Origin of the sequence: Micromonospora sp. CPCC 205554 (assembly GCF_036902745.1) — a bacterium.
Lineage (GTDB): Bacteria > Actinomycetota > Actinomycetes > Mycobacteriales > Micromonosporaceae > Micromonospora > Micromonospora tulbaghiae.
Map to the genome: position 1 here is coordinate 1 of NZ_JBAKHP010000033.1, position 57,671 is coordinate 57,671.

Sequence of the window (57,671 nt, forward strand, 5' to 3'; positions counted from 1 at the left end):
GCGGCCACCGACCCGAACTACCCCGCCCATGAACACCCGACCCACACATCCGTCACAAGACCCATCTTTTTGGCGGTCCAGCAGCCAACGGGGAGGCGCGTGCTCCTCTTGCGGGTGCCGGCATCTGCCGGCCAGCCGGTGGCCCAACGGTATCCGTCATTGCCCAGGACCCGAGGCCTTGGGATCGAGTTCGCGACGGCTCCTGACGGGAGCACCGAACTTCGGGTCGTTCTCACTGCGGATGAACGGCGGGAGGTCTTCAATCCGCTGATCGCCGACGTGGCCACGACCGCGCACGCGGCGGAGGGTCCCGCTGAGGCTCTGGCTGCGGCCATCGAGCGCTTCGAACACTGGCGTCATCTCCTCCAGTCCATCCGTGACACGGGGCTCAGTGAAGAGGCACGACGAGGCCTGTTCGGGGAACTGGTCGTCCTACGCGACCACCTGTGTCCGGTCCTGCCGCCTCAGGAGGCGGTGTCGGCCTGGCGCGGGCCGATGGGAACGAATCAGGACTTCGAACTGACGACCTGTGCCATCGAGGTCAAGACCGGAACAGGAAGAAGCCCTCGGACCATCGTCATTGCGAGCGAGCGTCAGCTCGATGACACCGGGACGGATCTCCTGCTGCTGGCTTACCTCGAACTGGACGAGCGCCGGGGCGGCTCCGGCGAGTCGCTCAACGCCGTGGTCGACTCTCTCAGGGAGGCGTCACCGTCGGCGGTGGTGAGAGCGGAGTTCGATGATCTGCTCATCCGTGCCGGCTACCTCTCCGAACACCGGCATCTGTACGACGAGCTCCGCTACACGGTCCGCGAGACGCACTTCTGGCACGTCACTGGCGACTTTCCGCGAATCACCGAGGGTGACCTACGGCCGGGGGTCGGGGGCTGCCGCTACCGAATCAGCACTGTCGGACTGGACCAGTACGGTGTCTCCGCTGAGCGGGTCGCCAGCATTGTCAAGGGGGAGGCATGAGCCAGAGCAGCCTGTCGGCCTACGCACAGGAACTCGTCGCCGACGTGCTCGCAACAGCCGAGGCGGAGAACGCCACGGCTCCAGACACCTTCACCCGCCGTGTGCTGGATGAGTTGGAGCAGGCCGGCGAGGTGGAAAACACCTTCACCGCGTACCACAAGGCGATCGGTCTTGAGGTCAACGGCTACGGGATGAACGAGTCCCTCGGGACCCTGGATCTCTTCATAACCCACTTCAGCCTTCAGCCGGAGGAGGGTCGCCTGACCCGGAGCCAGGCCGAGGGACATTTCAAGCGCCTGCAGACCTTCGTCCGCAAGTGCCGTGATGGCTTGGCGAAGGACATTGATGAATCGTCGGACGTGCATGACATGTGCGTCGCGGTCCAGAAGGCTCTGCCCGACGCTCCGCGGATCCGCTTGTTCCTCCTGACGGACACCGTCAGCGCAGTCTCGACGCTGCCGCCCGGCGAGCTGGACGGTCTCACCGTTACCCATGAGGTCTGGGACCTCACTCGGCTCCACCGACTGGCGTCCTCGGGGACGCTCAGTGAGCCGATCGCGGTCGAGTTCAATCCACCGCTCCCCTGCCTCGCCACGCCCGAGACCGACCGCAACTACTCGGTCTTCCTGGCGATCATTCCGGGACAGGATCTGGCCGACCTCTACAGCCGGCACGGCACACGGTTGCTGGAACTGAATGTCCGGTCGTTCCTGCAGACCAAGGGTGGGGTCAACAAGGGCATCCGAGAGACCCTACTGACCAACCCGGACCGTTTTCTGGCCTACAACAACGGCATCACCGCCACCGCTTCGACCGTCGAGTTCACCGAGCTGCCCGAGGGCGGTCAGGCGATCAGCAGGATCCACGATCTGCAGATCGTCAACGGCGGTCAGACCACGGCCTCGATCCACTACGCGCACACGCGTGACAAGGCCGATCTCAGCCGGGTCCACGTACAGATGAAACTGACCCGGGTTTCCGCCGACCGCCTGCAGGAGATCGTTCCGGAGATCTCCAAGTACTCGAACACCCAAAACAAGGTCACGGTCGTTGACTTCAGCTCCAACCACCCGTTCCACGTGGCCATCGAGCAGGTCACGCGATCGCTCTGGGCACCGGCAGCGGACGGGAGCGGGCAGGAAACGAAGTGGTTCTACGAGCGCGCCCGAGGGCAGTACACCGACGCCCTGGCCCGCGAACGCACCCCCGCGAACCAGCGCAAGTTCAAGAGCCTGCATCCGACCGCCCAGAAGTTCACCAAGGCTGATGCGGCCAAGTTCATCCACTCGTGGGCCGGTCTTCCCTACCTGGTGAGCCGGGGGGCCGAGAAGAACTTCCGCGAGCTCATGGTGCGTATGGGTGAGACCGCCCCAGCCGTCAGTGTCAGCTTCGCGCAGCGTCTGCTCGCCAAGGCGATCCTTTTCAAGGCCACTGACAAGATCGTCGCGGCGAGGGACTTCGGCGGCTACAAGATCAATATCACGTCGTACACGATTGCCCGGCTCGCCGAGGCCACCAACCGACGAGTCGACCTGGATCGCATCTGGCGGGAGCAGCGCCTGTCGCCTGCACTCGCCGCCGCCTTGGACGACCTGTGCGTGCCCGTCCGCGAGGTGATCGTCAACCCGCTCCGGGGAGGAACCAACATCGGCGAGTGGGCGAAGCGCCCGGACTGCTGGGAGGCGGTTCTCGCCGTTCCGTGGACGGTCCCCGATCAGCTGGCGGCGGAACTGGCTGACCAGACTCTTGAAGACAGCGCCCCGACAGACCCGGACGACGGCACCGGTGGCGATGTCGCTTCGGTGATGGCGATTCCCGCCCCCGAATGGTTCAGCTTGGCGCGATGGGCCAAAGAGACGAGCAACCTCCAGCCGTGGCAGCGGCAGTTGGCTGACAACGTGGGCCGCTACCTCAACAACAGCTGGACGATCAGCGACAAGCAGGCGGCGCAGGCATTGCGGGTGATGGCCGAAGCACAGCGGCTCGGATTCAGAAGCACGCCCTGACGCCGTTGCTCATCGTACGAGCATGAGAGGACCACTGTGACCAGCCCTCCGTTCGGGGATCTTCCTCCCGAGGCGTACCACGACGCGCTCTGGACCCGGGTGCTGCCCTGGCTCGCCCATCACACGCCTGCCACAGCACGGGAGTTGGCTGATCTCACCCCATCTCCGGATTGGTGGCTCACCGAATCACCTGCTGTGACGACAATGATGGCCGAACACGAAGTGCTCTGCCGTCACCTGGCCCGGTTCTTTCTGGCCCGGCATCTGGACGCGACCTTCGGAGAGAGCTTCCCGACGGTGCCCGGACGGATGCCGCTTGCCACTCTCACGACGGGAGCCAGGGCGCGGACAGCCTTCCAGAGACTTCAGGTGCAGACCGTCGCCGAGCTTGAGCCATTGTCGGTGAAGGACCTGTACGACGTCCGCGGCACGGGCCAGGGCACTGTGGAGGAGGTTGTCGCGGCGCTGGTGTCCGCTGCCATCATCCGGTCCGGCGACCTGCCCAAGATTGACGTCAGGGCAGAAGACACTCCATCCACGAGTACATCAACAGTGAGCCTGCCACCGGCACAGGCTCAGCTGCTCGAGGACCTGGCTCAGCTTGCCGCATGGCACCATCTTCGGCGACGCAGCGGTCAGTCTCTGCTGAAGGTCGTCATCGAAAACGGCGCACCCGAGCAGATTCAGGAAGTGGCACTGAGGCTCAACTCCCTGACGGCAGCCGACATGGTGCCCAACGGCGCCAGTCCTGACCCGGTCCTGGACTTCACCGCCTTCCTGTCCGAGCTCGACGAGCGGCAGTTGCAGATCCTCCGTGACCGGTTCCTCGGCAGGCGACCGAGGACGTTGGCTGAACTCGCGGTTGATTTCGACGTTTCCCGCGAACGGGTGCGCCAGATCGAAGTCCGGCTCAAGGAACTACTGGCACGTACCTTCCACTTCGGCACCAGTATCGGAAACCTGCTGGCCAGTCTCCGTGCCGAGATCCAACCTATCGCGGCGCTTGACCGACTGATCACCCTGCACCCCGATCTCGCCCGTGATGTTCCGGGTGTTGAGGTGCCCCTATGGCTGGTGCTCGACCGCCTCGACGATTACTTCGAGGTCAGTGACGGGTGGGCCGCAGCTCCCGATGTGGGCGCCGCACGCGAGCAGACCCGGATCCTGCTCGAGGACTTCGCGACCGAGCACGGTCTTGTCGACCTCGCTGCCGCCACCTCCGCCACCGCGATGCCGAAGGCGGAGCTGCTCGCATGGCTGAACTGGTGCGGCTACGTCGTGTACAACGACCAGATCCTGACCCGTACGCGATCCCTCAACGATCACGCGGCGAGCCTGCTGGCGGCGACGGGTGAACCGCTTCAGGCTGCCGAGTTGCACCAGGAAATGGGCCGAGACGCCACCATTCGCAGCCTGACCAACGCGCTCGGCAGCGACGATCGGTTCGTCAGGACCGACAGGGCGACGTGGGGACTGGCGAGCTGGGAGGTGGAGGAGTACACGTCGATCCGCCAGCAGATCGGTCTCGAACTCGCAGCAGCCGGCGGGCAGATCGAACTCACCCGGTTGGTGGAATCGATCACGAACCGGTTTGACGTGTCACCAAGCAGTGTCCAAGCCTACGCGGGCAACGGCGAATACGAGATCACCGGTCGCGTCGTACGGCGCCGGGAATCTCCAGCAGCGCCCCGCAAAGCCCCAAACGCGACCCGCAGGCTGTTCCGACATGGCGATGTGTGGAAGTTCCGCATTGTCATCACCCGTGATCACCTCCGTGGATCCGGTTTCCCTTTGCCGTCAGGTGTCGCGAGCCTCGTCGGATGTATGCAGGGCGAGGTGGTTGAGCTCGATTCGGATCTCGGCACCCAAAGCATCCGCTGGACAGGGCTGCAGCCCGCCAGCGGCACCATCAAGAGGTTCCTGGATCAGTTGCAGGCCAGGGAGGGGCAGAACGCCTTTCTCGAGTTCAAGCCGTACGGCCGCTTCAGCCTTATGGTCCGTGAGCCGGTTGCGCCCGGCACGGATCCGTTGACCCAGGCTCTTGAACTGGTCGGTGCCGCAGACAACCGCGATGTGGAGGCCGCCAAGGCTGCCCTGGCCACTGCAGTCGACCTTCCTGAAGACGCAAAGCCTCGACACATCCTGGCGGCCTACCGGCAGCGCGGCGACGACGACATCGCGGCGCTCCTCGAGCAGGTGTGGACACATCAGCGGGACAACTGGACCAGCCAGACCACCGCCGAAAGCCGGTCGGAGGCGTTCAAGCTCTCCCTGGCCGAAGCCGACCTGCCGACGTCAGTGGACCCTGAAGGTGACGCCGCGCCGCACGCCGACGATCTGCACGGCAATTCTGTGAACACGAAAGACGCTGTTCGCGGCGACGGAGGACCGGACGAGGATTCGTCGGCCGCCTGGGTGCCGGTGCCTGCGGGGTACCGCAGCGTCGGTTGGGTTCGTCCCAATGAGGCGGAAGCCGCCGTCCTAGCGTACCAGTTGCACGCCGATGTACCTGTACATGACGGTGATGAGATCACGGGCTGGGCTCGTTACGTGGACGAGGCCTCGACGGGGGCTCTCGATCTCAACGCCAACGTCAAGCTGGTGAGAACCCGTGGCCAGAGTGAGCGGATCGCCTGCTGGATCAGAGAGCATGAGGCGTTCAGCGTCACCCAGGCTTCGGCTGAGAAGCGTTCCGTCGCGGTGACTGGGCCAAACGGCGAGGTGGCCGGACTGGTGGAGTATTTCCAACCAGGCAGCGAACAGGCCACGCGCTTTCTGAGCTCGACGAGGCTGCTCCGGGGCCGCCCGCTGGGCTGAGGGAGAGCACTGAGTTTCTGCCGTCCTGTTATTGGCAGGGACGGCAGACATCTCAGCGCCACTCAGCGTCACGAAGATGCTGCTTCCACACGGCTGCGGGCGACTGTCAGTTCCTGCTCAGTGAACAGGGCGTGGAACTCCGGACGCAGTGCGAGTGCCTCAGCCGTGAGGTCAACTCGTCCTCGTTCCCACAGTGCGGTGAAGCCATCGGAGACCGCCGGATTGTGTAGCAGTTGTCGCACGCTGGCCAGTCCGCCCTTTTCCGTCACCAGGCGCAGCAACAGGCTCGGGTGGTAGCTGACCTCGGCCCTCGCCCGTTGACAGATGCGGACCATCTCCCGATGGAAGCGTGCCTCAAGGCTGCGCCGATCCACGGCGCGGATTCCGGGAGCCACCGACGGGCTGAGAGTTCCGCCTTGTCGTCCATGGCTCTCGCCCGGCGTCGCCGGCAACCCAGCGAGTTCGTCCCCGCCCGTCCTCTGCAGCACGGCAGGACGGGGCTCGGAATTGTCAGCTCCCTCAGGATTCACGCTGGCGGCTGGAACCTGCACCTCGTCGACAGACGCCTTCTGGTTGCGGCGGGGTGCAGCTTCCTCCCAGGAAGAGCGCAGCAGACGGGTGACGCTTCGGTTCCGGATCGCAGCCGGGCTGGTCGGGGCAAAGTATTGAACCAGCCCCTCCCTCCGACCGTCGTCGGTGTCGCAAGGGCTGTCCTTCCTTGTGCTCGCCGTGCGGACGACGGCCTCCGCCTCGTTCTGGCGTACCCAGCAGACGAAGCGCGGCCCGCCAGCCTCGGCTCGCTCGATGCGCACATCTGCTCGGGTGGGGCGAGCTTCGGTTGGGGTGCCACCCTGGTGCCGGGCCCAGCCCAGGACCTTGCCGGCATGACGGATGGGAGTGTCACGGCCGTGTCGGTAGCTTTCGAGGGCAGCCATCGCCTCGTAGGGACGAAGCCAGGCGATGCTGCGGTAGCCGGGAGGCACCCACTCATCCAGACCGCTCTCGTCCTGGCGCCCGCGGACCAGCGACGTGGCCGGATCGGGCAACTTCTGCGCGGGAGTCACGACCACCGTCGGAACGACGGGTAAAGCGACGGCCAAGTGAGCCTCAGGATCATCGACGGCTTCAGGCCTGATGCTTGGCGTCCCATGGCCTGTGGGTTCGGTGACGCCGATCGGCACAGATGCCGTGTCCTCATCCTCGGCAGCTTCTGGTACGCCTTGCTCGCCACTTGCCCTGGAAGCGTCCTCGGCCGGCTCGACTGACGCCTCGGTCGCAGTTGGAACACCACTGTTCGCCGGTTTCGCCGCACTTCCAGCTGCCCCGCCAAAGAGGCTCTCGCTCTCATCGGTTCGCGGACGCTGATCCGGCACCCGCAGATCGGTCCCGATCTCGGTCGACTCGTCCCCGCCGACAGGTGCCGCAGTAACCGGCAGGTCCCGGGAAGGCTCCCCGGTAGGCTCGGGAACAACGATGCCGAGTTCGTCGATGCGCTGCCACAGAGGCTCCAGCGCCGCCTCCGGGTCCCGGCTGAACACGCTCCCCCGGATTCGCACGAACACGCAGTTGCCGACCCGCTCCAGCACCGCCTGCCGGCGCATGTCGCTCTCCCACTGGTCCGGCCCGTGGTAGGCGTCGCCGTCGCATTCGATTGCCAGGCGTCGGCCGTCCGGCGCGGGCAGCACGAAGTCGATCCGGTAGCCACCAATGCGGAACTGGGCAAGCGGTCGGTAGCCGCGGCGCAGAATGCGGCGCAGCACCTCACGTTCGAAGTCGCTTTCGCAGCGCCGCTCCAGGTCGTCGTACGCTTCCTCCACGGCGTTGGCGTTCTGGCAGTAGGTGAGCAGCAGTCCGCGCGCGTCGTCCTCCCGCAGGTCCGTCGGCTGCACGGAGTGGAAGACCCACAGCTGGTCGCGGGCGCGCGAGGCGGCGACGTTCACCCTCCGGTGGTGGTCCCGTTTGGTGAAGGGCGAGACCGACCCGGAGTGCGGTTCGACGACCATCGAGACCAGGACGATGTCGCGCTCGTCGCCCTGGAAGGTGTAGGAGTCGCCAACGCGAAGCCGCCGCCGCTCCATCTCCTCCTCGCCGATCTCCTCCCGGAGCCGGGTGAGCAGGTAGAGAGCCTGCCCGCTGGTACTGAGCAGGCTGACCACGCCGATGCTGCGGCCCGCGTACGCAGGTTCGGCGACGATTGCCACAACCTGCGCGACGAGGGCTTCCGCCTCGGCGACGTTGACGTTGCCGTAGGTGGAGAGGTCCTGCCGGATGCCTTCGGGCACATGCACCGCGACGACCGGTTCGCCGATGCCCGGGGGACGGTCGGTCCGCAGCGGTTCAATCTCGCCGCCGTAGTACGTCTGGCTGGAGAAGCCGATGATCGCTGGTACGGATCGGAAGTGTTCAGTCAGCAGGATACGTTCGGGGGACCGGCGGACAGCGTGATCGTAGAGGCTGCTCTCGGGGTCGAAGTGCTCAGCCGACGGTACGTCGACCAGATGCGAGTTGATCAGGCCGGCGACCGTGCCGACGAAGGACAGTTGCGGGCCGATCTGCTGATCGTCACCGACGACGACGGCACGTTCAGCGAGGCTCAGCACAGGCAGTGAGAACATGTCGGCCTGGGACGCCTCGTCCACGATCACCACGTCGAAGTGCGCCCCGCCGGCGAACTGCTCGATGGCCCGATCGACGGACATGACCCACACCGGGACAGCGTCGACCGCGGCGCTCATCGCACGTTGGGCGTGAGCCTGCCACTGGGCCGCGTTCTTGCCTGTACCCTTTCCAATCTTTCGGAGGGCAGTGGTCCAGTCGGCCAGTGCGGCCCGCCGACGATCGTCGAGGGCCTTGGAGACCTCCAGCCAGGAGGAGGCTACGACGAGCTCCTGGGTGAGGCGCCGGATCCGATCCCGGGTCTGTTCGACGCGGCGTCCGAGCGCCACAGGGTCGACGCTCCCAACGACGGTGTCGAACCAGGTCTGGGCGCGACGCCACTGCCATCGATGTAGACAGTCACCCCCGGTGCCGGTCAGCGCGGTCGCAGTGCCCGCATCGATGTCGGCGGCCCAGGCAGGTGCGGTGGGACGGAGCCGGTCCGTGAGCTGGGCGAACCGTTGCGCGTCGGGCCGGAGCCCGGCCAGTCGTCGTACCTCGTCGAGGATGCCGTCCCAGCCCGACAGGTCGCCCTGCCGGCTCTGGTCCAGCAGTCGCCACAGCTCACTGGCCTCGGTGTCGGACATGCCGACTTGGAGCGCGGCGTCGATACCCCGCTCCTCGGCGAGGATTCGATCGTGCTCGAAGACCGTCGCGGATCGGGTCACCAGGTGAGTGAGCGCGGCCAGGCGGCTCACGTCGACGACCTGCTCAGCACGGGGCACCAACCGCCGGACGGTGGCGTGGAGGCTGGGCCATCCACGGCGCTCCCAGTCGAGGGCGGTCGCCGCATCGGTGAGGAGCCCACCCACCCATAGTTCGGGCTGGTCACCTGCCGCGGGTGGCAACTGGAGCGGACCACGCCAGTAGGCCCATCGGGTGTCCAACTCCTGCCGCAATCGCCGCAGGTGCAGGTGCGCGAGCACCACGTCGACATCGGCGGTGCCGCGCAGGGCCTCGTCATCGATGCGACAATCGGTGGCGAGCCTCGTCAGCGCACCTTGGAAAAGCTTGCTGATTCCCTTACCGGCGGCAAAGCGCTGCCGCAGCTCCCCGAGCTGCGCCACCAGCCGGCGTGGTTCGGCCAAATGCGTCTCCGGGACGCGGACCCGGTGCGCCGCAACCACTCTGGCCGCTTGGCCGAGTTCGGCCAACGCCCGCTGGCAGGCGGCGACGTGGTCCTCCCACATGGCCCGCCAGTTCGGGTCGGCCTGAAGCAGCTTGGCCAGCCGGTCCGTCCAAGCGCCCTCGCGGCGGGCGAGGATGGCGTGCGCCTGCCGCAACTGCTGGGCGAGTTCGTCGAGCGCCGGCCGGCCGAGCGCGCGTACCTCCGCCAGCAGCACCCCGTCGGCGGCGAGCTGGTCCAGCTCAGCACGGGTAATGGCGAGGTCGCGCCGGGCGGCCAGCTGGGCAGCGGCAGAGGGCAGCGCGGCCACGGTCGGAAGGTGCCGCAACGCCTGGGCCCGATCCTGACGTCGGGTACGTCGAGCGATGTCGAGCAGGTCGGTGAATTCTTCGACGGTCAGCGGCGGGGCGAGGTGCGGCGGGATTTCGTCGGGGATGTCGCCGTATCGCTCGGCGCGCTCCCGCAGCCAACCGCCCAACTCGCTGGGCGATAGTCGGACGCCGTTGATCTCATAGTGCGCCGACTCGTTCTCAGCCAGCGTCCGCAACGTCCCGAGGGTCTGTCCCAGGTCACGTTCGGTCTCTTCGAGCTGCCGGCGCAGCCGGTCCACGCGCTGCTGCTCCATGCCTTTGTCGAGCGTGGCGCCACGATCGGAGAGTTCCCGAGCGGCCAGCTGAAGCTGGACGAGCTGATCCGTGGACCGGCCGAGAACGGCCAAGCAGAGCGACTGGATCTCTGCGGGCAACCCGTCCCGCAGCACCCGCAGAGGGTCCTCCTTCTGCGCCACCACGAGCACCCGCTTGCCGTGAGCCATGAGATGGCAGATCAGATTGCGAATGGTGTGGGTCTTGCCCGTGCCGGGTGGACCCTGCACGGCGACATTCCGGTGTTGCGCGAGGCGGCGCGCGATGGACTCCTGCGCCTCGTTCGTGGGCAGCGGCATGAGCAGGCGTTCGCCGAGAGGCACCCACTGCTCCGGCTGGTCGTGCGGCATCTCCAAACGGCTCGGTTCGTGGGCGAGGATGGCCGCCAGCGCCCCGATGGCCGCGGTGTCTCCGGCGAGCAGACGCGCCCTGAGCTCCTCGAGGAATCGCCGGAGCATCCGCTGCCGGGGCCGAGCGAAGAGCACGCCGGTGTCATGGACGTAAGGCCCGGCCGGGGCAGGTGCGCCGCCGGCACGGACGGTCGGGTCGAGGCCGAGTCGACGCAGCGCCCGCTCCAGGAACTCCAGCCGGCTCAGGTCGTCCCAGATGTCCAGGTCAAGCTGCCCGCCTGGGCCGACCAGCCCCAGGAGCTGGCTGAGGTACCGCTCGTCGAGGCCAGTGAGCGGGTCGGTCTGAAGACGTGCCGGCCCCTGCGGCACCACCTGGATAATTGATCGATCAGCATCGAACTCGATGCCGACCGGCGTGACCGCCAGCGGATAGTGCACTCGATGGGAGCCGATTTCCATACGTAGGATCCCGTGACCCCAGACGAGTTCCTGGGTGGCAGCGCTCATGTCCAAGCGGTGCTTGAGATCGAAGAGACTTCGATGCAACAGGCGGACCACTTCGATACGCCGCGCCTGCTCCGCCCACGGGCGCCAGTCGCGTTCCCGCCACTTCTCAAATCCAGTAGTGAATCGCTCGAGCGTGTCGTCGCCGGCCGCTAGACGCGGCTCCGTCTCCCACGAGACCTGTCCGCCGAGATATGGCGCGAACTCCACCGGTGCCCGCAACGGCTTCGGGGCTGCCGGTAGGCCCACCTGCAACCAGCTGCTGCCGTCCGGAGATACACCGACTCGGCAGTCCGGGTGGATGGGCAGGTCGTGCTGCCAGAACGCATCGGCCTGCGGCACTGTCCGGGCAGGCTTCTCGATCTGGGTTCGTACGGCCAAGAGGTAGTCGACCAGAGCGGTGGCCCGGTCGAGGATCACCGACGGGAGTTCGTCCGAGGACGTCGAGCGGGACAGCATGTGGAACCCTTTGTGTTGATCGTGCAGGTTCGAAGATCCGAGCGGTCAGTCTCGTGCGGATGGAAGCACTACAAATTCCGGCTCGTCTGCGATAAGTGCCGCGACAACACGTACATCGACCGACCTCCCCATGGCGGTCTCCGGACCCTACCCGGCAAAGTCCCACAAGCGGGAGCCCTCGGTCGTCAACAATTCACTGGCCGACTTGACATGACCGCCGCCCGTCTCGGCATGCAGCAAAGTCCACTTGTACGAGATTAGGGAGATACTGGTCAGTGGGAGTGGCCGGCCGGCGCGGGCAGCACCCGGGACAACAGCACCAGCACCCCACCCACGATCACTCCGACCATCGTGCCGGTGACCAGGCTCGACATCACCGCCGCACCTCGCAACAGCACCTCCCGCGCCCCCGGCTCCAGCCCGGCCAGCCCTGGCGCGTCCATCCCCAGCGACGGATTCCAGAACACCTGGTGACCGGCCGCCAGGAACACCCCGTACAGCGCCCCGATCACCACCATCGTCAGGAACGGGCGCGGCGGACGCCGCCACAGCACGGCGGCCACCCAGCACAGCGGCGGCCCGACCGCGAGCAGCGCGGCCACGACGGTGCCCTCCGGCACTACATCCAGGTCGTGCAGGACCACGCGCGGGGCGGCCAGCGCGGCCAGCGCGACCAACGCCGGCCAGGGGAACCCGAGGGTACGGCGACCCGCGCTCATCGCGTCACCTCCGACGAAGCCGAAGCCGAAGCCGACGTCGGTGCGGGAGCCGACACCGAGCCCGGCGCGGTCGAGCGCACGAAGCGAAGCAGCGCGACGAACGCCAGGACGGCCGTCACCGCACCTCCGGCGAAGCGCACCCAGTGACCGGCGACGAACTCGGCGGCGACCTGACGCAGGTACTCGGCGGAGTGCGTACCGGGCGGGTCGACGAACATGATCTCGTTGCGCGGCCAGAAGAAGACAGCGGAGAACAGGAACTCGCAGACGACGAAGACGGCGGTGGCGCCGGCGACCCACCAGCGCAGCCGGCGGTCGCGCCAGGTGAGCAGCGTGGCGGCGACGCTGCTGAGGATCACCGACGCGCCGAGCGGCGGGAAGTAGTCGTGCGGGCCGCCGTGGACGAGGAACTCGCGGGCCCGGTCGAGCGAGGCGGGCGCGTCGCTGAAGATGTTCGGGTAGAGCATGACCGTCTCGGCGGCGACCCCGCCGAACGACATCATCGAGGCCCATACCATGACAATAAGGGCGAGCCAGGTCAGTCTTGTGCGTACCACGAGGGTTCTCCTCACGTTTCGGGGACGCCGTCGACGCTAGGTCGGCCGCCCTCGGCCGTCGTCCGCGTGGCCGCGAGACCGGATGTCGCTTCTCGGCGTACGCCTCGGGGTCGACCCTGACGCCTGCGGACGACAGCGGTGGGGGTCCGCGCGGACCTAGGCTCGAAGGCGTGCCCGACACCTCGCCCACCCGCGCCGACGCGCTGCTCGCGGTGGCCACGCTCGGCCTGGTCACGGTGGCCGTGGCGGCCGACCGGCCCGCGCCCGGCGGCGCGGCGCTCGCCGTCGTGGTCGGCGCGGTGCTCGGCGGTCTGGTGCTCTGCGCCAGGCGGTGGCCGCTGCCGGCGCTGCTGGCGACGGCTGTCGTCATCCTCGGGTACTACGCGCTGGACCTGCCGCCCGTCGGGGTGGCCGCCCCGGCCGCCGCAGTCCTCTACCGGGTGTCCGAGCGCGGGCGTGTCGTCCCGGCCGCCGTGGTCGCCGGGAGCCTGCTGGCCGTGTCGGTGGCCGCCCGTCTGGCCGAGGGCGACGACATCGCCGTGGTCGTCGGTACGGAACTCGGCTCCGAGGCGGCACTGCTGCTCGCCGTCATCGCCCTCGGCGACGCGGTACGCAACCGCAGGTCGCTGCGGGCGGCGCTGGTCCGCCAGGCGGTCGCGGCCGACGAGGAGCGGCACCGGGAGGCGGCCCGTCAGGTCGAGGCGGAACGGCTGCGCATCGCCCGGGAGGTGCACGACACGCTCGGGCACACCATGTCGGTGATCACGTTGCAGTCGGCAGTCGCCCGGGAGGCGCTCGCCGACAGCGATCCGGCGCAGGCGGACAGCGCGCTGACCGCGATCCGGTCGGTGAGCGGCAGCGCGATGGCGGAGTTGCGGGCGACGCTCGGCACGCTGCGCCGCGAGCCCGGCCCACGGGAACCGGCCCCCGGCTTCGACCGGCTCCCGGCGCTCGTGGACGGCGTACGCCGAGGTGGACTGGCCGTCGACCTGCGCGTCGAGGGTCCGGTGGACACGCTGCCCGCGGTGGTGGGCAGCACCGTCTACCGGGTCGTGCAGGAGGCGTTGACGAACGTCCTGCGCCACGCCGGGGCCACCCGGGTCACCGTGACTGTGCGCGCCACGCCCGGTCGGCTCGCGCTGGAGGTGGTGGACGACGGCCGCGGCGGCCCACCCGCCGGGCCGACGAGCGGAAAGGGCCAAGGGCTGCGCGGCATGGCCGAGCGGGTGGCCCTGCTGGGCGGCACCGTCGAAGCCGGCACCGTCCAGCCCGGCACCGCCGCAACCGGCGCCACCGGCACGAGCGGCGGCTTCCGCGTATCGGTCCGCCTGCCCCTGACGGGAGTCGCCGCGTGAACCCGATCCGTGTCGTCCTCGTCGACGACCAGCACCTGGTGCGCACCGGCCTGCGCGCGCTGCTCGACCGGGCGCCGGACATCGAGGTGGTGGGCGAGGCCGGCGACGGCGGCAGCGGCCTCTCCGTCGTACGGGAGCAGCGGCCCGACATCGTGCTGATGGACGTCCGGATGCCGGGCGGGGACGGGCTGGCGGCGACCCGGCGGATCCTGACCGACCCGACGCTGGACGGCGTGCAGGTCGTCATGCTCACCACTTTCGACGACGACGAGTACCTGTTCGAGGCGATCCGCGCCGGGGCGGCCGGTTTCCTGCTCAAGGACACCCCGCCCGACGCGCTGCGGGACGCGGTCCGGACGGTGGCCGGTGGCGACGCGCTGCTCTCCCCCGCCGTGACCCGCCGGGTGCTGGCCGCGGCAGCCCGCTCACCGGTGGCCGATCCGGGGCGGCTCGACGGGCTGACCGCACGGGAACGGGACGTGCTCGCGCAGGTGGGCGCCGGACGGTCCAACACGGAGATCGGGCAGGCGTTGTTCCTGAGCCCGGACACCGCCCGCACCTACGTGAGCCGGCTGCTCCAGAAGCTGCACGCCCGGGACCGGGCGCAGCTCGTCGTGATCGCGTACGAGAGCGGGCTGGTCCGCCCCGGCGAGGGCTGAGCTGCGCCGGGGCGGGTCACAGTCAGGACGACGCCGCGTCGGCCGGCTCGGGTGCCGCGTGCCGGCCGCCGCCGTTGCGCCGTTCGTCCCCGTGCCCGGGCCACCACGCCTTGTGGCCGATCAGCCCGGTCAGCGCTGGTACGAAGAACATCGACATGACGAACGCGGACAGCACGATCCCGATCGCCACCGCGAAGCCCATCTGCTGGAGGAACGAGATCGGCGCGAGCATCAGCACCCCGAACGTGCCGGCCAGGATCAGCCCGGCCGCGGCGACTGTCGGGCCGGCGTGTTCGACCCCGATCGCGGCGGCCTGGTGCGGTTCGTGGCCCTCGCGCGCCTCCTCGCGCAGCCGGGCGATCATCAGGATGTTGTAGTCGGTACCGATCGCCACCACGAACAGGTAGAGGATGATCGGCAACTGGAACGTCACACCCGGGTTGCCCTGGAGCCCCTGGAACACGTAGACGGTCGCGCCGAGCGTGGCGGCGAAGTTGAGCAGCACCGCGATCACCAGGTAGACCGGCGCGACGAGGCTGCGCAGCAGCAGCGCGAGGATGATCGCGATCAGGAGGGCAGCGACCGGGAGGATCACCGACAGGTCGCGGTTGTTCGCCGAGTTGATGTCCGCGAAGATCGCCGTGGTGCCGCCGACCAGCGCCCTGGTGCCCGGCGGAGCCGCCTCGTGCACCGCGTCCCGCAGGTCGTCGCGCACGAGCGTGATCGCCTCGTTGGACATCGGGTTCTCGTCCAGCAGCAGGTTGATCCGGACGACGCTCGGGTCGGTGGCGCTGCGCTCCGGCGGCTGCGCCTGCCCCACGCCCGGAGCGCGGGCCGCCGCGGCGGCGAAGTCGTTCACCTGCTGCTCGGTGAGCGGGGTGCCGTTGCCGGTGGTCAGGTAGACCTCGGTGGGCGCGAGCGCCCCGGCGGCGAACCCGCGCTGGAGATCCTGCGCGGCCCGCGCCGACTCGGTGTCCTGCGGGAAACCGGCGCTGAAGTCGTAGTCGGCCTTGTAGCCGAGCACCCCGGCGGCGAGCGCCACGAGCAACGCACCGGAGGCCGCGGCCACGACGGCCGGACGGCGGCCGACGACGGCGCCGAGCCGCCGGGACAGGGTCGCCCTGGGCGGGCGCTGCCACGCCTTCGACGGCCAGAACACCCACCGGCCGAGCAGCGACACGAGCGCCGGGATCAGGGTCAGCGAGGTGACGAGCATGACGCCGACGGCGATGGCGAGCGCCGGGCCGAGCGAGCCGAAGAAGCCGAGCGAGGCGAGCAGCAGCACCAGGAACGCCACGATGACCGCACCGGCGGCGGACGTGATGACCTCGCCGACCCGCTGCACCGAGACGATCATCGCGGTGCGCTTGTCGTCGCCGGCGCGCAGCCGCTCCCGGTAGCGGAACAGCAGGAACAGGATGTAGTCGGTGCCGATGCCGAACAGCACGATCAGCAGAATGGTCTGCAGGTCCTGGCTGACGTTGAGGTCGAACGCCTTGCCGGCGGCGGCGACCAGCCCGGTGGTGACGGACATGACCACGCTGATGACCACCACCGGCAGCAGCGCGGCGATCGGGCTGCGGAAGATGATCAGGATCAGCCCGATGATGAGGACGATGGTGGCGACACCGACGACGGCGAACGCCTCGTTGAACGTGTCCTCGTTGTCGACGAAGCTCGCCACGTCGCCGGCCACCCCGGCGGTCAGGCCGCTGCCGGCCAGGTCCGCGCCGAGGCCGGCGCGCAGGTCGCGGACGGCGTCGAGCAGCTTCGGGTCGTCGGGGGTGTCGGCGTCGAGGCCGACGGAGACGATCTGCACCGACTTGTCCGGCGCGACGGCCTGCGGGCCGGTGAGGTAGCCGGTGGTCTGCGGGATGTTGCGGGCCTTGAGCGCGGCGGCGAGCTGCCCCACGCGCGCCTCGTCGGCCGGCGTCAGCGGCTTGCCGTCGCTGCGTTTGACCACGACCGTCGCGGTTGCGGTGGCGGCCTGCGGGAACGACTTCGCGGCCAGCTCGGTGGCCTGCACCGACTCGTAGGAGCGCGGCAGGAAGCTCTCCTGGTCCGCGGAGGTGATGTCGCTCAGCGAAGGACTGGCGGCGATGATCGCGATTGCGGCGACGACCCAGCCGCCGATCACCCACCAGGCCTTGCCCACGACGAATCTGCCCAGGCGCTCGAACATCGTTTCCCCCGTGTGTTCGGCTGTGTCGCACGCGATCCTACGCTGGGTGAGCAATCCTTTTCGGACGGCTCGCGGACTTCCGCCGATGATCCGGGTGATCGAGGATCGACGGATGAGTGCGAGGCTGCCCGATTCCGGACTGCTCGCGGCATGGTTGGCGGCGACCGTGCCGGCCCCGCTGGTCGTCTACGAGTGGACCCACAGGTGGGAGGAGGAGCAGCCGGTCTCCGCCGCGCTGTGGTGGCCCGTGCTCGCGTCGCCGGTGCTCGCCGCCGTGCTGGCGGCCCGCCAACCCCGGCGCCCCGCGGCGGCCGTGGGCGTGTCCACGCTGGTCACCGCGGCGCTTCTCGCGGCGTCGCTGGCGTTCTTCCGGTGGGTCGTGCCGCTGAGCGGCGAGGCCCGCTGGGGGCGGGCTCTGCTCGGCGGTGCGGCGCTCGCGGTGGCCGGAGCGCTGACCGGGTACGCCGTGGGCGGGCGCCTGCCCCGCCGGGACCGCCCGGCGTCGCGACGCGGCTATCTGATCGGCGGGCTCGCCGTGGTGTTCGGCGCGCTGCTGGCGCAGTCCGCGGTACGGCTCGGCGCCGAGGACAGCACGATCGGGCACCCCCCGCACGAGTACGCCGGCGTGGGCCCATACGTGACGTCGGCGAGCCGGTTCACGGCACCGGCCGCCGGGGCGTACGGGATCTTCGCGCTGGGGTTCTCCCCGGCGGACCCGGACTGCCGCGTCACCGGCGGCGGCTCGGAGGTCCGGGCGGCCGAGCCGGTTTCCGTCCCGCCGGGCGACTACGGCAGCGACGCCGCCGTCTATTCCTGGGTGGCGACCGTGCGGGTGCCGACGCCGGGTACGTGGACGCTCGACTGCCGCACGACCGACCCGGAGGCGTCGTACGTGGTGGGTGACGTGCCGGAGATCCGGGGCGCGGTGGGCGAGATGATCCACTGGCCGGTGGGCGTGATCTGGATGCTCGGCGCGGTGCCCGGCCTGCTGATCGTCGCGGCCACCGCACGGCGGCGACGCGCGTCCCGCCCGGCGGTCCTCACCGCCGCCGGACGTACGTAGCGGAAGTGTCGTAGGCGGCTCGTAGCCTGGCCCGGTCAACGACGATCACAGGAGGCGACGTGCTCGACCACTTTTCCGTAGCGGTGCGCGATCTGGCGGCCAGCGGCGCCTTCTACGACGCCGTCCTCGCCCCGCTGGGCGGGCGGCGGCTGATGGAGCCCGGCCCGATCGGCTACGGCGTCGACGCGCCCGACTTCTGGGTCGAGCCCGCGCCCTCCGGCGCCACGCCGGTGCCGGTGCACATCGCGTTCACCGCCGCCGACCGCGCCACTGTGCGCGCGTTCCACGACGCGGCTGTCGCAGTCGGCGCGGAGGTGCTGCACGCGCCGAAGGAGTGGCCGGAATACCACGCCGGCTACTACGGCGCGTTCGTCCGCGACCCGGACGGCAACAACGTCGAGGCGGTCTGCCACCGCCCGGAGTGAGTGCTGTGGAGATCGAGCCGGTCGAGCACTCGCCCGTACGCGCCATCCGCCGGGCCTGGCTGGCGCAGCGCTGGCACGACCTCGCGTTCCTGCACTGGGCGGTCCCGCCGGAACGGGTGGCGCCGCTGCTGCCCGCCGGCACCCGGCCGGACACGTTCGACGGGTTCACCTACGTCGGGCTGATCGGGTTCCGGATGGTCGGGCTGGGGCTCGGCCGCGGCCCGGGTGTGCCCTACTTCGGCACGTTCTGGGAGACGAACGTCCGGCTCTACTCGGTCGACGGCTCGGGGCGGCGCGCTGTCGTGTTCCGCTCGCTCGACGCATCCCGGCTGGTGCCGGTGCTGGTGGCGCAGGTGAGCCTGCGCCTGCCGTACAAGTGGTCGGCGATGCGGCTGGACCGCTCCGGGAACACGCTCACCTACCGCTGCCGCCGGCGCTGGCCCGGTCCGGCCGGCGCGACCAGCCGGATGACCGTCCGCGTCGGCGCGCCGATCCCCGAGCCGACGCCGCTCGAACACTTCCTCACCGCGCGCTGGGGTCTGCACACGCGCGCGTACGGCCGCACCCGGCACCTGCCGAACTGGCATCCGCAGTGGCCGCTGCACCGCGCCGAGCTGCTGCACCTGGACGACGAGCTGGTCACCGCCGCCGGGCTGCCCGCACCGGACGGGCCACCGGCGAGCGTGCTCTACTCCCCCGGCGTCCCGGTCGTCTTCGGCGGCCCCACGCCGGTGGGGTGACCGCCCGTCGCACCCGAGGCGCACCCGCCGGTCGGGTGAGAACCAGCCGGCACCCGAGGCGCACCGGCGAGGGCGGGCGGCGTCAGCGCAGGGGGTCGTGGGTGCCGTGCGGCACGTCGGGACGGCATCGGCGTACCCGGTCGGCGGCCATCCGACCGCCCACCGCCAGCCCGTACCGCTCGACCGCGGCGAGCCCGTACGCGCTGCACGTGGGCGTGTAGCGACAGGTCGCCGGCCAGCGGTGCGACAGCCAGCGCCGGTAACCGAGGATGGCGGCCCGGCCGGCCCGGTCCACGGCGGGTCGCCGGACGACGCCCGCGGTCACCGAGCCGAGGGTGAGCAGCATCGAGAAGAGGCCCAGGTCGCAGCAGCCCGGACCGTCACAGGTGGGCACGTCGCAGTTGCACCAGTCCCGGCTCTTCTTTTTCTTGTGGTGCCGCTTCCGGAAGATCACGACGCCATGATGCGACACGCCCGCCACTGTCGACGAGGCGACCGGATCAGGCCCGGTGTGATCGGGTCGGCGGACGGCCGGGAACCTAGCGTCGAGGGCGTCAAGGAAGGAACATCGGGTGCTGGATCGGCTCAACGCCGCGCTCGACCACCTCGAACAGCGGCTCGACCAGCCGCTCGACGTGGCCGCGCTGGCCCGGATCGCGGGCGTGTCGGAACACCACTTCGGCCGGCTGTTCTCGGCACTGGCCGGGCTGCCGCTGTCGGAGTACGTGCGCCGCCGCCGGATGACGCTGGCGGGCGCCGACGTGCTCGCCGGCCGGGAGTCGCTGCTCGACGTGGCGGTCCGCTGGGGGTACGGCTCGAACGAGGCGTTCGCCCGCGCGTTCCGGTCCGTGCACGGCATCGGGCCGACGCAGGCCCGGCAGGCCGGGGCGGTGCTGCGGTCCCAGCCCCGGCTGTCCTTCCGGCTCGTCGTCGAAGGGAACACCAGCATGGACTACCGGATCGTGACCAAGGACGCCTTCCGGCTCGTCGGGTTGACGGCCCGGGTGCCGCTCGTGCACGAGGGGATGAACCCGCACATCGTGGCGTTCGTCAGGGGCATCGACCCGGCCACCGTACGCCGCATCGAGGCGCTGTCCGACCAGGAGCCGCAAGGCGTCGTCAACGTCAGCGCCGAGCTGACCGGTTCCCGCGACGAGGGCGCCGAGCTGGACTACTGGTACGCGGCGGTGACCGGCGCGGACGTGCCGGACGACCTGCGCAGCCTGCCGGTCGAGGCCGGCGACTGGGCGGTGTTCCGCAGCTCCGGGGCGTTCCCGGTGGCGGTGCAGCACCTGTGGCGGGCCGTGTTCACGTCTTGGTTCCCCGCCAACCCGTACGAGGCCCGGCCGGGGCCGGAGATCTCGCGGGTGCGGGTCGCCGAGGACGGCGGCACCGCCGACGCGGAGCTGTGGATCCCGGTCCGGCGCGTCTAGGCTCGCGCCACCGCCACCGCCACCGCCACCGCCACCGCCGCCGCTCGCGCCAGCGCGGCCGGCACGTCGTGTACGTGGTACGGGTGCTCGCTCGGCTCGATCGCGGCGAGGAACATCGCGTACACGGCGGCCTGCCGCAGCGGCGCGACCGGCCGCAGCAGGTCGACGGCCCGGTGCGGGTCGCTGCCCGGCACGTCGGTCCGCCACCGCCGCGCCCACGCGTCGATCAGGCGGGCGGCGGCGTCCGCGTCGACGTCCTCGGTGAGGCGCAGGATGTCGAAGGCGGGGTGGCCGACGAACGAGTCCGCCCAGTCGATCACCGTCCGGTGCCCGTCGTCGCCGCGCACGTTGCCGGGGTGCAGGTCGCCGTGCACGAGCGTGTCGGGCAGGCCGCAGTCGCCCACCTGCCGCAGCCGGTGGTCGAGCCCGTCGAGCAGACCGGCGGCGGCCGACACGTCGTGCCCGGCGAGCCGCTCGCGGATCCAACCCGCGAGCCCCGCCCCGCGCAGGTCGGGCACCCCGGCCGCGACCAGCTCGCCGACGACTCCACAGGCCCGCAGTTGCACCGCATGATGCTCGGCCGCGACGGCGGCCCGCTCCCTCGCTCCGGCCCCGTAGAGGTCCGCACCCGGCACGTCCGCCAGCAGCATCCGCCCCTCCCCGTCGGCGGCGAGCACCACCGGTCCGTCGATCAAGGAGTTCGTGTCACCGGGGAAGGCCAGGACCGTGGGCTCGTGGCGGGCGAACGGGGGGAGCTGCTTCAGCCACGTGGGGCCCCGCTCGGTGTCCAGGCGCCAGATGGCGGAGAGGTTCCAGGTGCGCTGCTGCGCCACCGCCGTCACCCCGCGGCCGAGCCGGCGCAGCTCGCCGGTCGCCCACGCGACGCTGTCGGCCGGGCCGCCCGCCTCCGCCCACGGTTGGCGCAGCGGATGCGGCGCGAGGTCCACAGCCACCGGTTCCAGGGGTACGCCGAGCGCGTCCACGGCCGGTTCCAGGGGTGCTACGGGCGCGGCGACGACCTGCGCCAGGTAGCGGACGTGGCCGCCGGGCGGGCCAGGACGGCCGGCGTCGAGCAGCCGCAGCACGGCGACCTCCAGACCGTGGCGCTGCCGAACGGCGGCGACGATCGAGCCGGCCTCCTGCCACCACGGCTCCGGTACGCCGAACGGCGGCAGCGCGCCGAGCGGACGGCCGGCGGAGTCGAGCAGGACGAGCGTCACGGTGCGGGACACGGCCGGACGGTATCCGGGCACCCCTACGGGAGGCGAGCGGATTGATCCGGGTCCGGTTCGGGACCGCTCCCCGATGTCCCGGGCACGGACGCCCGGAACGCTGAGGCGATGAGCCTTCTCGATTCCCGCACACGTCCCGCGTACCAGTGGTTGCGCCCGGTCGCCGCGACGTCGGCGGCGCTTCTGCTCGGCTACGGCCTGCTGCGCCTGCTCGACCGCCTGGACGGGCACAGCGACAAGGGCGCCTGGGCGTGGAACACCGGCCACACCCTGTTCCTGCTCGGCGTCCTCGGGTTCGCCGCGCTGATCGTCGGGCTGCACGGCCTGCTGCGTACCCGGTCGTCGCGGTTGCGGACGCTCGACGACGTGGCCGCCCTGGCCGGGCTGGTCGGCGCCGCCGCCTTCGTCTGGGTGATCCTCGGTGACCTGTTCCCGAGCTTCGCCGAAGCGGTTCACACGCCCGGCCCGGTGCTGTTCGGCGGACCGCTGCTGTTCGAGGTGGGCCTGCTGGTGCTGTTGTACCGGGCGGCGGCGGCACGGCTGCTGCCGGTGTGGGCGCCGGTGCTGGTGCTGGCCGGGTTCCTGGCCATCGCGGTGAACCTCAACCTGCTGCCGGTGGGCGCCGCGCTGGTCCTGGCCGGGTTGCTGCCGCTGCGCGTCACACCGCGCCCGGTGGCCTGACCGGCGTCACCGCCAGACGGTACGGCGGAACCCCTTGTGACCGGCGCACACGTCGCGCTGGCCGCCGGTGCGGCTGACCGAGCCGTCGCGGCACTGCACCAGCCAGCCGCGATCCGACCAGAACCCGGGCACGCACTCGAACCAGTCGCAGACCCCGGCGGCCGGTCTGCGGATCCGCTGGCCGCCGCAGAAGTCGTACCCGAAGGGGTTCGCCGGGGCGCCGCAGCGGCGCTCGGGCGGTGGCTGCGGCGTGCCGCGCGGCGGCGCGGGACGGGCGCGGGACGGCTCCGGGCTCGTGGTGGGCCGGACCTGGACGGCGGGCGCGACGTGCTGCGGAGGCGCGGGGGTGCCGCTGGCCGCCGGGGTCGCGGCGGCGGCCCGCTCCGAGCCGGCCCGGGTGGGCGGGTTGGACTCGATGAGCATCGCCGGCACGATCAGCGCGAGCGCCGCGCCGACCGCCACCGTCCGCCGGCCGCCGGGCACCAGCGCGGTGACGCGGGCCTGGGCGGGGGTGAGCACGGCCGGGCGTTCGGGTCGCGCGGCGGTGTGCTCCGCGATCAGCTCGTCCAGCTCGGCCACGACCGCGGCGCGCTGCTCGATCGCGTCGGCGAACGCCAGCGTGAGCGTGAACCGGAAGTCGGCCGCCGCGCCGGTGGGCAGCAGCAACCCTGAGGTACGCCGCCGGTCCAGCACCTGGATGAGGGTGACCGGGGCGCCGGGGTCGTGGGACAGGCCGGTCATCCGACCGTACGCCCAGTCGCGCCGGCCGCGTCCGCCGAGCAGCACCAGCCGCCGGTTGGTGAGCACGGCGAGCCCGGCGTCGACCACCTTGACGCCCTCGGGGCGGCGCGGACGCAGCGCGGGCGGGTCGGGGTCGACAGTCAGTTCGGGGGCGGGCAGCACGGCGGTGTGCCGCACCTCCACCAGTTGCGCGGCCGGGAGCGTCCAGAAGACGACCTCGCCGGGGGCCAGCTCCATCGGCAGGCCGACGCCCGCCTGGGCCGAGCCGTGGAAGGACACCGCGAGCGTACGCAGGCGGCGCAGCTCGTCGTCGCGGCGTCGCCACGCCTCGTCGGCCGCGCGGAAGGCCCGCTGCCGCCGCTCGTTCTGCCGGTGCGCCCACCGGTACCGCCATGTGGAACCCGTCGAATCAGTCTTCGTCACGCCGACTCCTCCGCCGCGCGAGCCCACCAATCGGGGTGTCATTCATGTCAACGGTGCGGCAGGGGTACCAAGACACGCGAAAGTCGCTAATTAGACCGATCGGCTGATTGACCGACACAATCGGCGGAAACTCCCGCGTCGATTCACGTTCCGTGCCACCGGCTCCCGGCGGTCCCGCTTCGTCATGCGGGCGGGTGGACACGTCGGTAACGTCAGCCGCAACGGCGGGGCGGAGCGCGGCCCCCGGGCGGCGAGGAGGTGCACCGGTGGGCGACCCGGCCGTGGTGGTGGGAGTGGACATCGGCACCACCAGTTCCAAGGCCGTAGCGTTCGACACCACCGGCCGGCAACTGGCCGGCCACTCGATCGGCTACCCGCTGGAGGAGCCGAACCCGGGCTGGGCCGAGCAGGATCCGGACGTGATCTACCAGGCCGTTGTCGGCGTGATCCGTGCGGTGGTCGACGAGCTGGGCCGGCCGATCGCCGGACTGTCGTTCAGCACCGCCATGCACAGCCTGCTCGGGCTGGACGCCGACGGCACCCCACTCACCCCCTCGATCACCTGGGCCGACTCCCGGGCCAGCGCGCAGGCCGAGCGCCTGCGGGCCGCACCGTCCGGGCTCGCCCTGCACCGGCGCACCGGCACCCCGGTGCACCCGATGGCGCCGCTGCCCAAGCTCGTCTGGTTCGCCGAGCAGGAACCGAAGCTGCACGAGCGGGTCGCGCACTGGGTCGGCATCAAGGATCTGGTGCTGCGGCGGCTCGCCGACGCGCTCGTCACCGACCACTCGGTCGCCTCCGCCACCGGCCTGATGGACATCCACAGGCTGGCCTGGGACACCGAGGCGCTCCGCGTCGCCGGCATCACCGAGGAGCAGCTTCCCCAGCTCGTACCCACCACCCACGTGCTCCCGGGGCTCACCGCCGAGGCGGCGCGGGCCACCGGGCTGCCGGCCCACACCCCGCTCGTGGTGGGCGCCGGTGACGGGCCGCTGGCGAACCTCGGGCTCGGCGCGGTACGCCCCGGCGTGGTGGCCTGCTCCATCGGCACCAGCGGCGCGATGCGGGTGATGGTGGAACGCCCGGGCGTGGACCCGCTCGGCGGCGTGTTCTGCTACGCCCTCACCGAGGACCGCTGGGTGGTCGGCGGCGCCATCAACAACGGCGGGATCGTCCTCCAGTGGGCAGGCGACGCGCTCGCCCCCGAACTGGGCGAGCACGCCGAGGAGGAGCTGCTCGACCTGGCCGCCACGGCGCCGGTCGGCTCCGGCGGGCTGATCATGTTGCCGTACCTGCTGAGCGAGCGGGCGCCGCACTGGAGCGCGCTGCCGCGCGGCGCGTACGTCGGCCTGACCCACGGCCACGGCCGGCCGCACCTGGTCCGGGCCGCGCTGGAGGGCGTCTGCCAGCAGCTCGCCCTGGTCCTCGCCTCGGTCCGGGCGGCCGGCAACGAGGTACGCGAGATCCGTGCCAGCGGCGGTTTCGCCCGCAGTGCGCTGTGGCGGCAGATCCTCGCCGACGCGCTCGGCATGCCGGTGCGGTTCCCCGCCGGGCACGAGGGGTCCGGCTTCGGCGCCGCGCTGCTCGGCATGCAGGCGCTCGGCCTGATCTCCTCGATCGAGGTCGCCGCCGACCTGGTCCGGATCGAGGAGACGGTCCGCCCGGATCCCGCCTCCGCCGCCACGTACGCCGCGCTGCTCCCCCTCTTCTCCGAGCTGTACGACGCGCTCGTGCCCACGTTCGCGTCCCTGCGGCGGATGGCACCGAGCCTGCCGCCGGAACCACCACCCACCGCACCACCCCGCTGACGACCGAAGGGCGTGATAGCCGTGGTCACACTGCTCGCCGCACCCGCGGAACCGCTCACCAACGCCGGTGACACCCAGCTCGTCCTCGCGGCCGTCCTCGGCATCGCCGCGGTGGTGCTCCTCATCGCGTGGGGCAAGGTGCACCCCTTCCTGGCGCTGATCCTCGGTGCCGCGGTGCTCGGCGTGGTCGCCGCCGTACCCGTCGACAAGATCGTCACCTCGTTCAGCGGCGGCGTGGGCTCCACAGTGGGCGGCGTCGGTCTGCTGATCGCGCTCGGCGCGATGATCGGCGGCCTGCTGGCTGAGTCCGGCGGGGCGGACGGCATCGTGGAACGGGTGGTCGGCCGGGTCTCCGGCACCGCGCTGCCCTGGGCGATGGCCGGTGTGGCCGCGCTCATCGGCCTGCCGCTGTTCTTCGAGGTCGGCGTGGTGCTGCTGGTGCCGATCGTGCTGCTCGTCTCGCTGCGGGTGAACGTCCCGCTGATCAAGATCGGCATTCCCGCGCTCGCCGGCCTGTCGGTCCTGCACGGCCTGGTGCCGCCGCACCCCGGGCCGCTGGTGGCGATCGACGCGCTCGGTGCCAACCTGGGTCAGACGCTGGCGCTGGGCCTGCTGGTGGCGATCCCCACGGTGATCATCGCCGGTCCTGTCTTCGGCAACTTCATCGCCCGGTACGTGCCGGCCACCGCCCCCGCCGCGCTGCTGCCGACCCGGCGCGACGCCGCCGACCTCAGCCCGACCCGGCCCGGTGACGGCCGGCTCGACGCCGACGGCGACCTGGTCACCGAGGACGACCTGGTCAACCCGGGCACCGGACGGCCCGGTGGCGCGATCGACGAGCCGGCCGGGCGGCGCTCGCGCCGCGCCCCGGCGCTCTGGGCGGCTGTGGTCACGGTGCTGCTGCCGGTGGTGCTGATGCTGCTGCGGGCAATCGGCGAGCTGACGCTCGGCGAGGACACCGCCGGCCGCAAGGCGCTGGACATCGTCGGCACCCCGATCATCGCGCTGCTCGCCGGCGTCATCTTCGCGATGATCTTCCTGGGCTACCGGTCCGGCTTCAGCCGTACCCAGGTCTCCGGTTTCCTCGGCGGCTCGCTGCCGCCGATCGCCGGCATCCTGCTGATCGTCGCCGCCGGTGGCGGCTTCAAGCAGGTGCTCGTCGACGCAGGCGTGGGCGACCTGGTCGCGAACGCCGCCGAGGGCGCGAACCTCTCTCCGCTGCTGCTCGGCTGGCTGGTGGCGGTCGGCATCCGGGTCGCCACCGGCTCGGCCACCGTCGCCACCATCACCGCCGCCGGCATCGTGGCGCCACTGGCCGCCACGCTCCAGGGCCCCGAGGTGGCACTGCTGGCGCTGGCCATCGGCTGCGGGTCGCTGTTCTTCTCCCACGTCAACGACGCCGGCTTCTGGCTGGTGAAGGAGTACTTCGGGCTGACCGTCGGGCAGACCATCAAGAGCTGGTCGGTGATGGAGACCATCATCTCGGTGGTCGGTTTCCTCGGCGTCCTGCTGCTCGACGTCTTCATCTAGCGGGTCAGGGGGCCTCGACGCCCGAGATGCGGAACCTGTGCACCTCGGCGCCGAGGATCTCCGTCACCTGCTCGGCCTCCGGGCCGGAGCCCCGGAACGCCAGCAACTGCTCGTCGGACTCCCACCGCTCGTAGACGTTGATCCGGCCCGGCTCGACCAGGTCGGCGCTGACCGCGAAGTCCACGCAGCCGGGCGCGGCGCGGGCCGCTCGGACGGCGGCCTCGCAGGACGCCAGGTAGGCGTCCCGCCGGGCCGGATCGACGTAGAGGGTGCCGGCGACGATGAGCATGCCGGCCATCCTGCCACCGGCTGCGGATCAGGCGCGGGTGATCGCGTTGGCGTGGATCGCCTCGTTCAGGTACGAGGCCATCCCGGGCCGCAACGTCTCGAAGTACGCGGTGAACCGCGGGTCCGCCACGTACATGTCCGCCAGGCCGGTGTGGATCTCGTACGAGCAGTCGTACCACCACTTGGTGATGAGCTGCCGATGCTCCTCGGCCAGCGCCATCGCCTCCGGACCGTCAGCGGGCGCGCCCGAGTCCATGAGCGCGGCGAACCGCCGCCCCCAGTCCTCGTTCTCCGCCTTGTTGCGCAGCCAGTCCTCCTTCGAGTAGCGGCCCGCGCGCTCCTGCGACTGCCGGTACGCCTCGGTGCCGCCCCAGCGCTGCTCGACCTCCTCGGCGTGCTCGTCCGGGTCGAAGTCCCCGAACACCTCGAACCGCTCATCCGGCGTCAACTGGATCCCCAACTTCCTCGCCTCCATCGCGTGTTCGATCGCCGCGACCATCTCCTGGAGCTTCCCGATCCGCCCGGACAGCAACTCGTGCTGCCTGCGCAGGTGCGCCACCGGGTCGGCGGCCGGATCGTCCAGGATCTCGGCGATCTCCTCCAGCGGGAACCCCAGCTCGCGGTAGTAGCGGATGAGCTGCAACCGGTCCAGGTCGGCCTCGTCGTAGCGGCGGTAGCCCGCCGGCGTGCGCCCGCTGGGCCGCAGCAGCCCGATCTCGTCGTAGTGGTGCAGCGTCCGGACCGTCACCCGGGCCGCCCGCGCCACCTGACCCACCGTGTACGCCATGGTTCCCTCCCTTCCGCGACCAAGACTCCCGCCTCCCGCAACGTGAGGGTCAAGCCGGAAAGCACGACGCCCCCGACCAGGATCGGCCGGGGGCGTCGCCGGTGCGGTCAGTTGGTGACCTTCTCCTTCTCCGGGGCGGCGAAGGTCGCGTTGGCCGGGGTGCGGAAGGCGTGCACCAGGCCGGCGATCGAGAGCAGCAGGAGCAGGCCCGCGCCGAGGTACAGGGCCAGGGACCCCTGCTCGGCCTTGCGGCCGAACTCGCTGAAGCCGTACGAGGTGAGCAGCAGGCCACGCAGCGTCTCGCCCTTGAACACGGTCTCCCGCTGGGCGGTCACCTCGGCGAGCTGCTTCTGCAGGTCGGCCAGGTTGGCGGCGTTGCTCTGCTCGGCCTGGGCCACCTGCTCACGCAGCGCGCTCTGCGGCTCGCCCAGGTCGGCGTAGGTCTTGCCCCCGGCCATGTTCTTCAGGTGCAGGCCGATGTACTCGTTGGCGTAGCACTCGGCCTGCTTGCCGGTCGTCATCTTCTGGCCGGCGTACTCGCGCAGGCAGTCCGACTTCTTCTCCTCGTCGGAGAGCTTGTCCGCCGGGGTGAAGGTGATGTGCTGCGCGCCGAGCTGGTCGCGTACGTAGTCGTTGGCGAAGTTGGCGTTCGTCGTCAGGACGACGCCGACGACGAGCAGCAGGACCGCCAGGCCCAGCCCACCGATGCTGAACAGCAGATCGAGCGTCCGTCGCTTCATATCAGGCTCCCGTGTGGAGGATGTGTTTCCGTGACTTGGTGACGAGAACCATCCTGCGGTGGCGGACCGCCGGTGAGCAGGGTCGAATCCCCTGTCCCGTCCGGGACCTTCGGCCCCCGTCGACCCGGGCCGGTCAGCGCCCGCTGCCGGCTCCGGACAACGCGGGAAGCAGGTCCGGCAGGGCGGCCGGACGGCCGTACCGCCAGCCCTGGCCCTGCCGGCAGCCGATCGCGGTGACCGCCGCGTGCTGCGCGACCGTCTCCACGCCCTCGGCGACCACGGCCAGGTCGAACGCGCCGGCCAGCCGGTTCACCATCTCGACAGTGGCGTACGCCCGGGCGTCTCCGGCGTCCAGCCGGGACACGAACGACCTGTCGATCTTCAGCTCGGTGGCCGGGATGCGGTGCAGGTAGCTCAGCGACGAGTAGCCGGTGCCGAAGTCGTCGATGGCGATGCGGATGCCGAGGTCACGTAGCTGGGACAGCCGGTCGAGCACCGACTCGCTGCCCTCGATCAGCGCCGACTCGGTAAGTTCCAGGGTGAGCGCGCGAGGCGGCAGACCGGCCGCGCCGACCGCGCCGGTGACGGTGGCGATCAGGTCCGGCCGGCACAGGTGGGCGGCGGCGATGTTCACCGCGACAGTCACGTCCGGCGCGTGCTCCCGCCAGGTGGCCGCGGCCCGGCACGCCTCGTGGATGACCCACCTGTCGATCGCGACGATCAGCCCGGTCTCCTCGGCCAGCGGCAGGAACCGCGCCGGGGTCAGCACACCCAGCCGGGGATGCCGCCAGCGCACCAGCGCCTCGGCGCTGCGTACCGTGCCGGTGTCCAGGTCGACGATGGGCTGGAACTCCATCAGCAACTGGCCCTCGTCGACCGCGCGGCGCAGGTCGGCGATCAGTTCGGCCCGGCTGACCGCCGACTCGCGCAGCTCCGGCGTGCACGTGCGGTACGCGGCCTTGCCGGCCGCCTTCGCCGCGTACATGGCGATGTCGGCGTCGCGGAGCAGGTCGGTGTGCGAGGTGTGCTGCGGCCCGTACTCGGCGATGCCGATGCTCGCCGACGGGTGGACGCCGAGATCCTCCTCACCGGGCAACGGTTCCGGGGCTGCGAGCAGCCGGACCGCGAGCCCTTCCGGTGACACCGGGCGATCCCCGGCCACGAGCACCGCGAACTCGTCGCCGCCGAGCCGGGCGATCATCCCGTCCGGGCCGACCGCGTCCCGCATGCGCTCCGCGGTGGCGGTCAGCAGCCGGTCCCCGGCGGCGTGCCCGAACCTGTCGTTCACCTGCTTGAAGCCGTCCAGGTCGAGCAGCACCACGGCGACCGGGCCGCCCGCGCGCAGCGCGCGCCGCAGCCGCCGGACGAACGTCAGCCGGTTCGGCAGGCCGGTGAGCTGGTCGGAGTACGCGAGGCGGCGCAGTCGGCCGACCAGCCGCAGGTTCTCGTTCGCGGCCAGCCCCTGGCGCAGCGCCAGCACCCCGAGCAGGCCCATCATGCCGACGAAGACCACCTGCGGGGTCTGCCCGCTGGGCTGCCGCGACACCAGGACCGCGACGATCGCGCCGCCCACCGGCAGGTACGGCAGGGCGACCCGCCACCACGGCGGCAGCGGCGAGTCGACCAGGTCGTCCTCGCCGTCCCCGTCGTTCGGGGGTGGATAGCGGGTGGCCAGCCCGACGAGCAGGTAGCTCAGCGGCCAGCAGACGTCGACCGGGTGACCCGGTGTGTAGTCGCCGCGCGCGACCAGCGAGACGTAGACGGCGTCCGCGCCGGACCGGATCGCCAGGCCCGTCCCGATCACGGTGAGCGCCCGCCACATCGGCCGGCCCGGACCGGCGACCGCCACCAGGATGGTGAGCTGCATCAGGTCGAACATCGGGTAGAGCAGCCCGAACGTCCGCATCGGGTCGGCCAGCTCGGCGTCGGTGATCCGGTGGAACACCACCACCCAGCCGATCGGGATGAGGGCCAGCCCGACGATCACCCCGTCGAGCAGGGTGCGGGCCCGGCCGATCACGCTGCGCGGGCCGGTGCGGGAGCAGAGCAGCGCGGCGGTGCCGGTGACGATGCCGGCGGCGAACAGGCCCGCCACCAGCGGTGTGTGGGGCAGGCCGAGCCCACCGAGGCGTTCCGTCGTCCACACCGCACGGCCGAGCGCGGCGAGGGCCATGGTGGCGGCGAGCAGTTCCCAGAACCGGCGCAGCACGGCGGGCTGTCGTCGCGCCGCGCGGGCGCAGAGCACCGCCGCCCAGCTCGACACCGCCATCGCGCCGAGGTCGCTCACCAGTGCCGCGCCGGGAAGCCGGGCGGCCAGCCAGGCCATCTCGCCGAGTACGACGGCAGCGGCCGCGACGAGTCCGACACGGCCGACGAGCGGATGACGGGCCGGCGCCGCGGCGGCGAGGCTCACGTCGTGCTGGGATACAACGATGCGCTCCGGCTCTCTTCCAGACGTGCACCCTCGACGACGAGGACCGGACGACGGACGGCGCAAGCCTAGTCAGCGCCGGGGACGGCCGCCAGAGTCGACGACTGTCGGTCAGCGGACCGTAGGCGGGTGCCGGTAGAGGGAGACCAGGACGCCGTAGCGCGCCTGCCCCGGCGGCGCCTCCTCGGCTTCGCCCACCAGTTCGTCCAGCGTGGACCGGAGGCGCTGCGCCTGGGCGGGGGTGAGTCGCAGGTGCCGCAGGTGCACGAGCGGGTCGGGGTCGCCGGCGAGTTCCTCGGCGTACGCGCCCAGCAGGGCCGCAGTGGCGCCCGCGTCGGTGTCGGCGCCGACGAGTCGGCGGAACGTGCGTTCGTGGTAGCGCTCGGTGCCGCCCCGGACCTGGCGGCTGTGCGCCGGGCGGACCATGCCGGCCTCGGTCAGCACCCCGAGGTGGTGGGCCACCGTGCCCTTCGCCGCGCCGAGGCGGGTGGCGAGCTGGCTGAGCGTGGCGGGGCCGGCCCCGAGTGCGAACAGCAGCCGGTGCCGGAACGGGTGGGCCAGCGCCTTGAACTGGGCCGGGTCGCGGATCTCCAGCGGGTCGTCGGTCACCGGCAAAGCGTCTAGTTCTCTTGACGCTTTGTCAACCGGCTGCTCTACTTCTCCCCCACCAGGAGAACGGGGAACCGATGGATCCAGAACAGATCACCACCGTCGTCGAACGGGCCGCCGGCCTGGTCGCCGACGAGTACGTCCTTCCCGACGTCGCCGACCGGCTCGCCGGTCACCTGCGCGAGCGGCTGCGCGCCGGGGCGTACGCCGATGCGGGCGATCCCACCACGCTCGGCGCGCTCGTCACCGCCGACCTCCAGTCGGTCAACGGCGACCTGCACCTGCGGCTCAAGCACCACGAACAGCCGCTGTCCGACAAGGCCGACGACCCGACCGGGGAGCACTTCGCGCGCCTCGCCGCGCTCGGCATGGGCGGCGTGACCCGGGTGCAACGGCTGCCCGGCAACGTCGGGCTGCTGGAGATCCAGCCGTACGTGTTCCCGCCCGACCTGGCCGGCCACGCGCTGACCGCCGCGCTGCGGCTGCTCGCCGGCACCGACGCGCTCCTGCTCGACCTGCGCGGCACCGAGGGCGGCAGCCCGGACGGGGTGGCGCTGATCTGCGGCTGGTTCTTCGCCGAGCCGACGCACCTGCACACCATGCACGAACGCTCCGGCGCCACCCGCCAGTTCTGGAGCGCCGCCTGGCTGCCGGTCCCCCGGTACGCCCCCGACAAGCCGGTCCACGTGCTCACCGGTCCGGCGACGTTCTCCGGTGGCGAGGAGCTGGCGTACGACCTTCAGCAGTTCGGCCGGGCCACTGTGGTCGGCGAGCCGACCCGGGGCGGCGCGCGCCCCCGGATCGGGCACCGGCTGCATCCGCACCTGGAACTGACGGTGCCGGTGGCCCGGCCCGTGCACGCGGCGAGCGGCACGAACTGGGAGGGCTGCGGCGTCGCCCCGGACGTGGAGACCCCGGCCGACCGGGCACACGACGTCGCGTACCGCCGGAGCCTGGAGGCGCTGCTGGCGGCGGACCCGGACCGGCCGACGGCGGCCGAGGCGCGGACGGCCCTCGCCGCCCTGGGCTGAGCCGCGCCGGTCAGGACCAGTCCTCCGCCGGGGCCGGGTCCTGCGGTGCGGCGGCCGTGCCGGGCGGCCCGCCGTGCGTCCACGGCGTCTCCTCGGGCGCCGGGAACGCGCCGCCCGGCAGGAAGCCGTCGGAAAGGCTGGTCAGGCAGATCCGCTCGCCCACCTCGGGGACGCTGCCGGGCGGCGCGGTCAGCCCCCGGCCCATCCCGCCGGACAGTTCCAGCACCACCTCGGTCTTGCCGTCGCCGCCGGGCGTCACGAACACGATCTTCGCCTTCTGGCCCGGGCGGGCCGGGGAGTACAGCGTCGTGCCGACCGGCATCGGCACCGGTTCGGTGGTGACCACCTGGATGCGCGGGCGCAGCACCGGCCGCTTGCCGGAGTCGTCCACCCGCGCCGGGTCGGCGAGCGTCACCTCGCCGACGAACGCCTCCCCGGACAGCCGGTGCTCGGCCATCACCAGCGGATCGTCGTAGGCGCGCTGCACCGCCCACGCCGTCGACGCCCGTTCCAGCCGCTGCAACCGCAGTGCCGCCGCCACCGCGCCGTCGCGGCGCGGCTGCGGGCCGCCCCCGGCGTCGACGTGCTCGGCGTGCGCGGTGAACGCGTCCCGGTCGCCGGCCCACCGGCCGGTCACCCGCGCGCCGACCGGCAGCGTCCGCAGCAGCCCGACGCCGCGCCACATCAGCTCCCAGGTGGGCGCGAGCTGGTCGCGCAACAGGCCGGCGAGCTCGTCGTACGCGGCCGCGCGGGCCGCCGGGTCGTCCTCGGCCCGGGTGTACGCCTCGATCGCCGGGGCGAGGCGGCGGTTGTCGAAGTCCGGGTCGGTGGCCGGCCCGGCCGGCGGGCAGTGGGCCGGGTCCTCGGCGCGGGCCGCCGCCTCGGCGCCGGTCAGCCCGGCCGGCGGGTCGAGCCAGCCCAGCACCGCCGGCAGGTGCAGGTCCTCCACCACGCTCTGCCCGGTCGCCCAGTGCAGCGTCAGCGCGTCGGTGAGCGCCAGCAGCGCCGACGAGCCGGGTTGCTCGGCGCGCTCGGCGAAGAACGTCAGCCAGCGGCCGAGCAGCGGCACCGACGGGTGCACCGGAAAGTCGCCGTCGGTCCGGCGGAACCGGGTGGAACGGCCGAACAGCCGCAGGAACGTGATCCCGGCCGGGTTCGGCACCAGCAGTTGCGGCGCGTCGGCGTACCGGTGGCGGACGTCGCGGCCCCGGTCCACCGGCACCGCCTCGGTCAGGTCGCGGAACTCGTCCAGGTACGGCAGCACGATCCCGGCCAGCTCGGCGGCGAACGCGAACCGCTGGTCCCGGTTGCGCGGCTGCGGCACCACCAGCAGCCGGGCGTCGTCGGGCGCGGCGCCCACCATCGCGGCCAGCGGGGCGTTCGCCTCACCGGCCAGCGCGAGCGGCACCAGCACCAGCGGCCGCTCGGACAGGTGCAGGTGGCGGACGGTGGCCACCGGCTGGGCCCGCCCGGAGGCGACCGCCTGCGCCCGGGCGAGCGCGCGAAGCGTACTCACGCGGGGTGTCCGGCGAGGGCGTCGGCGCGCAGGCGCGCGGCGGCCCGCAGCAGCGCGGCGGCCTCCGCCTGCTCCGGCTCGGGCGCGGCCACGCCCTCGGCGAGCGCCAGCACGTCGGCGACGTCCTCCACGCCGCCCAGCGCCTCGCGGACCGGCCGGCCCAGCGCGCCGGTCCGCCCGCGCGCCTCGTGCCGGCAGAAGTACGCCAGCTCGCAGGCGGCCAGGCAGTCGGGCGCGTAGCGTGCGGGCACCTGGTGCAGCGCGGCGGCGAGCGTGGCCGGATCGGCCGCCGGGTCGACGGTGAACCCGGCCGGTACGGCGGCGAGCAACTCCTCGACCCGGGCCATCCGGGCCAGTTGGCGGCGCAGCACCAGCAGTTGCCGGCGCACGTCGAGCAGGCTGGCCACCGGCTGGTTGGCGAAGTCGCGCGGGCAGACCAGCACCACCTCGTGCGACACCAGCTCCGGGTCGCGTCCCTCGGCGGCGAGCAGCTCGCGCAGCGCCAGCACGTAGACGGCGGACTGGATCGCCGCGGCGGCGACCTTGCCCGGGTCGGCCTGCCCGTCGATCACCGGGAACGATTTGATCTCCACAACGTGGAACCGGCCGGCCAGCCGGGCGGCGACCAGGTCCGGTTCCAGGTGCACGCGGGTGCCAGCCACGTCCAGGCCGAGCAGCGGATGGTCGAACAGCGCCGGGCCGTCGCCGCTCGCGGTGAGCGCCGCCCGGGACCGCTCCGGCCGGTCGTCGTCGGCGCCGAGGTCGGTCCAGGTGGCATCAGTCGGGACCGGTACGCCGAGCCGCTCCGCGACCAGGCGCAGCAGTTCTGCCCCGCCGTCGGCCTTGACCTGCGCCTCGAAGGCGTTGCCCCGGGTGATCGCGAAGCGGGACTGGCCGAACCGGGCCGGGAAGCCGAGCTGCTCGGCGAGCGCCGGCTTGTCCGCGCCCGCGCTGTCCAGCACGGCGCGCCGGGTGCAGCCGGGGTTGCCGGTCAGCGCGGCGATGGTGCGGGCGTTGTGCCGCCGGGGCGGCCCACCACCCCGGATCTGCGCCAGCCGCTCCTCCACGCCACCCATGATCCCAGAATAGGTGTGCGCACCCGGGGATTCAGCGGCCGGCGGAGCGGTTCCAGGGCGAGCGGGGCGACTGCGCCCCCGCGACCCGGCGGCTGCGGCGGCGGTGCCGGCGCCCGGGCGTGCAGGGCGGGCGGGCGGCGGTGTGCACCGGTACGGCGGGCGGGGTGACCGGCTGCCGGCCGATCAGCCAGCAGAGGAAGCGGGTCACCGGTCAGCCGACCGGGAGTCGCTCGGCCTCGGCCCGCGAGATGTCGTACTGGGCGCCGCAGAACGTGCACTGCTGCGCGTACCGGGTGCGCAGCGGGATCAGCGGGATGAAGAAGAGGCTGAACCTGGTGACCCGGCGGGTGATCACCTGGGCGGCCTGGTTGCCGCAGTTGCGGCAGACCTGGGTGACGACGCCGGACCTGTCGACCTTGGTCCGCAACCCGAAGATGAAGAACATCCCGGCGCTGTACCCACTGACACCGCCCCTGACACCCGGAATGTCACCCGGTCCGGCGGTCGGGATCGGGGGCGGCGAGCAACTCGACCAGGTCGTCCCGGCCGATCAGGTCGAGCGCCTCGGGCAGGGCCGGCAGACGGTGCCGCACCTGGAGCCATTCCCACAGCTCACGACCCTCGGAGCCGGTGACGAACAGACCTCGCTCGTGCGGCGGCACGTCGAGTACGTCGGCCAACTCGGCCCAACTGGCGCCCAGTCGGCGGCAGAACTCGACCTTGACCCTGCCCGGGTGGGCGACCGAAGCGGCCCTCCTCGGGCGTTCCGCCGGCTCCCGTGCCGCCTGCCGCGCCGGTACCGACTCGGTGGGTACGGCCACCTCCTGCGTGGGCGGGGTGGCCGGGTGCGCCGTCTCCGGCCCGAACGACTCGCCGAAGGCGCGCGTGGCCAGGGCCGCCACCTCCAGGAACCACCACCGGTCCGCCGTCGGGAGGGTGTCGTCCGCGACGGTCCGCAGCGCGGACCCGACCATCAGGAGCAGGTGCTGGCGTGTCCATTCCGGCTCCAGCCCGCGCCGGCGACCCCAACCCGACGCCGCCTCGTGGATCTGCCGGGCGACGGTCAGATAGCCGGCCACGGGTGGCGCCGCCGGGTGACACTGCGGCGTGACGACGAGTTCGGCGAGCGCCGACCGCAACGGCGAGCCGGGCACCAGCGCCGGCAGCCAGGCCGCCGCCACGGAGAGCAGGAGCTTGACCGGGTCGCGCGACACCGGCGTGGCCGGCGAGAAGCGGCCCAGGTCGATCAGCCGGAAGTCGGCCGCGTGCACCTGGTCGCGGACCGGCACGAACACGTTGCCCGGATGCAGGTCGCCGTGCCCGTTACCGGTGAAGACCTCGACCTCCTCACGCGCCGTCGGCAGCGTGCCGGCCAGGAGGCCGAACGGGTCGGGCAGCGGGTCCGGTCGCCCGGGCAGCGTCACCTCGTCGAACGGCCGGTCGAGGGAGAGTCCGTGCCGGCCCGCGAAGTCCGCGAGGCGGTCCCGGTGGCCGGCGAGGAACCCGCCCAGGTGATCGACGGCCGTGCCCTCCACCGGCGCGGGGTCGTGTCCGTCGCTCCACTCGTCGCCGACCGCGTGGACGATCTTCTCGCAGAACCCGCCGAGGCCCGGGTGGTCGAGCAGCGCCGACAGCGGACGGAGTTCACCGACGTCGGCCTGCGCGATCTCTTGCAGGTGCAGCCACCAGTGGGTGCCCGGGACGGCGCACTCCGCGATGGTCGGCACCATGTGCCGCTGCCAGAAGGACGCGGGCGAGTGCTGCTGGGCCAGACCGACCTGGCGGGTCTCCTGCTCCGCCGCGCCCGGCGGCAGCAGCTTCAGGATCACCTGGCGTATGACGCCCCGGTCCGGGATGCGACGGACGACGGCGACGAGGGCTCCGCTGCGCCCGTCGGTCAGCCATCGACGGTGGGTCCACCGGTACGGCTGTGCCCGGGACCACGACACCAGGCCGTGGTAGACCTCGTCGGGCAGCGCGGCGCGCCACACGTCGGGGTTGGTCAGACGATCGCCGGCGGTTTGACTCAAGGATCTATCCTTCCGCGTGGGCGTCCACAGGGCACCGGCAGCCGAGGCTACCGCGCCGTTTCCACCAGGGAGGCTGTCCATGGCCACCGGAAAGATCCAGCGCCGCGAGGCGGCACGGGGCGACGACGCCCACGACGAGGCGCTGGACCTGCTGAAGTGGCACATCGAACGGTACGACCGGCTGCGGGTCTCCACCGCGGGTCGCGCCTCGGTGGTGCTCAGCGCGGGCGCGATCCTCTCCGCCGGCAACGCGTTGCTGCTCGGCCAATTCCTCGGCGGCAACGACGGCATGCCCGCCTGGTGGATACTGGCGTTCACCGTGGTGGCCCTGCTGGGCGCGGTACTCGTGGTCGCGTCCCTGGTCAAGGCGGCGAACGTCCTGGTCACCGCGCGCAGCAGCCGGGAGATCCTGCCGGGCGGCGCGACGCTGCCCCGCAGTCTGCTCTTCAACGGCACCGACACCGTCGCGGACGTCAAGAGCTTCGACGAGTTCCGGACAGCGGTGCGGAGTCAGAGCCCACGCGACATCCGGCAGGCCGCCGAGGTCGAGCTGTGGGTGGGGATCCAGCAACACCGCCAGCGCTACCACAGACTGCGCGAATCGGTACGTCTGCTCCGGCTCGCCGCCCTCCTCTTCGTCACCCTCCTGGCCCTCGTCCTGATCGTCAACGCCGTCCTCGCCTTCTGACCCCGGTTGCCCCGGCCCGTCGCGCTGTGGTGTGCTCGGGTCACACTGTGCTGGAGCCCTTCATCCATCCGCGGCCCGGGCAGCCCGGGCGGGCTGACGACGATCGACGAGGCGCCGAACGGCCGGCACCTCGCGGCAGGAGGCAGGCCACGATGCTGGATCAGCGACCGGTCCCGCGCCGCCACGGCAGCAACCCGTTCTCCGGACCGGCCAAGGTGGACTTCTGCCGCCGGATGCAGCAGGAAAACTGGCGGGAACTGGCCGACCTCTACGGGATCAGTGCGGCGGAGCGGGCGTCCTTCCCCCACGGCGAGCAGGTGGCGGCGCTGTGGGACCTGGTCGAGAGCCGCCGCCGGCTCGACGAGTTGCCAGATCATCTCGACGAGCTCGGGCACACGCATCTGGCCGAGGCGCTGCGGGACTCCGTCGTCGACGCACCGGTGCCGGCGGTCACGCGCGTCGCGGGGGCCGGCCTCGGCATCCGGCCCGCGTCTGCCGCCGGGGCGCGCCGCCGGCTGCTCATCGTCGAGGACAACGACGTGCTGGGCCGCACCCTGCTGAACCGGCTGCGCCCGCAGTTCGAGTGCACCCTGGTGCGCAACTTCGACGAGTGGGAGCAGCTCACCGTCGACGGCCCACCCGACTTCGACGGCGCGTTGGTCGACCGGCACCTCGCGGAGACCATGAACGACGGCCTCGGCCTGCACATCCTGGAATACCTGAAGCAGTACACCGACACCCGCAGCGTGCTGATGACCGCCGACACCCCACCCGGATTCGAGTCCGACACCATCGCGCGCTACGGGGTGGTCGGCGTCTACCGCAAGGGTGAGGGTCAGGCGGGGATCAACGTCCGGAGCATGATCGAGCGCCTGTTCGGCCCTGGCGACTGACCTCCGGCGACGACGGCGCCAGAGGCAGCCGAATCAGGAAGTGGGCCCCACCCAGGTCACCGGGACCGGGTTCCAGCGTCAGGCTGCCCCCGCAGTAGTCGATGTGTGCGCGGGCGTAACGCAGGCCGGTGCCCTCCCCACCGGTGCGACCGCTGAACCTCTCCCCCGCTTCGAACCGCTCCCGCTGCTCGGCCGTGAGGCCGGGCCCGGAGTCGTGCACCTCGATGATCGCCCAGTCCCCCTGGCCGGAGGCGAGGGCGCCGGCCTGGCGGCGCAGCCGGACCTGGATCCGGCCGTCGCCGCGCGTCCGGAACTGCTGCACCGCGTTGGTGAGCAGGTTCCGCACCGCTTGATCGAGCAGGAAGTAGCTGGCCTCCACGAAGACCGGGCCGTCCTCGGCATCCAGTTCGAGCACGGCGTCGCGCTGGTAGCGGCGCTCCATGGCGACCAGTTCCTCCAGCAGCCGGACCAGATCCACCCGTTCGGCCCGCAACCGCTCTCTGATGCCGTCGCCGGCCACCTGCCGCGCCGTCCGGAGCCGGCTGAGGGTTTCCGCGAGCAGCTCCCACAGCGTCCGCAGGTCCTTCGGCAGCTGGTCGGCGTACTCCCCGATGCCGTCGACCTGGAGGTCGAGCGCCTCCAGGTCGTTCTTGATCCAGTGCAGGACCGCCTGCCGGGTCAGCTCGGTCTGCACGCTCTCCAGCACCTCGTCGAACCGCGCGGCCAGGCGGTCCAGGATCTCGGCGGCCACGGCCGCCCAGTCGGCGCCGGCGGTCAGCAGCGACAGCAGGCCCGCGCTGCGCAGCCGGTGGCCGTCGTCCCCGACGAGGACGAGCCCGGTGTCGACGAGCCGCGCCAGCGCGCGGTCGACGTCGATCAGGTCGGTCACCGGCCGCCGGGGCCCGTCCGCCCCCGCCTCGAACTGCGCCTCCAGCAGCCGGGCGGCGAGGTCGTCGGCGGTGAACGGCTCCGCGCCGAAGTCCACGCCCACCAGGACGGCCGCGGCGAGTACCGCCTCCGAGCGCTGGTCCAGACCCCGCCGCAGGCGGGCGCAGAGGCGCTCCGCACCGGTGCGGTCGGCGCGCCACTGCGCGAGCGCCTGCGTGGTGAGCCGGTCCGGCCGGGAGGCTCGCCGCCCGAGCAGGTGGTCCAGGGCGGCGCGGAGGAGCACGGGATGCCGGGCGGTGTCGTAGAGCAGCGTGTCGAGGGTCACCCCGTCGACGCGGACACCGAGCAGCTCGAGCAGCCAGCCCACCCCGGTGCGGAAGGCCGCCGGGTCGAACAGCAGCTCGGTGTCCGGACCGATCAGGTCGTCGAGGTCGAACTGCCGGCAGAGTTCGCGCAGCAGGTGGATGCGCCGGGTGGCGTACGACTGGGCGCGGCCGTTGTCCGGCGCGACCAGCTCGAACACGGTCTGCGGGGTGAGCACGGCGGGCCCGTCGGACCGGGCGGACGCGGGTGCGTCGAGCCGGAACCACACGGCGGGGCCACGTTGCGCGGGTGGGGTCCAGTCGGCCGGACCGAACCACAGGGTCATCCGGTCGGGCAGCAGTTCCCGGGGCAACCGCGCGTCGGTGAGCCCCCGCAGCTCCGACCGGTAGCCTCCCGCCACGGTCTCCACCACCTGCGCGACGCCGGGCACGTCGAGGAGGATGTGGAAGGCCCGCACGAACTCGGCGACCGTGGTGCGGTCCACGGTCTCGCGCAGCGCCCCCAACGCGTCGATCACGCTCGTCGCGGCATCGTCGTCCGCCGGTGGCCGCCAGCGCGCGTTGAAGCCCGCCTGGGCCAGGCCCGGGTCGGCGTACCACTGGAGGAGCTGCACCAGCGTCCACTGTCCCCAGGGCCAGGCGGCCCGGGTCCGCACCGCGAAGGGCGAGGCGTCCGGGTACGCGGTCGGGCCGGCCTCCAGGATCTCCCTGGCCGCGGGCAGCTCACCCGCCGTAATGCAGGCCTCGACCGCCTCCCTCCACTCGGGGGCGTCGTCCGGCCCGGCACCGAGTTGCTCGCGGATCTCCCGAGCCTGCCGTTTCTCGGCGTCCTCGATCCGGCCGCGCCACCTGTCGTACAACACCCTCAGCTCGGCCGGGCGGCCGACGGCCGCCCGGAGGCCCTCCGGCTCCGACGTCGGGATCCCGGCCCGCTGCTCACGCTGGACGAACTCGTTGCGACGCCGCTCCACGTCGGCCAGGGCCGCCTGCTCGCCCTCGACGATCACGGCGGACAGCGCGGCCCGTTCGGTGGCGGTCACCGCCCCCATCAGGGCGTCGTCCCGGCACAGGTCGGCGGCGATCCGGAACTCGCCCTGCCCGACCAGCCGGCGGACCGCGTCGGCGGCGTCGGCCACCGGGTGAGCGAGGCCGTCCAGCAGGGCGTCGAGGATGTCGGCGTCGTCCGGGTCGGCCGACCGTTCCAGCACGGCGACCAGCTCGGGAAACCGCCACCGCTGCGGCCACGTGGGCAGCGTGTCCATCAGGATCTCGTTCACGTCGAGCCCCACCTCTCCACGAACGCCAGATCGTCCAACGCCGCCTCGATCACCGCCGACTCCGGACCCTGGACAGGCGCCTGGCGCAGGCGGGGCCATAGGTGGTGGAGCCGGCGGGCGAAGACCCGGGCCGCGTCGGCGCGGGTGTCCTGCGCCTCGCTCACCTCCTCGTCGTGGCATCGCAGCAGCGCGGCCGCCGCGTCCTGGATCCGCCGCATCCGGTCCACGTACGGCTGCGTGCGCGCGACCGGAGTCGGCTTGCGCAGGCCCGCGGCCTCCCGCTCGGCGGCACTGAACTGCTCCTGCGCGTCCACCCCACCGGCGCCCGTCACCCATTCCCGCACCGCGACCACGTTCCGGTCCGCCACCGCGCCCACGATCGCGTGGTATGCGCCCTGCGCGCCGAACAGGTGCCGGCTCGCCAGGTTGAACCCGAGACGGGCGTTGCGGCACTGGTCGACGGCGGCGCCCAGGGCCTGCCAGGCGCCGTCGAGGACCTGCTGCCGGTCGGTGCCGGCATTGTCCGCGTTGACGACACGAAGCGGCAACGGCCCGCTGGTGGACTTCCAGTACCTCGTCGTCAGCGCAACGAGATCCGCCCACGGCTCATCCAGCTCGAACAGCGGCAGCAGGTCGGGCACGTCGCTGTCGACCAGGTTGGACAGCACGGCCGGCCGCCCGTCGGCCAGGAGCAGGTCCACGGCGGCCAGCACGGCGAGAGCCTGGTGCTCCGCCGGTGCCAGGTCGTCGGCCCAGGCGTCGATGACGGCGCTGCCGACCCGGGGCCCGCGGCGCGCGGCGGCCGCGGCGGCGACCCGGACGCGGGGACGCAGCGCCGGATCGAGGACCCCGGACCGCAGCAGTGCCGCCTCGACGAACGCGCCCCTGCGCCATGCCTCCCCGGTCAACCAGTGCAGCCAGCGCTGTGCCGCCGGCGTGCCCCGCTCCCGGTCCTCGCGCAGCACCGCGGCGGCGGCGACACGCAGGATCTCGTCCGGCGCGTCGACACGGCGCAGGTCGTCCAGGAGCTGCCAGTCCTCGGCGTTGCCGGCCAGGTGGGCGACGACCACCCCGGCCCGATCGTCGGCCGGCAGGTGCGCCACGGCCCCGAGCAGCCGTCCGGCCGCCGACAGCTCGACGATCGACGCCTGCTCACCGGCGGCGGACGGCTCGGGTTCCGTCACCTCGAAGCCGAGCAGCCGGGCGACGTCGTCGACGACCTGCCGCCCGACGACCTCCAGGCCGAGTTCTGCCCTCTCCCGGTAACGCGCCCCGGTCCGGCCGCTGCTGCGCACGAAGTCGAAGCTGCCCACGACCGCCCGGTCGTCGGTCAACAGAACCCGCGCGTTGGTCGGCCGGCGCTCGGCCGTCACCGGCGTGGCGCCGCCGAGCCCCTGGAGCGAGCCGTGGGCGTCGCGGCCGGTGCCCGAGGCCGTCGACCGGTGGTAGATGAACGAGACCCGACGCCCAGCCGCCGCCCGCTCGTCGACGGCCTTGAGCAGATGCGGGTCAAGCGCGTCCGGGTGCGCCAGGTAGCCCCCGAGCACGAGCCGCCGCCCGGGTTGGCGCAGCGCGTCCCAGAGCATTTCCCGGTGGGCGGCGTCCTCGACCAGGCGCACGCGCGGGAGCGTACGACCGGCCACGAGCTGGGCCAGCCGGGCGGCGGCGCTCTGCCACTGCTCCGCCCACAGCTTGACCTGGCTGGCGATCAGCTCGTCCGTCTCCCCCTCCGGCGGCGGCTCGGGCGCCGGCACCTCCGCTTCCGGCCAGCGGGACGCGGTGTGGACGGCGCGCACGAAGGTGCCCACCGGGGCGGGGTCGAACTCGTCGTGCCGGACCAGCATGAGTTGCCCGTACTGGTGCTGTAGGGTGCGCCGGGCCCACAGCAGCAACGATTCGATCGGCAGGCAGGGCCCGTCGTGCGGGGCGCGGACATGCAGACCGAGCTGGTCGAGACCGTGTTCCTCCCGGCGCAGGAAGTGGTAGCCGGTCACCAGCGCCTGCCGGTCGTCGGCGACGACGAGCGCCGCGTTGAGCCGGCTGGGCATGGTCGACGACAGCAACCGCGACAGGTCTCTGCCGTCGTTGCGCCACTGGAGGCTGGACAGCGCCGTGCGGACCTTCGGGGGCAGTTCCGCCTCCCGGCCGTCACCCCAGATCAGGACCACCTGGACGCCCCGCCCGAGCGCTGCCTCCAGCAGCGGGAAGTAGCGCATGAGCACGTCGTAGTGCAGCGTCGGGCACACCAGCACGACCTGCTGGCGCGCGTCGGCGACGAGCTGGGCGACCAGTTCGTCGTGTCGTTCCCGCCCACCGACGGCGGTGGCCTCGACCTCGGCGTCGCGCAGGGCTCGTAGCTCGTTCGCGATGCTCTCGTAGTCGGCCCGTAGGTCCTGGTGGCGTTGGCTCCGGGTGCCCGCCGCGGCGTGCCCGGCCGCCGCTGTCCGCCGGTTGAACCGGGTGAGCAGTTCCGGCAGCGTCGGTGGCTCGGCGAAGGTACGGTCCACGCGGCCGCGGAGCGCCTGGGCGAAGCGGCTGTCGGACTGGTCCGCCACGAGTTGCCCGAGCCGGGACTCCGCGAGCGCCCGTTGGGCGACGGTCAGCCGGCGGTCGGTCACCGCGAACCGGAGCAACTGGGTCGCCTCGTCCTGGTGGACCGTGACGTCCACCGGCAGCCAGCGCAGCTCGCTGGTGCTGCCGAGGTGGTCCGGCGCGAGGTGGGCGGCGAGCACCCGGCGGGCGCGGCCGGGAAGTTGCTTCTCCCTGCGACGGAGCTGCTCCTGTTCGAAGGCGCGGTCCAGCACGGCCAGCAACTGCGCCTCGGTGATCCGGTCCTGGTGGGCGGTCAGCGGTGCGGGCACCTCGAACCGGTAGTCACCCGAACGGCGCAGGCCCTCTTCGACCGGGAACACCGCGCCGACCAAGCGGTCGACCATCAGGTCGACGGTGGCGTTGGCGCGTTCCGCGCCGCGCAATTCGCTCAGCCGGGCCAGGTCGATCCCCGGCGCGGGGCGCACCATCGCCGTGCCGAAGTCCACCACCACGTATCCACGTCGCAGCAGGTCGCCGAGCAGATCCAGGGTGACCCGCTCGCCGAGCCGGAACAGGGTCAGCAGCTCCTCGACGGCCACGCCGTCCGGTCGCCGGCAGACCGCGCCGAGCGTCACGGACTCGATCGGGCTGAGCCCGTCTCCGTATCCGAGCGTGACTCGCACCCGGACCACCTCGCACGGCACGTACAGCGTCGTGGCGCTCATTCCCCCGTCACCTCGGCCGCGTCGAGGCGTACCCCGAACTGCTCCACGCCGGCGCAGACCCGGGCCCAGAAATCGCCGACGCCGGCGAAGTGGTCGAAGTTGCCGACGATGACCAGCAGCTTGCGGGCGCGCGACATCATCACGTTTACCAGCTCGGGCTGGATCAGATATCCGATGTTGCTGATCGGGGAGTCCCCCCGGCGCCGGTCGCGCACCAGGGACAGAACCACCACGTCCGCTTCGCGTCCCTGGAAGGCCGGCACGGTGGAAAGTTGCTCCACCGGCAGGCCCAGCCGGGCGAGCACCTCCTTCTGCTCGCGGTACGGGGTGAGGACGGTGAGCCCTCCATGAGGCGGGGTGGGCCGGAGCCGGCGTACGAAGTCAGCCACGATCCTCGCCTCGCCCTCGTTGCTCCACGCCGGAAGATCCTGGCAGGCGGAAACCTTTGCGGTGTCGAGCCAGACCAGGTCCCGGCCTCTGATCGACCCAGGGGTCTCGAAACCATGCGGAACGCCCTCGGCCGGTGACGACACCCTGCCCGGCGGAAGGCTCCCACCGGTCCACTCCGGCCCGTCGGACACGGGGTAGAACACCCGGCTCACCAACTCGCCGATCGCGGGACGCATCCGGAACTGGCTGTCCAGGGTACGCAGCGGGCGGTTGAGAGGTCCCCGTGCCGCCGGCAGATCCTCGGCGAAGAGCGAACCGAACAGCGAGAACACCCGCTCGTACTCAGCCTGCCGGCGTCCGTGCACGTTGAGATCCGGGTTCGGGTCGAGCGCGCACTCACCGAGGAAGCTGAGGACGTCCTCACGCCGGTGCGCAGGAAGCTGCTTGTGGTCGCCCAGCAAGGTCCAGCGCAGCCCCTGGGAGAGCGGGATGGCCAGCTCCCCCGGCCATGCCTTGGCGGCCTCCTCGACCACCACCCAGTCGAACAGCGAGCTGTCGGTGGTGGCCAGCGCGCCACGGGTCGCCGCGAGGCAGGTCGCGAAGACGAGGTTCGCGCCGCGCAGGAACCGGTCGTCGAGTTCGGGCAGCGCGGCTGGCAGGACGGCGAGATACTGCTCCCGCACCTCGGTCCAGCCGTCGTCGCGAGAGAGGTCCTGCTTGACCGCGTCGGCGATCATCTTCCGCCGCTGCGGCGTCAGTTGGGAGAGCTTGAACTGTCCCATCGGCGTCGTGTCCACGGTGTCCGCCGACGGCGAGACGATGCGTACCGGCAACAGGTCCTGCTTGACCACCATACGGCCCTGCTCGTCCAGGGCGCCCAGGTAGCGCAGGAGCCGCTCGGCGAGGTTGTCGAGGGCGAAGTTGGCCTGGGCCGAGATCAGCACCCGGGAGCCGTGGTCCGCGGTGAGGTACGCGGCGACCGCCCGGCTGGCAATCTCGGTCTTGCCGGTGCCCGGTGGCCCCTGCACGGCGTAGAACGGCTGGGAGACCAGCATTTCCAGTACCGTCTCCGCGCTGCTGCCGCTCAGCGGCCGGGGCTTGGGGTCTCCGTTGTCGAAGGCGTGGATCGCCTGCTGCCAGCGCGTCGGCATGCCCCGGATGGTCACCGGGTTGCGTAGCTGGTCCAGCAGCGTGCGATTGTCCAGCAACTCCCATCGGGCAGCGATCTGGCGTCGCAGCGCGATCCGCGTCCCGAAGTCGTCCGCGGGGCGCAACCAGCCGTGCTCGGGCAGCCGGCCGGTCCCGCCGGTGGCCTGCACGACGAGCGTGGTGTCGTTGTCGTACCGGACAAACCGAACCTTGCCGCTGAAGAGCCGGTCGGACGGCAGGCCCCGGTCGTCGGCGACCGCCTCGATCAGCGCGTTGCCGTCCTGGAACGCCATGCTCTCGAAGAACCGGGCGAAGGGCGGGCGACGCCGGGTCGACGAGGCGTACTTCGCCAGCATCGGCTGGTTGTGCTGGCGCGCCAGGTCCCGCATGTCGTCGAAGACCAGCTTGATCTGGCCGCCGCCGGACGTCTCGACCCGGCTGTAGGCGTACTCCCGGGCCCGGAGTTCGACTCCCTGGTATTCGAGCAGCCACTCGATCGCCTGCTCGTAGACCATCTCGTCCGGGGTCCGTTCGACGGGCGAGCGAACCGACTCGATCAACGGGCGCCAGGAGGGACGACCCGCCCGCTGCGCCTCCAGCTCTCTGGGGTGAATGTCGTAGGCGATCGCCTGGATCGGCGTCGGTCGTTGCCGGAAGCGGCTGCGGTCGAGCTGCGCCTGGATCCGGCGGGCACGCTGGCTCTCCAGCGGCACCACGTACTTGATGAGCAGCACCTCGTCGATCGGGGTGGCGCTCGCGACGCCCAACGCGTTGGTGGGGCGGAACGGCTGGCAGAACCAGGCCGCCCGCTCGCCCACGAGCAGTTGCCGCGCCTCCCGCTTGCCGGCGTGCGTGCCGGCGTCGATGTACGGGTCGGCGCCGTGCGGCGCGTGGACGAGGATCGCCGCGCGTAGGTCGTGCTCCAGGAACGCGGCCAGTTCCGCCCGCCCTTCGGGCGTCATCGGACTGGACCGGATCCAGCCCCACTCATAGATCGTCGGGATCGACTCCTTGGGCATGTAGGCCACCAGGAACGGCCGGTCGCTCACCCGCGCCGTGAAGTGGTTGGCCAGCACGGCGTAGTGCTCGGCCAGCCGTGCCACGACGGTGGACGACTCGGGACGGTCGCCCGGCCGCTCCCCGAGCATCAGCAGCAGCAGGTCACACAGTGCGCGCGGGATGGTCCGCTCCTCCCGGAGGCGGGTCCGCATCCGCTCCCGGGCCGCACGTGCCCACGCCTGCACCTCGCCCGGGTCGCCGAGCTGCGCCGGGACCTCGACCGACAGCGGCCCGAAGAACCACTCCCAGACCACCACACCGAGGCTGTAGACGTCGGACCGCTGGTCGTCCAGAAAACCGCCCCGGTCCGCGGGCGGGAACAGGAAGTCGATCCGCTCCGGCGAGGCGTAGAGGAGCGCCCGGGAGCCGTCACTCTGGTCGAGCAGCAGCTCGCGTACCTGGTCGCTGGTCGAAGACGCGTCCAGTGTGGCCGCACGCAGCAGATTCGCCACGAGCGTGCTCATCTCGAACCGCGACAGACGCAGGACCAGTTCGTCGGTCTCCTCGTTGGCGGACTCCACTGTGATCGAGCCGGTCCACAGGTTGCGGTGGATCAGGCCGTGGTCGTGGAGGATGGCGAGGGCGTTGGCGAGCATGGAGAAGTGCCTCAGCGCCTCGGCCGGGCGCGCGTGCAGGAAGCCGGTGCTGCCCGCCACGCTGGCGAGCGTGTTGAGCCCACCGCGGGTGACCACGAACGCGAACCCGTTGCGCGTGGCTTCCCCGTCGTCCTCGTAGCCACCGTCGACGATCTCCGGCAGCGCCGGGTGACGCAACCCGTTCGCGCGCAGGAGGACGCGGATCTCCTGTTCCCACATCAACCCGCCGAGCGCCGCGATGTTGAGGTAGATCTGGAGGATCAACGCCCGGCCGTCGCCGTCGACCAGTTCGTAACGGTAGAGGGTGCCGGGGATGATGTCGGTGCGTACGCTCGACAGCGACGCGCCACCGGGGGGGACGTACGGTCCGTGCCCTCTCCCGTTCCGTCCAAAGTATCGGTCGACGATCTGGTCGACGATTTCACCGGTCACGGATGTCCTCGACAGCTCGTTGCCCTCATTCGCCGCGGGTGAGGAGCACAGCGGACGCAGCCGCGTCGTGCGTCGGGCAACGTCGACCAGTCTAGATCCGGCCAGCCCGCTCGGGGTGACGCAAATCCGACTGACGTGAGGGCCCCGCATCTCCGCACGGGGCCCTCACGACGGTTGTCAGGCGCCGCTTGGGACCTCGTCGGTCAACCAGATCGGACGCCAGTCCGGCACCTCGTGGAAGCGCCGCAGCTCGGCGAACCCGGAGACGATGCCGGTCCAGGCGCCGTACGGCGGGTTGCCCTCGTCGAAGCCGGACTGCACGAACGTCAGCTTCGTCCGGCCCTCGGACTCGTCCAGCTCCCAGGAGGTCACGCCGGTCGGTCCCCAGTCGATGGAGAGCCCCCGTCCCGGCGTCACGTCGAACACCTTCGCGGCCTGACCGGCGTCGAAGCCGCCCATCGCGTACCGGCCGCCCTCCCACGGCTCGATACCGATCGGGTAGCCGAACCAGGCGCCCGCCTGCTCCGAGTCGGTGAGCGACGTCCACACCTTGTCCATCGGCGCGTCGATCAGCAGCTCGCCGCGCAGGTCGGCGGAGGTGAAGTCGGTACGCGGCAGCAGCGGCCGGCCGTCCAGGTGGTCGTTGAGGTTGGCGAGCGCCAGGTACCAGTACGTCTGGAGCACACCGCGGATGCTGCTGCCGCTCATCGCCTCCTCGAAGCTGAAGTGGCTCTGCCGCAGCGTGAGTATGGTGCCGTCACCGTCGGGCTCCAGCTCGAACTCGGTGGTGGTCTCCACCCCGTCGAGCGTCCACGCGAAGCGCAGCGTCCGGTCGTCGGCGTGCAGCAGCCGCTGGTGTGGCGCGTCGCCCTCGGGCGTGTAGCGGCCCCAGAACTCGTACCGAACGGGAAGCTCGACCTCGGCGTGCTCGGCGAGCCACACGCGCAGCTCGGCGGGGTCGGTCAGCGCCCGGCGGACGGTCGCCACCGGTGCGGCCAGGCGGGCGCGGATGGTCATCGGCTCAGTCATGCTTGTCGCCTTTCGGGTAGCAGGCCACGGCGAGCTTGAAGGCGTCTCCCTCGGCGCCGCCGTAGCGCGTGAACAGGTCCTGCAGCGTCGTCTGCAGGTCGTGCAGGAACTCCTGCCGCCGCTCGGCGGGCACCCGGATCTCGCCGGAGACGCCGACGGACGGCAGTTCGGGGGCGGTGCGGTCCAGCGCGGCGATGTCGGCCTGGACCTCCTCCATGAGGTCGAGCAGGTAGCCCAGGCTCAGCTCGTCGCGGGCCCGGCGGGTGCCGCCGATGCGGCCGACCAGGCGGGGCGAGAGCCAGTACGACCGGGCGACGGCCTGGTAGATGCCCTCGGTGATGCCGCGCACCTGCCGCTGCGCCACCTGCTCGGCCAGCCCGGCCGCGACGAGCTGCTTGACGTGGTAGTAGACGCGCTGCGGCGTCTGCTCCAGCCGGGCCGCGACCTCGGTGCAGGTGCGGGGCTCGGCCAGTTGCCGCAGCACCTCGATGCGCTGCGGCTTGAGCAGGACTTCGGCCTGCTCGCGCTGTTCCAGATACAGGACGTCTCTCATGGCAAAATCAGTTTGTACGTACAAAACTTCTTTGTCAATGGCTTCGACGAAAGGCCGCGCGGTCCGCGCGGCCTTTCGTCGGTACGTCGCGTCAGGGCGTCCAGTCCGGACGCAGCGGGTACCCGTTCACCCCGTCCGGGCCGTTGTGCGTGGCGAGCACGTGGTGCAACTGGATGCCGTTGCGCTCGAACGCCAGCCGGGAGCCGGCCATGTAGAGGCCCCACACCTTGGCGGTGCCCGGCCCGACCTCGCCGACGCAGAAGTCCCAGTGCTCGACCAGGTTGCGGCACCAGGCGGCGAGCGTCAGCGCGTAGTGCTGGCGCAGGTTCTCCTCGTGGTGCACCTCGAACCCGGCGTCGTGGATCTCGCTGATCAGCCGGCCCGGGCCGGCCAGCTCACCGTCCGGGAAGACGTACCTGTCGATGAACGCGCCGGAACGGTGCGGCGCCCGGTTGTCGGCCCGGGTGATGCAGTGGTTGAGCAGCCGCCCGCCCGGCTTGAGCCGGGAGCGCAGCGCGCCGAAGTAGGCCGGGTAGTTGCGCACCCCGATGTGCTCGGTCAGCCCGATCGAGGAGATCGCGTCGAACTGCTCGCGCGGCGCGTCCCGGTAGTCCAGGTGGCGCACCTCGGCCAGCTCGCTCAGCCCCTCCCGCTCGATCGCCGCCCGCGCCCAGTCGGCCTGCGCCTTCGACAGCGTCACACCGAGCGCCTTGACGCCGTACTCCCGGGCCGCGTGCCGGACCATGCCGCCCCAGCCGCAGCCGACGTCCAGCAGCCGCATCCCCGGCTTGAGCGCCAGCTTGCCGGCGACCAGGTCGTACTTGGCCCGCTGCGCCTCCTCCAGGGTGTCGCCGGGGCCGCGGAAGACCGCGCAGGTGTACGTCATGGACGGGCCGAGCACCTTCTCGTAGAAGGCGTTCGACACGTCGTAGTGGTGGGAGATCGCGCTGCTGTCCCGGGTACGCGAGTGACGCAGGCCGGTCATCAGCCGCCGCCAGCGCGGCGCCGCCTCCTGCGGCGGGGTCGGTGGGGGGCGCAGCCGTTCCCATCCCAGGCCCCGGACCAGCGCGAGCGCCTCGCTCATCGCCGGGAGCCGCAGCGGCACCTCGTCCTTGATCACCCGCAGCGCCTCGTACGGGTCGCCCTGGTGCACGCCCTCCAGCCCCAGGTCGCCGCTGACGTAGGCCCGGGCCATGCCCAGGTCGCCCGGCGCGGTGAGCAGGTAGGACAGGCCCCGCTCGGTGCGGATCGCCAGGGTGATCCCGGCGTCGGCCGGGCCCACCGCGCTGCCGTCGTAGCCGGTGACCCGGACGGGTAGGTCGCCGGTGGTGACCGCGCGGACCACGTCCGCGACTGTGGGTCCGGTACGCCGCCCGCCCGCCGGCGGGCCGGCCGGGGCGCTCGCCGCCCCCGGTGTTCGGTCGGTCAGACTCATGCTCGGGATACCGCCTTCTCGTACAGTCCGGTGAGTCGGTGGTCCGGGTCGTAGCGGTCCTTCACGGCACGCCAGGTGTCCCCGCCGTAGAGCCGGTCGAACTCGCCCCGGTCGTAGTACGCGTCGGAGTAGAGCGACTTGTGACCGCCCACCTCCGACACCATGCGCTCGATCTGTCGGTTGACGTCGCCGTCGGCGGCGCTCGCCGCGATGGGCACGCTTCCCCAGAAGCCGATGTTCACATACGTTTCGCCCGGTTGGAGTGGATACAGCGGCCACGCCTTCGCCGACCCGGGACCGGACGGCTCCCGCAGCCGCAGCGGGCACAGCCACACCGGCGTCATGCCCACGTTCGCCGCGAACCAGCGCAGGAACTCGGGCGTGCGATCCAGCGGGACCTCGACGTCCTGCACCACCCGCTCGCGGGCCGGACGGCCCCGCCACCTGTCGACCCGGGCGGCCACCTGGTGCCGGTGCTCCAGCCGCACGATCCGGTGGTAGACGTCGCTGCGCCGGTAGCGCCGCGGCCACAGCCGCCGCACCACCGGGTGCTGCACCCCGAACGCCGCCGAACACCAGAACCAGTCCGTGTCCCAGCGCCAGAGATAGTCGTACGCGGTGAGCGTGTCCCGGGTGCGCCGGCGCAGCGAGCGGTAGTAGATCTCCTGGCCGGTGTAGTCGGACGGACGCTCGTCGGCCTCGTCGGTGAACGTGCCGAGCACGAGATACGCCTCGCCGGGGCTGAACACCACCCCGTCCATGGCGTCGACCGGCTCACCGCCCCAGGCGCCCTTGGCGACCACCTCGCCGATCGCGTCGACCAGTTCCTCCAGCCGGGTGAACCGGATGTTGCGCAGCGACACGTACCGGCGGATCGGTTGCAGCTCGATGCGCAGCCGGGTGGCGTAGCCGAGGCTGCCGAGCGAGTTCGGGAAGGCCCGGTGCAGGTCGGCGTGCTCGCCCCGGGGCCGGGTCGTGACGATCTCCCCCGCGCCGGTGAGCACGTCCATCTCCAGCACCGACTCGTGCGGCAGGCCGTTGCGGAAGGAGGTGGACTCGATGCCCAGCCCGGTCACCGCGCCGCCCAGCGTGATCGTGCGCAACTGCGGCACGACCAGCGGCATCAAGCCGTGCGGCAGCGTCGCGTCGACCAGATCCTCGTACGTGCACATGCCCTGCACGTCGGCGGTGCGGGCCGTCGGGTCCACGGCGAGCACCCCGGTCAGGCCGCTCACGTCCAGGCCCGGCGTACGCGGCGCGGAGCGGGGCCGGAAGAGGTTCGAGGTCTGTTTGGCCAGCCGTACGGGTTCCCCGGCGGGCACCGCGGCGTAGGAGCGCCGCAGCGTGTCCACCGCCCGTTCATGATCACGGACAGCGTGCATGAGATCACCTTACGCTCGGGTACGACAATTCGTGGGATGTCCACGGTGGCCTTCCACGACTCGCCGACGACGCGCGCGTTACCGTGACCGCCATGCCGAATCCCGCGCTCACCGCACTCGACGACGCCGGCCTGCCGTACCGGGTGATCCGTCACGGTCCGGTCGCGAGCCTCGCCGAGGCGGCCGCGGCGCGCGGCGTCGAGGTGCCCGACGTGGTCAAGACGATCGTGGTCCGCCGCGGCGAGGGCGACCTGCTGTTCGTGCTGACGCCCGGCGGACGGGTGATCTCCTGGCCGAAGCTGCGCGCCCTGCTCGGGGTGAGCCGGCTGTCGATGCCCGACGCCGAGGCGGCGAAGGCCGCCACCGGGTACGCGCGCGGCACCATCACCCCGTTCGGCTCCACCACCGCCTGGCCGGTCGTCGCCGACGAGCGGCTGCGCGGCCGGGAGATCACGCTCGGCGCGGGCGAGCACGGCCTCGCCGTCGCGGTCGACGCGGACACCGTGCTGGCCGCGCTCGGCGCGACGGTCGCCGACGTGACCGACGAGGAGCCGACGCGCTGACCGGTGGCCGGTGGGCGGCCGGCGGCATAGCGTGGAGCACATGCCGAAAGCCGTCTGGAACGACCTCGTCGTCGCCGAGAGCGACGACACGGTGGTGGTCGAGGGCAACCACTACTTCCCCCGTACCGCGCTGCGCGACGACCTGATCCGGGAGTCCGACACCCACACGGTCTGCCCGTGGAAGGGCACCGCCTCCTACTACACGCTCGAACACGGCGGCGCCACCAGCCCGGACGCCGTCTGGTACTACCCCGACCCCAAGCCGGAGGCGGAGATGGTCCGCGACCGGGTGGCGTTCTGGAAGGACGTCCGGGTCGTCGACTGAGTCACCGTGCCGCCGGGGCGACTGGCACCCGGCGGCCCCGGTGGGTCAGGATGCCCCCATGGCCGACCCGCACTCCGACCCGTCCGGCACCGTCTACGGCGCCCGTGGCGCGCGCCGCACCCGTGGCCTCCGGCTGCCACAGGACCCGCTGATGCGGGTCGCGCTGGGCGTCGGCGTCGCGGGCGTACTCCTCGGGGCCTTCTTCGCCACCGGCGTGCTCGGCGGCGGTGACGAACGGCCGGTGGTGCCGGCGGCCGCGGTGCCCACGGCGGAGCCGAGCGAGCCGAGCACGGAACCGACGGCGGAGCCCACGCCGTCGGCGTCACCCTCGCCGAGCGCGGCGCCGAGCACCCCCGCCGCGCCGGTGGCGACGCCGAAGGTGATCCGGGGCGTGCCGTCCGGGCGCTGCCTCGGCGTCACGGGTGACGAGGCCGAGGGCGCGCAGGCCGCGCTCGCCGACTGCACCGGCGGACCGGAGCAGCAGTGGGTGGTCACGCCGGTCACGAACGACACCTACCTGCTCGTGAACGCGGCGAGCGGCAAGTGCCTGGACGTCAACGAGGCGAAGACCGACGACGGCGCCGACGTGCAGCAGTGGTCCTGCAACGGGCAGGCCAACCAGCAGTGGCGGTTCCAGGCGGCCGGTGACGGCGCGGCGCTGCTCGTCGCCGTGCACAGCGGCAAGTGCGCGCAGGTCGACGACGCGGGCACCGAGGCCGGGCGCGAGCTGGAGCAGGCGCCGTGCAGCGGCGCTCCCGAGCAGCAGTGGGCGGCCGGCTGACCGGCCGGCCTCGGTAGCGCCGACCGCTCAGCCCTGGCAGCGCCGACCCGTCAGCCCCGGTAGCTCCAGGCCCGCCGGGCCACGGCCACCGGCGGGGTGAATTCGCGCTCGCCGGCGGCACGGCGGCGCAGCAGCAGCGACAGCCCGGCCGCGCCGATCGACAGCGCGCCGGCCACGTACCAGGCCAGCGCGTAGTCACCGAGCCGGTCCCGGACCAGACCGGCGCCGGTGGCCGCGAGCGCGGCACCGAACTGGTGCGCGGCGAACACCCAGCCGAACACCACGGCGCCGGACGCGCCAAACCACTCCCGGCACAGCGCCACAGTCGGCGGGACCGTCGCCACCCAGTCCAGGCCGTAGAAGACGATGAAGACCAGCATGCTCGGCTCGGCCGTACCGGCGAACAGGCTCGGCAGCACCAGCAGCGAAGCCCCGCGCAACGCGTAGTAGGCGCCGAGCAGCAGCCGGGCGTCGACCCGGTCGGTGAGCCAGCCGGAGGCGATCGAACCGGCGATGTCGAAGAGCCCGACCACGGCGAGCAGACCGGCCGCAGTGGTCTCCGGCATGCCGTGGTCGTGCGCGGCCGGCACGAAGTGCGTACCCACCAGGCCGTTCGTCGTCGCGCCGCAGATCGCGAACCCGCCGGCGAGCAGCCAGAACGGCCGCGTCCGCGCGGCGGCGGCGAGCGCGCCGACCGCCCGCGCCGCGGCGCCGCCCTCCGGCCGGGCCGGCGGCACGACCTCGGTCGCGCCGTAGGCGGGCCGCCCCAGGTCCGCCGGGTGCTCCCGCAACAACCACACCACAAGGGGTACGACCGCCAGAGCGGCCCCGGCGACGACGAGTGCCGCCGTGCGCCAGCCGTGGTCGCGCACCAGCACCGCGAGCAGCGGAAGGAAGACGAGCTGCCCGGCCGCGCCGCCCGCGGTGAGCACTCCGGTCACCAGGCCGCGGCGCCTGACGAACCAGCGCCCGGTCACCGTCGCCACGAACGCCAGGGCCATCGAGCCAGTGCCCAGCCCGACGAGGACGCCCCAGCAGAGGATGAGCTGCCAGCTCTCGGTCATCCCCACGGTCAGGCCGCTGCCGGCAGCCACCAGCACCAGCGCGCCGGCCACCACCCGGCGGATGCCGAACCGGTCCATCAGCGCGGCGGCGAACGGCGCGGTGAGCCCGTACAACAGCAGGTTGACCGAGACGGCGGCGGAGATGGTCGCCAGCGGCCAGCCGAACTCGGCGTGCAGCGGGTGCAGCAGCACGCCGGGAGTGGCCCGGAAACCGGCCGCGCCGACGAGCGCGACGAAGGCGACGGCGGCGACGAGCCATGCCGGGTGCAGGCGGGATCGGGTCACCAACCGAGTCTCGGGCCGGGCGGTTCCCCCGACGAGTGGCCGGAAAGCCATCGTGCGCAATAATCGGGCCATGTCCGTACCGCACCGGGTCGCCGTCCTCGCCCTCGACGGCGTGGTCGCGCTCGACCTCGGCACCCCGGCGCAGGTCCTCGGCGCCGCCCGCACCGACGACCGCACCCCGCTGTACGCGGTGGCGACCTGCACTCCCGGTGGCCTGCCGGTTCGCAGCAGCGCCGGCTTCCAGGTCCTCCCCGACCACGGCCTGGAACTGCTGGACCGCGCCGACACGGTGATCGTCCCCGGCATCCACACCGGCTCGCCGCTTTCCGACGGCACGCTTGCCGCCGAGGTGGCCGACGCTTTGCGGGCGGCGTACGACAGGGGCGCGCGCGTCATGTCCATCTGCACCGGGGCGTTCGTGCTCGCCGCCGCCGGCCTGCTCGACGGCCGCCCGGCCACCACCCACTGGGCGTACGCGTCGCGCTTCCGCCGCCTGCACCCCGGCGTACGGCTCGACCCCGACGTGCTCTTCGTCGACGACGGTCACGTGCTCACCTCGGCCGGGGTGGCCGCCGGCATCGACCTGTGCCTGCACGTCGTCCGCACCGACCACGGCAGCGCGGTGGCCAACCGGGCGGCCCGGCGCTGCGTGGTCCCGCCGTGGCGCGACGGTGGGCAGGCCCAGTACATCGAGCGGCCGGTGCCCCGCGGCACGGACAACGGCACCGCGGCCACCCGCGAGTGGGCGCGGCAGCGGCTGCACGAGCCGGTGGCGCTACGCGAGATGGCGGCGCACGCGCGGATGAGCGTCCGTACGTTCACCCGGCACTTCCGCTCCGAGACCGGGCTCAGCCCGGCGCAGTGGCTGCTCCAGCAGCGCACCGAGCATGCCCGGGTGCTGCTGGAGACGACGGATCTGAGCGTCGACCGGATCGCCCGGGACGCGGGTTTCGGCACCACCGCCGCGCTGCGCCAGCACTTCCACGCCCGGGTGGGCGTAGCTCCCACCGCCTACCGCCGCACGTTCCGCCCGTCTCCCGCCCCGCGTTCCGCCGCCGTCGATCTTGGAGTTGTGGCGCCCGGAAGGCCGGGCATGTCGGAGTTGTCCACGGCCACAACTGCATGATCGACGGTCCGGCGGCTCGGCGGTCCGGCGGTCCGGCGGCTTGGGGGTCCGGCGGTCAGGCGAGGTGGGGCTGGCGGCGCAGGGCGCGGAGCTGCGCGAGGTGCAGCGGCAGGTGCACGCGGATGTGCAGGTCCAGCGCTCTGCCCCAGGGCAGGGAGTCGTCCACGTCCAGGTCGAAGCCCTCGCGTAGCACCGTCTCCACCGGCGTCTCCGCCGCCGGGCCGAGCCGTTCGGCCAACGCGCACAGCTTCTGGCTGGTGGCCCGGAACAACGCGGCCAGGCCGTCCAGCCCGCCGCACTCGGAGACGAGCGCGTCGAGTTGCGGACGGTGGATGGTGTCCAGGTCGTAGTAGGCGAACGGCGAGCCGGCCAGCACCGCCTCGGTCGCCTCGCTCATCAGTTCGTCGTTGGCGGCGAGGTGCGCGACGATCTGCTCGGCGCTCAACTGTCCCTCCGGCGGCGGCCCGAACCCGCCCGCGTCGATCTCCGCGAACAACTCCTCGTACGCCTGCCGCAGTGCCGGGGCGTCCACCTCGTCCATGCCCCGCATCCAACCCCCGCCGCGGCTGGGGCCGCCCCTGCTA

Annotated in this window: 45 protein-coding genes; 19 read left to right on the forward strand and 26 right to left on the reverse strand. The window is 72.0% G+C overall.

The annotated features are described in order from the left end of the window. The 3 genes from V6U82_RS27465 to V6U82_RS27475 all read left to right on the forward strand — a co-directional run. On the forward strand, positions 1–975 hold a 975-nt coding region (locus V6U82_RS27465), incomplete at its 5' end, for a PD-(D/E)XK motif protein (protein WP_334466158.1). Continuing rightward, positions 972–2,981 (forward strand): AIPR family protein, encoded by a 2,010-nt coding sequence (locus V6U82_RS27470; protein ID WP_334466160.1) that lies wholly within the window; start codon positions 972–974, stop codon positions 2,979–2,981. The genes V6U82_RS27465 and V6U82_RS27470, both read left to right, overlap by 4 nt. 36 nt (positions 2,982–3,017) lie before the next feature. Then, positions 3,018–5,798 carry a sigma factor-like helix-turn-helix DNA-binding protein gene (locus tag V6U82_RS27475; protein ID WP_334466162.1) on the forward strand — a complete coding sequence of 927 codons (2,781 nt, stop codon included), beginning with the start codon at positions 3,018–3,020 and terminating at the stop codon, positions 5,796–5,798. Between the two features lie 68 nt (positions 5,799–5,866). Here V6U82_RS27475 and V6U82_RS27480 read toward each other — a convergent pair whose 3' ends face one another. The 3 genes from V6U82_RS27480 to V6U82_RS27490 all read right to left on the reverse strand — a co-directional run bounded on the left by V6U82_RS27480 (position 5,867) and on the right by V6U82_RS27490 (position 12,812). Further along, entirely contained in the window at positions 5,867–11,536 is a 5,670-nt protein-coding gene (locus V6U82_RS27480; RefSeq protein WP_334466165.1) for an AAA domain-containing protein, read from the reverse strand. 272 nt (positions 11,537–11,808) lie between these two features. Next, complete coding sequence (locus tag V6U82_RS27485) at positions 11,809–12,255, reverse strand: hypothetical protein (protein ID WP_334466168.1); 447 nt, start codon at positions 12,253–12,255, stop codon at positions 11,809–11,811. Next, positions 12,252–12,812 (reverse strand): DUF1772 domain-containing protein, encoded by a 561-nt coding sequence (locus V6U82_RS27490; RefSeq protein ID WP_334466171.1) that lies wholly within the window; start codon positions 12,810–12,812, stop codon positions 12,252–12,254. Before V6U82_RS27490 ends, V6U82_RS27485 begins: the two co-directional genes overlap by 4 nt. A 170-nt stretch (positions 12,813–12,982) precedes the next feature. Here V6U82_RS27490 and V6U82_RS27495 point away from each other — a divergent pair, with 170 nt between their 5' ends. Both V6U82_RS27495 and V6U82_RS27500 read left to right on the forward strand, forming a co-directional pair. Further along, on the forward strand, positions 12,983–14,167 hold the full coding sequence (locus V6U82_RS27495; protein ID WP_334466174.1) for a sensor histidine kinase: 1,185 nt from the start codon (positions 12,983–12,985) through the stop codon (positions 14,165–14,167). Beyond that, positions 14,164–14,826 carry a response regulator gene (locus tag V6U82_RS27500; protein WP_128138646.1) on the forward strand — a complete coding sequence of 221 codons (663 nt, stop codon included), beginning with the start codon at positions 14,164–14,166 and terminating at the stop codon, positions 14,824–14,826. Before V6U82_RS27495 ends, V6U82_RS27500 begins: the two co-directional genes overlap by 4 nt. Positions 14,827–14,848: 22 nt before the next feature. Here the strand turns inward: V6U82_RS27500 and V6U82_RS27505 are convergent, their stop codons facing one another. Then, positions 14,849–17,008 carry an MMPL family transporter gene (locus V6U82_RS27505; RefSeq protein WP_334466178.1) on the reverse strand — a complete coding sequence of 720 codons (2,160 nt, stop codon included), beginning with the start codon at positions 17,006–17,008 and terminating at the stop codon, positions 14,849–14,851. 112 nt (positions 17,009–17,120) lie between these two features. Here V6U82_RS27505 and V6U82_RS27510 point away from each other — a divergent pair, with 112 nt between their 5' ends. The 3 genes from V6U82_RS27510 to V6U82_RS27520 are packed head-to-tail and all read left to right on the forward strand — an operon-like array spanning position 17,121 to position 19,236. Then, positions 17,121–18,071 (forward strand): hypothetical protein, encoded by a 951-nt coding sequence (locus tag V6U82_RS27510; RefSeq protein ID WP_334466180.1) that lies wholly within the window; start codon positions 17,121–17,123, stop codon positions 18,069–18,071. A gap of 59 nt (positions 18,072–18,130) precedes the next feature. Continuing rightward, the gene (locus V6U82_RS27515; protein ID WP_128138875.1) at positions 18,131–18,496 is read left to right on the forward strand and encodes a VOC family protein; all 366 of its coding nucleotides are present in this window, start codon (positions 18,131–18,133) and stop codon (positions 18,494–18,496) included. Positions 18,497–18,501: 5 nt separating this feature from the next. After that, a complete protein-coding gene (locus V6U82_RS27520) occupies positions 18,502–19,236 on the forward strand; it encodes a YqjF family protein (RefSeq protein WP_334466185.1) in 735 nt (244 codons plus the stop codon). Positions 19,237–19,318: 82 nt separating this feature from the next. Here the strand turns inward: V6U82_RS27520 and yidD are convergent, their stop codons facing one another. Then, positions 19,319–19,690 (reverse strand): membrane protein insertion efficiency factor YidD, encoded by a 372-nt coding sequence (yidD, locus tag V6U82_RS27525; RefSeq protein WP_334466188.1) that lies wholly within the window; start codon positions 19,688–19,690, stop codon positions 19,319–19,321. Positions 19,691–19,808: 118 nt separating this feature from the next. Between yidD and V6U82_RS27530 the strand changes: the two genes are divergently transcribed. Then, complete coding sequence (locus tag V6U82_RS27530; RefSeq protein ID WP_334466191.1) at positions 19,809–20,669, forward strand: AraC family transcriptional regulator; 861 nt, start codon at positions 19,809–19,811, stop codon at positions 20,667–20,669. On the opposite strand, the gene V6U82_RS27535 is transcribed toward V6U82_RS27530, so the two are convergent. Further along, positions 20,666–21,901: a phosphotransferase family protein gene (locus tag V6U82_RS27535; RefSeq protein WP_334466193.1), complete on the reverse strand. Its 1,236-nt coding sequence runs from the start codon at positions 21,899–21,901 to the stop codon at positions 20,666–20,668. The two genes, V6U82_RS27530 and V6U82_RS27535, sit on opposite strands and share 4 nt — an antisense overlap. 108 nt (positions 21,902–22,009) lie before the next feature. Between V6U82_RS27535 and V6U82_RS27540 the strand changes: the two genes are divergently transcribed. Continuing rightward, a complete protein-coding gene (locus tag V6U82_RS27540; RefSeq protein WP_334466196.1) occupies positions 22,010–22,582 on the forward strand; it encodes a hypothetical protein in 573 nt (190 codons plus the stop codon). Positions 22,583–22,588: 6 nt separating this feature from the next. On the opposite strand, the gene V6U82_RS27545 is transcribed toward V6U82_RS27540, so the two are convergent. Then, positions 22,589–23,746 (reverse strand): hypothetical protein, encoded by a 1,158-nt coding sequence (locus V6U82_RS27545; RefSeq protein ID WP_334466199.1) that lies wholly within the window; start codon positions 23,744–23,746, stop codon positions 22,589–22,591. 266 nt (positions 23,747–24,012) lie between these two features. On the opposite strand from V6U82_RS27545, the gene V6U82_RS27550 reads away from it, so the two are divergent. After that, positions 24,013–25,554 carry a gluconokinase gene (locus tag V6U82_RS27550; RefSeq protein ID WP_334466201.1) on the forward strand — a complete coding sequence of 514 codons (1,542 nt, stop codon included), beginning with the start codon at positions 24,013–24,015 and terminating at the stop codon, positions 25,552–25,554. 21 nt (positions 25,555–25,575) lie between these two features. After that, positions 25,576–27,084, forward strand: coding sequence for a GntT/GntP/DsdX family permease (locus tag V6U82_RS27555; RefSeq protein WP_128138035.1), 1,509 nt, complete (start codon positions 25,576–25,578; stop codon positions 27,082–27,084). A gap of 4 nt (positions 27,085–27,088) precedes the next feature. Here the strand turns inward: V6U82_RS27555 and V6U82_RS27560 are convergent, their stop codons facing one another. From V6U82_RS27560 to V6U82_RS27580, 5 genes are all read right to left on the reverse strand, one after another. Further along, positions 27,089–27,373: a putative quinol monooxygenase gene (locus tag V6U82_RS27560; protein ID WP_334466205.1), complete on the reverse strand. Its 285-nt coding sequence runs from the start codon at positions 27,371–27,373 to the stop codon at positions 27,089–27,091. A gap of 27 nt (positions 27,374–27,400) precedes the next feature. Then, positions 27,401–28,159 carry a MerR family transcriptional regulator gene (locus tag V6U82_RS27565; RefSeq protein ID WP_334466208.1) on the reverse strand — a complete coding sequence of 253 codons (759 nt, stop codon included), beginning with the start codon at positions 28,157–28,159 and terminating at the stop codon, positions 27,401–27,403. A 107-nt stretch (positions 28,160–28,266) separates the two neighbouring features. Next, positions 28,267–28,899, reverse strand: a complete 633-nt coding sequence (locus tag V6U82_RS27570; protein WP_334466211.1) for a hypothetical protein — start codon at positions 28,897–28,899, stop codon at positions 28,267–28,269. A 133-nt stretch (positions 28,900–29,032) separates the two neighbouring features. Beyond that, positions 29,033–31,312, reverse strand: coding sequence for a putative bifunctional diguanylate cyclase/phosphodiesterase (locus tag V6U82_RS27575; RefSeq protein WP_334466213.1), 2,280 nt, complete (start codon positions 31,310–31,312; stop codon positions 29,033–29,035). Between the two features lie 129 nt (positions 31,313–31,441). Next, positions 31,442–31,939: an ArsR/SmtB family transcription factor gene (locus V6U82_RS27580; protein WP_334466215.1), complete on the reverse strand. Its 498-nt coding sequence runs from the start codon at positions 31,937–31,939 to the stop codon at positions 31,442–31,444. 77 nt (positions 31,940–32,016) lie between these two features. On the opposite strand from V6U82_RS27580, the gene V6U82_RS27585 reads away from it, so the two are divergent. Then, a complete protein-coding gene (locus V6U82_RS27585; protein ID WP_334466217.1) occupies positions 32,017–32,970 on the forward strand; it encodes a S41 family peptidase in 954 nt (317 codons plus the stop codon). Positions 32,971–32,980: 10 nt separating this feature from the next. Here the strand turns inward: V6U82_RS27585 and V6U82_RS27590 are convergent, their stop codons facing one another. Genes V6U82_RS27590 through V6U82_RS27610 form a run of 5 tightly spaced genes read right to left on the reverse strand, consistent with a single transcriptional unit; the run spans position 32,981 to position 37,592 of the window. Further along, positions 32,981–34,486, reverse strand: a complete 1,506-nt coding sequence (locus tag V6U82_RS27590) for a hypothetical protein (protein WP_334466219.1) — start codon at positions 34,484–34,486, stop codon at positions 32,981–32,983. Continuing rightward, complete coding sequence (locus V6U82_RS27595) at positions 34,483–35,562, reverse strand: hypothetical protein (protein WP_435122390.1); 1,080 nt, start codon at positions 35,560–35,562, stop codon at positions 34,483–34,485. The genes V6U82_RS27590 and V6U82_RS27595 overlap by 4 nt, the downstream gene beginning before the upstream one ends. A 31-nt stretch (positions 35,563–35,593) precedes the next feature. Then, positions 35,594–35,770: a hypothetical protein gene (locus V6U82_RS27600; protein ID WP_158614778.1), complete on the reverse strand. Its 177-nt coding sequence runs from the start codon at positions 35,768–35,770 to the stop codon at positions 35,594–35,596. 3 nt (positions 35,771–35,773) lie between these two features. Beyond that, the gene (locus V6U82_RS27605) at positions 35,774–36,007 is read right to left on the reverse strand and encodes a zinc-ribbon domain-containing protein (RefSeq protein WP_120571482.1); all 234 of its coding nucleotides are present in this window, start codon (positions 36,005–36,007) and stop codon (positions 35,774–35,776) included. Positions 36,008–36,050: 43 nt separating this feature from the next. Continuing rightward, positions 36,051–37,592, reverse strand: coding sequence for a hypothetical protein (locus tag V6U82_RS27610; protein ID WP_334466228.1), 1,542 nt, complete (start codon positions 37,590–37,592; stop codon positions 36,051–36,053). 79 nt (positions 37,593–37,671) lie between these two features. Here V6U82_RS27610 and V6U82_RS27615 point away from each other — a divergent pair, with 79 nt between their 5' ends. Together V6U82_RS27615 and V6U82_RS27620 are read left to right on the forward strand one after the other, a co-directional pair. Then, the gene (locus tag V6U82_RS27615) at positions 37,672–38,280 is read left to right on the forward strand and encodes a hypothetical protein (protein ID WP_128137952.1); all 609 of its coding nucleotides are present in this window, start codon (positions 37,672–37,674) and stop codon (positions 38,278–38,280) included. A gap of 152 nt (positions 38,281–38,432) precedes the next feature. Next, positions 38,433–39,173: a hypothetical protein gene (locus V6U82_RS27620; RefSeq protein ID WP_334466231.1), complete on the forward strand. Its 741-nt coding sequence runs from the start codon at positions 38,433–38,435 to the stop codon at positions 39,171–39,173. On the opposite strand, the gene V6U82_RS27625 is transcribed toward V6U82_RS27620, so the two are convergent. The 7 genes from V6U82_RS27625 to V6U82_RS27655 form a co-directional block, all read right to left on the reverse strand. Beyond that, the gene (locus tag V6U82_RS27625; protein ID WP_334466234.1) at positions 39,127–41,661 is read right to left on the reverse strand and encodes a HAMP domain-containing sensor histidine kinase; all 2,535 of its coding nucleotides are present in this window, start codon (positions 41,659–41,661) and stop codon (positions 39,127–39,129) included. The two genes, V6U82_RS27620 and V6U82_RS27625, sit on opposite strands and share 47 nt — an antisense overlap. Continuing rightward, positions 41,658–44,918: a hypothetical protein gene (locus tag V6U82_RS27630; protein WP_334466237.1), complete on the reverse strand. Its 3,261-nt coding sequence runs from the start codon at positions 44,916–44,918 to the stop codon at positions 41,658–41,660. Before V6U82_RS27630 ends, V6U82_RS27625 begins: the two co-directional genes overlap by 4 nt. After that, a complete protein-coding gene (locus V6U82_RS27635; protein ID WP_334466240.1) occupies positions 44,915–48,544 on the reverse strand; it encodes an AAA domain-containing protein in 3,630 nt (1,209 codons plus the stop codon). The genes V6U82_RS27630 and V6U82_RS27635 overlap by 4 nt, the downstream gene beginning before the upstream one ends. A gap of 177 nt (positions 48,545–48,721) precedes the next feature. Further along, positions 48,722–49,573, reverse strand: coding sequence for an SRPBCC family protein (locus tag V6U82_RS27640; protein WP_128137222.1), 852 nt, complete (start codon positions 49,571–49,573; stop codon positions 48,722–48,724). Further along, the gene (locus V6U82_RS27645) at positions 49,566–50,126 is read right to left on the reverse strand and encodes a helix-turn-helix domain-containing protein (protein WP_334466243.1); all 561 of its coding nucleotides are present in this window, start codon (positions 50,124–50,126) and stop codon (positions 49,566–49,568) included. Before V6U82_RS27645 ends, V6U82_RS27640 begins: the two co-directional genes overlap by 8 nt. Before the next feature lie 91 nt (positions 50,127–50,217). Continuing rightward, complete coding sequence (locus V6U82_RS27650; RefSeq protein ID WP_334466246.1) at positions 50,218–51,561, reverse strand: class I SAM-dependent methyltransferase; 1,344 nt, start codon at positions 51,559–51,561, stop codon at positions 50,218–50,220. Then, a complete protein-coding gene (locus tag V6U82_RS27655) occupies positions 51,558–52,943 on the reverse strand; it encodes an FAD-binding oxidoreductase (RefSeq protein WP_128137224.1) in 1,386 nt (461 codons plus the stop codon). The genes V6U82_RS27650 and V6U82_RS27655 overlap by 4 nt, the downstream gene beginning before the upstream one ends. 92 nt (positions 52,944–53,035) lie before the next feature. On the opposite strand from V6U82_RS27655, the gene V6U82_RS27660 reads away from it, so the two are divergent. From V6U82_RS27660 to V6U82_RS27670, 3 genes are read left to right on the forward strand one after another with little or no spacing between them, the layout of a single operon-like run. Beyond that, complete coding sequence (locus V6U82_RS27660; protein WP_334466248.1) at positions 53,036–53,506, forward strand: aminoacyl-tRNA deacylase; 471 nt, start codon at positions 53,036–53,038, stop codon at positions 53,504–53,506. Positions 53,507–53,546: 40 nt separating this feature from the next. After that, positions 53,547–53,831, forward strand: a complete 285-nt coding sequence (locus V6U82_RS27665) for a DUF427 domain-containing protein (RefSeq protein WP_120573956.1) — start codon at positions 53,547–53,549, stop codon at positions 53,829–53,831. Between the two features lie 58 nt (positions 53,832–53,889). Next, on the forward strand, positions 53,890–54,612 hold the full coding sequence (locus V6U82_RS27670; RefSeq protein ID WP_334466251.1) for an RICIN domain-containing protein: 723 nt from the start codon (positions 53,890–53,892) through the stop codon (positions 54,610–54,612). A 50-nt stretch (positions 54,613–54,662) separates the two neighbouring features. Here the strand turns inward: V6U82_RS27670 and V6U82_RS27675 are convergent, their stop codons facing one another. After that, complete coding sequence (locus tag V6U82_RS27675) at positions 54,663–55,961, reverse strand: MFS transporter (RefSeq protein WP_334466253.1); 1,299 nt, start codon at positions 55,959–55,961, stop codon at positions 54,663–54,665. A gap of 70 nt (positions 55,962–56,031) precedes the next feature. On the opposite strand from V6U82_RS27675, the gene V6U82_RS27680 reads away from it, so the two are divergent. Beyond that, positions 56,032–57,087, forward strand: a complete 1,056-nt coding sequence (locus V6U82_RS27680) for a GlxA family transcriptional regulator (RefSeq protein WP_334466255.1) — start codon at positions 56,032–56,034, stop codon at positions 57,085–57,087. 55 nt (positions 57,088–57,142) lie between these two features. Here the strand turns inward: V6U82_RS27680 and V6U82_RS27685 are convergent, their stop codons facing one another. Next, positions 57,143–57,637, reverse strand: a complete 495-nt coding sequence (locus tag V6U82_RS27685; RefSeq protein ID WP_128139076.1) for a hypothetical protein — start codon at positions 57,635–57,637, stop codon at positions 57,143–57,145. Positions 57,638–57,671: the final 34 nt, after the last annotated feature.

What these genes read in the sequence shown, in the direction of transcription:
- V6U82_RS27680 (WP_334466255.1), top strand. Translation starts at nt 56,032, where the DNA reads ATGTCCGTACCGCACCGGGTCGCCGTCCTCGCCCTCGACGGCGTGGTC.
- V6U82_RS27570 (WP_334466211.1), bottom strand. Translation starts at nt 28,899, where the DNA reads ATGAAGCGACGGACGCTCGATCTGCTGTTCAGCATCGGTGGGCTGGGC.
- V6U82_RS27660 (WP_334466248.1), top strand. Translation starts at nt 53,036, where the DNA reads ATGCCGAATCCCGCGCTCACCGCACTCGACGACGCCGGCCTGCCGTAC.
- V6U82_RS27485 (WP_334466168.1), bottom strand. Translation starts at nt 12,255, where the DNA reads ATGAGCGCGGGTCGCCGTACCCTCGGGTTCCCCTGGCCGGCGTTGGTC.
- V6U82_RS27480 (WP_334466165.1), bottom strand. Translation starts at nt 11,536, where the DNA reads ATGCTGTCCCGCTCGACGTCCTCGGACGAACTCCCGTCGGTGATCCTC.
- V6U82_RS27670 (WP_334466251.1), top strand. Translation starts at nt 53,890, where the DNA reads ATGGCCGACCCGCACTCCGACCCGTCCGGCACCGTCTACGGCGCCCGT.
- V6U82_RS27655 (WP_128137224.1), bottom strand. Translation starts at nt 52,943, where the DNA reads ATGCACGCTGTCCGTGATCATGAACGGGCGGTGGACACGCTGCGGCGC.
- V6U82_RS27505 (WP_334466178.1), bottom strand. Translation starts at nt 17,008, where the DNA reads ATGTTCGAGCGCCTGGGCAGATTCGTCGTGGGCAAGGCCTGGTGGGTG.
- V6U82_RS27605 (WP_120571482.1), bottom strand. Translation starts at nt 36,007, where the DNA reads ATGTTCTTCATCTTCGGGTTGCGGACCAAGGTCGACAGGTCCGGCGTC.
- V6U82_RS27685 (WP_128139076.1), bottom strand. Translation starts at nt 57,637, where the DNA reads ATGCGGGGCATGGACGAGGTGGACGCCCCGGCACTGCGGCAGGCGTAC.
- V6U82_RS27665 (WP_120573956.1), top strand. Translation starts at nt 53,547, where the DNA reads ATGCCGAAAGCCGTCTGGAACGACCTCGTCGTCGCCGAGAGCGACGAC.
- V6U82_RS27640 (WP_128137222.1), bottom strand. Translation starts at nt 49,573, where the DNA reads ATGACTGAGCCGATGACCATCCGCGCCCGCCTGGCCGCACCGGTGGCG.
- V6U82_RS27585 (WP_334466217.1), top strand. Translation starts at nt 32,017, where the DNA reads ATGGATCCAGAACAGATCACCACCGTCGTCGAACGGGCCGCCGGCCTG.
- V6U82_RS27620 (WP_334466231.1), top strand. Translation starts at nt 38,433, where the DNA reads ATGCTGGATCAGCGACCGGTCCCGCGCCGCCACGGCAGCAACCCGTTC.
- V6U82_RS27510 (WP_334466180.1), top strand. Translation starts at nt 17,121, where the DNA reads ATGAGTGCGAGGCTGCCCGATTCCGGACTGCTCGCGGCATGGTTGGCG.
- V6U82_RS27540 (WP_334466196.1), top strand. Translation starts at nt 22,010, where the DNA reads ATGAGCCTTCTCGATTCCCGCACACGTCCCGCGTACCAGTGGTTGCGC.
- V6U82_RS27470 (WP_334466160.1), top strand. Translation starts at nt 972, where the DNA reads ATGAGCCAGAGCAGCCTGTCGGCCTACGCACAGGAACTCGTCGCCGAC.
- V6U82_RS27650 (WP_334466246.1), bottom strand. Translation starts at nt 51,561, where the DNA reads ATGAGTCTGACCGACCGAACACCGGGGGCGGCGAGCGCCCCGGCCGGC.
- V6U82_RS27615 (WP_128137952.1), top strand. Translation starts at nt 37,672, where the DNA reads ATGGCCACCGGAAAGATCCAGCGCCGCGAGGCGGCACGGGGCGACGAC.
- V6U82_RS27565 (WP_334466208.1), bottom strand. Translation starts at nt 28,159, where the DNA reads ATGGCGTACACGGTGGGTCAGGTGGCGCGGGCGGCCCGGGTGACGGTC.
- V6U82_RS27595 (WP_435122390.1), bottom strand. Translation starts at nt 35,562, where the DNA reads ATGGGTGGCGTGGAGGAGCGGCTGGCGCAGATCCGGGGTGGTGGGCCG.
- V6U82_RS27560 (WP_334466205.1), bottom strand. Translation starts at nt 27,373, where the DNA reads ATGCTCATCGTCGCCGGCACCCTCTACGTCGATCCGGCCCGGCGGGAC.
- V6U82_RS27630 (WP_334466237.1), bottom strand. Translation starts at nt 44,918, where the DNA reads ATGAGCGCCACGACGCTGTACGTGCCGTGCGAGGTGGTCCGGGTGCGA.
- V6U82_RS27645 (WP_334466243.1), bottom strand. Translation starts at nt 50,126, where the DNA reads ATGAGAGACGTCCTGTATCTGGAACAGCGCGAGCAGGCCGAAGTCCTG.